A 57,060-nucleotide genomic window follows, 5' to 3' on the forward strand; every position below is an offset into this window, starting at 1 on the left:
CGCCGCCCTCGAAGCCGCTGGCGTCAGGGTCTCTCCCTCCCCGGCACGCCTCGGCACCACGCTCACCGAACTGCTGAAGGGTTGACATCAAGGGGCTGAGATCCGGCCGGGGCCATTGCCCCGGCCTTCAGAACCGAAGGAACGGGACGATGGATCGTCAAGACGACAGGAACCTGCAAAGCTTCGCCTATGGCGGCGACGCCGAGTATCTCGAAGATCTCTATGCGCGCTACGAGGACAATCCGTCCTCGGTCAACAGCGAGTGGGCGGCCTTCTTTGCCGGTCTCGCCGACGACAAGGCGATCGTCGAGAAGAATGCGCGCGGCGCAAGCTGGGCCAAGCCCAACTGGCCCATCGTGGCCAATGGTGAAATCGTCTCGGCCCTCGACAGCAATTGGGGCCAGATCGAGAAGAAGGTCGGCGAGAAGATCAAGGCCAAGGCGGATGCCCAGGGCGCGACCATCTCGTCCGAGGCCATGCTGCAGGCGACGCGCGATTCGGTGCGCGCCATCATGCTGATCCGCGCCTATCGCATGCGTGGCCATCTGTTCGCCAATCTCGATCCGCTCGGCCTGCAGGAAGCGCGCGACCACGAGGAACTGCATCCGCAGACCTATGGCTTCTCGGAGGCCGACCTCGACCGCAAGATCTTCATCGACCATGTCCTGGGGCTCGAATTCGCCACCGTCCGCGAGATCGAGGCCATCCTCAAGCGCACCTATTGCTCGACGCTCGGCGTCGAGTTCATGCATGTTTCCGATCCCGCCCAGAAGGCCTGGATCCAGCAGCGCATCGAAGGGGCGGACAAGGAGATCACCTTCACCCGCGAGGGCAAGCGCGCCATCCTGTCCAAGCTGATCGAGGCCGAAGGCTTCGAGAAGTTCATCGACGTCAAATACACCGGCACCAAGCGCTTCGGCCTCGACGGCTCGGAATCGGCCATTCCCGCGCTGGAGCAGATCATCAAGCGCGGCGGCGCGCTCGGCGTGCAGGACATCGTGCTCGGCATGGCCCATCGCGGCCGTCTCAACGTGCTGGCGCAGGTGATGGGCAAGCCGCACCGCGCCATCTTCCACGAGTTCAAGGGCGGCTCCTACGCGCCCGACGACGTGGAAGGCTCCGGCGACGTGAAGTACCATCTCGGCGCCTCGTCGGACCGCGAGTTCGACGGCAACAAGGTGCATCTGTCGCTGACGGCCAACCCCTCCCATCTCGAGATCGTCGATCCCGTGGTGCTCGGCAAGGTGCGCGCCAAGCAGGACCAGCATGGCGATACCGATTCCCGCGCCAAGGTGATGCCGCTGCTCATCCATGGCGATGCGGCCTTCGCCGGCCAGGGCGTGGTCGCCGAATGCCTGGGCCTGTCGGGCCTGAAGGGCCACCGCACCGGCGGCTCGATGCATTTCATCATCAACAACCAGATCGGCTTCACCACCTATCCGCGCTATTCGCGCTCCTCGCCCTATCCTTCCGACGTGGCGAAGATGATCGAGGCGCCGATCTTCCATGTGAACGGCGATGATCCCGAGGCGGTGGTGTTCGCCGCCAAGGTGGCGACGGAGTTCCGCCAGACCTTCCACAAGACCGTCGTCATCGACATGTTCTGCTATCGCCGCTTCGGGCATAACGAGGGCGACGAGCCGGGCTTCACCCAGCCCCTGATGTACCGCAAGATCCGCTCGCATCCGGGCGTGGTCGAGCTCTACTCGAACAGGCTGATCGAGACCGGCGTGGTCACCGCCGGCGAAGTCGAGAAGATGAAGGCCGACTGGCGCGCGCGCCTGGAAGCCGAATATGAGGCCGGCCAGGCCTACAAGCCCAACAAGGCCGACTGGCTCGACGGGCAATGGGCGGGCCTGCGCGCCATCGGCGCGACCGACGACGATCCGCGCCGCGGCGCCACCGGCGTCGACGTCGCCAAGCTCACCACCATCGGCAATGCGCTCACCACGGTTCCCGAAGGATTCCAGGTCCACAAGACCATCCAGCGCTTCCTGGAAACCCGGCGCAAGATGATCGACACCGGCGAAGGCATCGACTGGGCGACGGCCGAGGCCCTGGCCTTCGGCACGCTCTGCGACGAGGGCCACCGGGTGCGGCTGTCCGGCCAGGACTGCGAGCGCGGCACCTTCTCCCAGCGCCATTCGGTGCTGATCGACCAGGAGACGGAGAAGCGCTACACGCCGCTCAAGAATATCCGCGAGGGCCAGGGCAAATACGAGGTCATCAACTCGATGCTCTCGGAAGAGGCCGTGCTCGGCTTCGAATATGGCTATTCGCTGGCCGAGCCCAAGGCGCTGACCCTGTGGGAGGCCCAGTTCGGCGACTTCGCCAACGGCGCCCAGGTGGTGTTCGACCAGTTCATCTCCTCGGGCGAGCGCAAATGGCTGCGCCTGTCCGGGCTGGTCTGCCTGCTGCCGCATGGCTATGAAGGCCAGGGGCCGGAGCACTCCTCGGCTCGCCTCGAGCGCTTCCTGCAGATGTGCGCCGAGGACAACATGCAGGTCGCCAACTGCACGACGCCGGCGAATTATTTCCACATCCTGCGCCGGCAGCTCAAGCGCGACATCCGCAAGCCCCTGATCCTGATGACGCCGAAATCGCTGCTGCGCCACAAGCGCTGCGTGTCGAAGCTCAGCGAGATGGGGGCCGACACCACCTTCCACCGCATTCTGTGGGACGATGCCCAGTTCGGCAACTCCTCCACCAAGCTGGTGGCGGACGAGAAGATCAGGCGCGTCATCCTGTGCACCGGCAAGGTCTATTACGACCTGCTCGACGAGCGCGAGAAGCGGGGCATCGACGACATCTATCTGATGCGGGTCGAGCAGCTCTATCCCTTCCCGCTGAAGTCGCTGGCCAACGAGCTGTCGCGCTTCCGCAAGGCCGATGTGGTCTGGTGCCAGGAAGAGCCCAAGAACATGGGCTCCTGGTCCTTCGTCGAGCCTTATCTGGAATGGGTGCTGGGCCAGGCGGGCACCAAGGCCAAGCGCGCCGCCTATGCCGGCCGGCCGGCCTCGGCGGCGACCGCGACGGGCCTGATGTCCAAGCATCTGGCCCAGCTGCAGGCCTTCACCGACGAGGCCCTGACGATCTGACGGGCTCACTTCGCATCGGCAGGCGGGACTTGGTCCCGCCTGTTGCAACTCCCCGGAGCAAAGCGCGTTTTGGTGAAAACGCTTCCTTGTTCTGACTTTTGTTTGGACGCGTCTTTGCGATCGTGGGCACCCCCGGATCGCAAAACGCTTTGAAAAAGAGGGCGCCTGCAGGCGGGCGTAAGATCATGGCGACGGAAATCAAGGTGCCGACCCTGGGCGAGTCGGTCACGGAAGCCACCATCGGCAAATGGTTCAAGAAGCCTGGCGAAGCCGTGAAGGCCGACGAGCCCTTGGTGGAGCTCGAGACCGACAAGGTCACGCTGGAAGTCAACGCCCCCGCCGCCGGCGTGCTCGGCGAAATCCTGGCCAAGACCGGCGAGACGGTCGGCCCGGGCGCCACGCTCGGCACCATCGCCGCGGGTTCCGGCGCCGCTGCTGCCCCGGCGGCCGCGCCTGCTCCGGCGCCTGCCGCCCCGACGCCGGCTCCGGCCGCGCCAACGCCGGCCGCCGCCGCACCGGCCGCTCCCGCTGCGCCGCCTTCGCCCGCCGCGGCCAAGATCGCTGCCGATCGCGGGCTCGACCCGGCCCAGATCGAAGGCTCCGGCCGCCGCGGTCAGGTGCTCAAGGGTGACGTGCTTGCGGCGCCTGCCCCGGCCGCTGCTCCCGCTCCGGCTCCCGCCGCCGCTCCGGCGCCATCAGCCCCGCGCGTTGCCTCTCCGCCGGCCGATGCCGCGCGCGAGGAGCGCGTGCGCATGACCAAGCTGCGCCAGACCATCGCCCGCCGCCTGAAGGAAGCCCAGGCAAACGCCGCCATGCTGACGACCTTCAACGAGGTCGACATGACCAACGTGATGGCGCTGCGCAACCAGTACAAGGACCTGTTCGAGAAGAAGCACGGCGTGAAGCTCGGCTTCATGTCCTTCTTCGTGCGAGCCTGCACCCAGGCTCTCAAGGAGATGCCGGCCGTCAACGCCGAGATCGACGGGCAGGACATCATCTACAAGAACTATTGCCATGTCGGCGTGGCCGTGGGCACCGACAAGGGCCTCGTCGTGCCGGTGATCCGCGATGCCGAGACGCTCGGCCTTGCCGGCATCGAAAAGACCATCGCCGATTTCGGCAAGCGTGCCCGCGACGGCCAGCTCAAGATCGAGGAGATGCAGGGCGGCACCTTCACCATCTCCAATGGCGGCGTCTATGGTTCGCTGATGTCGACGCCGATCCTCAATGCGCCCCAGTCGGCCATCCTCGGCATGCACAAGATCCAGGAGCGCCCGATGGTGGTCGGTGGCCAGATCGTGGCGCGCCCGATGATGTATCTGGCGCTGTCCTATGATCACCGCATCATCGACGGCAAGGAGGCGGTCACCTTCCTGGTGCGCGTCAAGGAGAGCCTGGAGGATCCGGCTCGCCTCGTGCTGGACCTGTAACAGCTGTCATCCCGGACGCGGGGCAACATGCAATGTTGCGCCGCAGATCCGGGATCGCGTGCCGAATATTCCTCATCCTGATGACGGTCCCGGGTCTGCGTAGCACCGCTTTGCGCTGCCGCTCACAAGCAAAGCTTGTGAGGAAACCCCCGGGACGACACCCAGAAGCGAGTTCCCCATGCCCTCTCATGATCTCGTCGTTATCGGCAGCGGCCCCGGCGGCTATGTCTGCGCCATCCGGGCCGCCCAGCTCGGCATGAATGTCGCGGTGGTCGAGAAGCGCGCCACCTATGGCGGCACCTGCCTGAATGTCGGCTGCATCCCCTCCAAGGCGCTGCTGCACGCCTCCGAGTTGTTCGACGAGGCCGGGCATGGCTTCAAGGCCTTCGGCATCGAGGTGCCGGCGCCCGTGCTCAATCTCGGCCAGATGATGAAGCACAAGCAGGAGACCGTGGACGCCAACGTCCAGGGCGTCGCTTTCCTGTTCAAGAAGAACAAGATCACGCCCTATCGCGGCACCGGCAAGATCCTTGCCGCCGGCAAGGTCGAGGTGACGGCCGAGGACGGCTCGGTCGAAACGCTGGAAGCCAAGTCGATCGTGATCGCCACGGGCTCGGACGTTGCCCAGCTCCCTGGCGTCACCATCGACGAGAAGACCGTGGTCTCCTCCACGGGCGCGCTCGAGCTCGCTGCCGTGCCGAAGAAGCTGGTCGTCATCGGCGCCGGCGTCATCGGCCTCGAGCTCGGCTCGGTCTGGCGCCGCCTCGGCGCCGAGGTCACGGTGGTCGAGTTCCTCGACCGCATCCTGCCCGGCATGGACCTCGAGGTCGCCAAGCAGGCCCAGCGCCTGCTCGGCCGCCAGGGCATCGCGTTCAAGCTCGCCACCAAGGTTACCGGCGTCGAGACCGGCGCTTCGGGTGCCGTCGTCTCGGTGGAGCCTGTGGCGGGGGGCGATAGTGAGACCATCGCAGCCGACATCGTCCTGGTCGCCACCGGCCGCCGCCCTTATACGGATGGCCTCGGCCTGGAAGAGGCCGGCGTCGTCACCGAGCGCGGCCGCGTGATCATCGACGAGCATTTCGCCACCAACGTCCCCGGCATCTATGCCATCGGCGACGTGGTGCGCGGGCCGATGCTGGCGCATAAGGGCGAGGATGAGGGCATTGCGGTCGCCGAGATCCTGGCTGGCCAGCACGGCCATGTGAACTACGACGTCATTCCGGCGGTGGTCTATACCTATCCCGAGATCGCCTCGGTGGGTAAGACCGAGGAAGAGCTCAAATCGGCCGGCATCGCCTATAAGGTCGGCAAGTTCCCCTTCACCGCCAATGGCCGTGCCCGCGCCAACCGCACCACCGAAGGCTTCGTCAAGGTAATCGCGGATGCGACCACCGACCGCGTGCTCGGCGTGCATATCCTTGGCGCCGGCGCCGGCGAAATGATCCATGAGGGCGTGGTGCTGATGGAGTTCACCGGCTCCTCCGAGGATCTCGCCCGGTCCTGCCACGCGCATCCGACCATGTCGGAAGCCGTCAAGGAGGCGGCGCTGGCCGTCGAAGGCCGCGCGATCCATATTTGATCGCGGCTTCTGCACGGCTTTGTTGTCACAAAGTCGCTAAAAGGCCATAGACACGCTTTAGGGCACATTCCATATGGAATGTGCCCATTCTGTTGCACGGTGCCGGTTCCGGCCCCGCAGATCGGCCGCTTCGGAGTTTGCAATGCCTTTTGCCCGTACCGTTCTCGTCGCCCTGAGCCTGTCCTTGCTGGCCGGCACCGCCTATGCGCAGAACGAGGCAGGCACACCACCCGCCGAAACGGCGCCTGCTCCCGCGGATGCGTTGCCGCCGGCCGACTTGGTCGCCGCCAATCAGCCGCTGGAAATCGACACCCATCGCGTCAATCCCAAGGCGCTGAGCCCGGCCGACAAGGCGACGCTCGACCGGGTCGACAGCTATTTCAACAATATCAAGTTCTTCTCCGGCAATTTCGTGCAGGTCGGCTCTGACGGCAAGCGGATCACCGGCAAGTTCTGGGTCTCCAAGCCCGGGCGCATGCGTTTCGACTATGACCCGCCGTCTTCGCTGCAACTCCTGGCCGACGGTACCTCGGTGGCGGTGCGCAACCGCAAGCTCAATACCCAGGACCTTTATTTCATCAAGCAGACGCCGCTGCGCTTCCTGCTGGCCAGCAGGCTCGACCTGATCGAGGATTCCAAGGTCCTGGCCGTCGGCAACGAGCCGGCCGGCATCAGCGTCATCCTGGAGGAAGGCTCGGCCGCCAGCGGCGGCAAGTCCCGCATCCAGCTGACATTTCCGGCGCCGAACTACGAGCTGAAGCAGTGGACCGTCACCGATCCGCAGGGCTATGACACCACGGTGACGATCTCCGGCATCGACCGCAAGCTGCAGTTGCCGGACAAGATTTTCTATATCGACCAGACCAAGATCCTGAAGTAACGGGGCCGGAGCAGGGCGCCCGATCTGCGGCATCGCCGGCATCTCGCCACACTGGGGATGGCGCGCTCCGAGCTACCGCCGGGCCTTGGCCATCAAGGCGATCCGCATCAAGGCACGCGCGACGATCGCCTGCCCCAGGGTGGCATTGCGGCGGGCTTCGAGCACGGCTTCCGACAGATCGGCCACGATGCGGTCGAGCCTCGCCATCGTCAGGGCCGAGAGCTGGGCCGATACGCCTGCCCTGCGGCGAAAATGCACCTGCATGCCCATGGAATCGACGACCGCCGCGGCAGGACGGCCCTTCTCCACCTCTCCCCGCAGGCGATGAAGCAGGAGAGCATGACGCAGGGCGGTCCCCGCCAGCTGCGAGGTGTTGACCCCTTCGTTCCAGGCCTTGGCCAGGGTCAGGTCGAGCAGGTCGGCTCGGCCGGAAAAGGCCGCATCGATGATCTCGTCGGTGGCGAGCGCACTGGCATCGCCCACCACGGCCTCGACGTCGCTGAGCTCGATGCGCCCGGCACCGTGGGCGTAGAGCGTGAGTTTCTTCAGCTCGCTTCGGGTCGCCAGGCGATCGCCGCCGAGAAGCCCGGCCAGCGTCTCGCGGGCTTCGGGCGCGATGGTGAGGCCGGCATTGGCGACTTCCTCGGCGATGATCTGGCCGATATTGGCGCTTTCGTCGCCGAAGCAGGCGATCACCGCACCGGCGCGCGATTTCTCCACCAGGGAGACCAGGGCATGATTCTTCTTGAGATCGCCTGCCTCGATCACTACCCGGCAGGCTGTCGGCGGGTTGGCGAGCACGGGCTCGACCGCCGGCACGATATTGCGGCTGCCGGCGCGCAGGCGTACGGCGCGGCGCCCTCCGAACAAGGGAATGGTGAAGACTTCGTCGGCCAAGCGGGCCGGGTCGCCGCTGATCTCGTCGCCGTCGAGGCGAACCAGTTGAAAGGGGTCCTCGACATCGTCGACGGAGGCTGCCACCAGCGCACGGACGCGCTCGCTCACCAAGCCGGTATCCGGCCCATAGACCAGGATTACCGCGAAATGAGCGTCCGGTTTCTTGATGAAGGCATCGACGGCGCGCCGTTCGATGGAGGCCATGGGTCAATCAGCCATCAGGGATGGTTGGCAAGCCAAGTCGCCAACCTCAGGCGGATCTGGTCGGCCATGACGTCGGCCGCGTCATTCTCCGCATCACGCCGCGCACGCACGGTAGCGAAACGCTGCAGGCCGGAATTATAGGATTTGCGCGTGAAATTCTTCGCCTTGAGCAGGATCTTGCCGGTGGCTGGATCGAGCAGCGTGTAATCGGTCGTCAGCGTCACGGTGTCGATCTGCGGCGTGGCGTTCAGCGCGTCGACCAGGGCCGAATCGGAGGAGGACGACGTCGCAAGCACCAGCCGGTAGCGCGGCGGCGGAGCCTCGGCGCCGCCCGTGAGATTGAACGACAGACGATTGCGCACCTGCTGGCCCACGCGGTCGTCGACCGGATCGATGGCAATGGCGGCGAGCCTGTTCTTCAGCCCGGGCGAGCCATCGCCGGGTTCGGCAAGCATCGGACGGAAGCAGCCGCCCAGCATCACGGCCGGAAGAAGGGCGAGGGCGAACAATGCGCTGCGGCGCGAGGTCTGGTTAGACGACGACATTCACAATCCTTCCCGGCACCACGATGATCTTTTTGGGAGCGCGCCCTTCCAGCACGCGCTGGACGGTTTCGTTCGCCAGTGTGGCAGCTTCGACTTCCTTTGGCGATGCCGTTTTCGGCACCGTGAGATCGGCCCGCTTCTTGCCGTTGAACTGCACCGGCAGGGTGACGGTGTCGTCCTCCAGCAGAGCGGGATCGGCCACCGGCCAGGGGGCCTGAGCCACCAGGCCCTGACAGCCCAGCACGCTCCAGCATTCCTCGGCCAGATGGGGCATCATCGGCGCGATCAGCTGCACCAGCATGACCCCGGCTTCCTTCAGCGCGGCGGCGAGATTGGCAGGCACCGCCTCGCCGCTCTTGCAGCCGTCCAGCGCACGCCCGAGGCTGTTCACCAGCGTGTAGATATGCGCCACGCAGCGGTTGAAGCCGAGGCGTTCGATGTCGCCTTCGACGGCTGCCAGGGCCCGGTGTGCCGCCTTGCGCACGGCGAGGACGTCGTCCTCGCTTGCGGCGGGGCCCGCGGCAGCGGCCGCATGCGCGGCGATCTCGTTGACGATGCGCCAGATGCGCTGCACGAAGCGGCCGGCGCCCTGGACGCCGTCCTCGGTCCAGATCACGTCGCGCTCGGGCGGCGAGTCCGACAGCATGAACCAGCGGGCGGTGTCGGCGCCATAGTCGGCGATGATGTCGTCGGGGTCGACGACATTCTTCTTCGACTTCGACATCTTCTCGATCGAGCCGATCTCGACCGGCTCGCCCGTGCGGTTGTTGAAGGCGCGGCGCTCGGCGCCGTCGCCCTCTATGCGCACGTCGGCCGGCACCACCCATTCGCCGTTACCAGCGCGATAGGTCTCGTGCACCACCATGCCCTGGGTGAACAGGCCCTTGAAGGGCTCGTCCAGGCCGACATGGCCGGTCTTCTTCATGGCGCGCACGAAGAAGCGGCTATAGAGCAGATGCAGGATGGCGTGCTCGATGCCGCCGATATACTGGTCGACCGGCAGCCAGGCATCGGCTTCCTTGCGCACCGTCGGCGCCGTCTCGATCCACGGATCGGTGAAGCGCGCGAAATACCAGGAAGAATCGACGAAGGTGTCCATCGTGTCCGTCTCGCGGCGCGCAGGCTTGCCGCATTGCGGGCAGTCGACATGGCGCCAGGTCGGATGATGGTCGAGCGGATTGCCGGGCCGATCGAAGGTGACGTCGTCGGGCAGCCGGACTGGCAGGTCCTTCTTGGGCACCGGCACCACCCCGCAGACCTCGCAATGGATCACCGGGATCGGGCAGCCCCAATAACGCTGGCGCGAGATGCCCCAGTCTCGCAGGCGGAAATTGACCTTGCGCTCGGCCACGGGCGCATTGCCGCGCGTCCGGCCTTCCAGCCGGCGGGCCACTTCTTCCTTGGCCTGCTCGATGGTCATGCCGTCGAGGAAACGCGAATTGATCATCCGCCCTTCGCCGTCATAGGCGGTGTCGGTGATCACGAAGCTGGCCGGATCCTGGTCGGGCGGACACACCACCGGTGTATTGCCCAGGCCATAGGCATTGACGAAGTCGAGGTCGCGCTGGTCATGGGCCGGGCAGCCGAAGATGGCGCCCGTGCCGTAGTCCATCAGCACGAAATTGGCGACGTAAACAGGCAGCTTCCAGTCCGGGTCGAAGGGGTGCACGGCACGGATGCCGGTGTCGAAGCCCTTCTTCTCGGCCGTTTCGATCACGGCTGCCGAGGTGCCCGTGCGCCTGACCTCCTCGATGAAGGCAGCCAGGTCCGGATCGTTCGCGGCGGCAGCCTTGGCGAGCGGGTGATCGGCCGCAATCGCCATGAACTTGGCGCCGAACAGCGTGTCGGGGCGGGTGGTGTAGATCAGCAGTTCGTTCTCGCCCTGCGGCGCCGTGGCCGCGTCGAGTTCGAAGCGCACCTGCAGGCCTTCGGAGCGGCCGATCCAGTTCTTCTGCATCAGCCGGACTTTCTCCGGCCAGCGATCCAGCGTGTCCAGCGCCGAGAGCAGGTCTTGCGAATAATCGGTGATCTTGAAGAACCACTGGGTCAGCTCGCGCTGCTCGACCAGGGCGCCCGAGCGCCAGCCGCGGCCATCGATCACCTGCTCATTGGCCAGCACCGTATGGTCGACCGGATCCCAATTGACCTTGGAAACCTTGCGCTCGACCAGGCCCGCCGCCAGGAAATCCAGGAACATCGCCTGCTGGTGGCGATAATAGGAGGGATCGCAGGTCGCGATCTCGCGACTCCAATCCAGCGACAGGCCCATCGATTTGAGCTGGCCGCGCATGGTGTCGATATTGGCATAGGTCCATTTGGCCGGATGCGTCTTGTTCTGCATCGCGGCATTCTCGGCCGGCATGCCGAAGGCATCCCAGCCCATCGGGTGCAGCACGTTGAAGCCCTTGGCCCGGCGATAGCGCGCCACCACGTCGCCCATGGTGTAGTTGCGCACATGGCCCATATGGATGCGCCCGGAGGGATAGGGGAACATCTCGAGCACGTAGTAGCGCGGACGCGGATCCTCATTCCTGGTTTCGAAGATCGCCTGGTCGGCCCAGATCTTCTGCCATCTGGGCTCGGCGTCGCGGGCGTTATAGCGCTCGGTGGTCATGGGGAAGGGAACTCAGCGTTGAGACGTCACCTGATGAGTGACATTGGAAGCGCCGCTTTTAGCGGGCGCGGCGGTGCAAAGCTAGCCTCGTCTCCTTTCCAAGGCCTGAAGATGACCGGTTTTTCGCGGGTGGAACGGCCGAAACCTGGTGTGCCGGTCTGGAGATCGCCACACCCGCCCCAGGCCTGTTCCGCCAAATTGTCGTAATACCAGCGGCCGCGATGTTTGGCTCACGCGTCGTTGCGAGCGTAGCGAAGCAATCCAGGAGCCAGGGCCACCGCGCCTACGAAGCCTGGATTGCTTCGCTACGCTCGCAATGACGACGCTTGGTCGGTCAAGCATCAATACCGTTGGTGGAAGGCGGCCCACGCCTAGGGTGCCGGCTTGACCGGCACAGGACGGGTCAGGAGATCGACGTAGAAATCGAAGAAGCGCTTGTTGTCGAACTGCTTGACGACTTTCACCTTCTGCAGGAGGTCCGTCGGCTGTTTCTGCCAATAGCCGAGCGTGCGGCCATAGCCCGGTCCGAACGCCACGTCGACGTCGATATAGAGATCCTCGACCTTGGTGGCAAAGCCGGGATCGACCAGATAGGCGAGGGCGAGCGTGTCGAACACGCTGGCCTTGGCCTTGTCGTCCTTGGCGAATTTCTTGGCCATCCAGCTGTCCCGGAAGAGTTTCTGGATCGGGCCGTCGCCCGCGGTGAGACGATCGAACTCGGGCTTGGCGATCTGGGTGATGTCGGTGACATCGAGGGGAATGAGGGCTTGCTCGATCGGCTCGCGCATGACGATGCGGGCGGCTTCCGGATCGATCCAGACATTCATCTCGGCGGCGGGCGTGGTGTTGCCCTTCACGTCGACCGCGCCGGCCATGTAGACGATACGCTTGATCAGCGGCACGATTTCCGGGTTCTTGCGGATCGCCAAGGCAATGTTGGTGGCCGGGCCGATCACCAGGAGCGAGACTTCGTGCGGATTGGCCTTGACCGTGTCGACGATGAAGTCGACGGCATCTTCCTTGCGCAGCTTGGCCTTCTTGGCGAAGCCGTCCGGCGGGGCGATCAGGTCGGCGTCCTTGGGCTGCGGGCGATGGAACGAGGTCTTGTAGCTTTCGCCGAAGCCGAAAAGGGCCCGTTCATGCTCGAAGCTCCTGGGATCGTGGACGAGGGGCAGGTTCGCGCCGGCATAGACGCCGATCCTGTCCTCGATGCCGAGGCGCTCGACGGCGCGTAGGGCATCGGCGACTTCCTGTTTCAGCCAGTCATTGCCGGTGACCACGGTGATGCCCAGAAGGTCGATCGCCTTGTCCTTCTGCAACTGGGCCGCCATGATCAGCACCTGGCCGTCATCGCCGATCGTCGAGAAATCCGTGTCGAGAATGACTTTCTCCGGCGCCGCATTGGCGGGCGAAGCCAGGAACGCGCCCGCGGCCAGCAGGACGGCCGCCATCAATCGTTTCATCGAAAATTTCCTCTCCTCAATGTCTGGTCTCGCCTGAAGAATGGCGGGCCATGCCGCTCGAGCGGCGGCGAGCCCACCTTCGAACCTGTGACAGGGGATGGCAAGCCGGCATGCGCCAAACCGGGCCGGCGCGGTGTGTTCCGTGCGAAACAGAAGATGGGCGGACGGGCGCTTCGCCGTGCTTGCGCCACAGCCATAGCCCGACTTTGCCATCATCGGCGGGGAGCTTGGCGTATCGCGACTCGATTGTAGAACGCCCGGGAGATACGCCGTGAAATCCGCTCTTCGCCTCGCTTTTGCGACGGCCAGCCTGCTGGCGCTCGCCGCGCCGATCCTGCCTGCCCAAGCGGCCTCGGAGCCGCAGCCGCGCCCGCGCGTCGAGGTTGCCTTCGTGCTCGACACCACCGGCTCGATGGCGAGCCTGATCGACGGCGCCAAGCGCAAGATCTGGTCGATCGCCAATGCCATCGTCGATGCCAATCCGGACGCCGAGATCCGCATGGCCCTGATCGGCTATCGCGACCGCGGCGATGCCTATGTCACCGACGTCCATGCCCTCACCGGCGACATCCAGGGGCTTTATGGCGATCTGGTTCAATACACCGCCGATGGCGGCGGCGACACGCCCGAATCCGTGAACGAAGCGTTGGACAAGGCTGTCCGCAGCCTGCAATGGGACAGCGGCGGACAGACCCGCAAAATCATCTTCCTGGTGGGAGATGCGCCGCCGCACATGGATTATCCGAACGCGCCGCGTTATCCCGAAGTCGTCAAGGCGGCCGTGGCCAAGGGCATCGTGGTCAACACGGTCCAGGCCGGCGATGCCGGCGACACCCGCCAGATCTGGCAGGACATCGCCCACCGCGGCAATGGCCGCTATTTGCCGATCCCCCAGGATGGCGGGCAGATCGTCGAAATCCCCACTCCCTATGACGAGGACATCCTGCAGCTGCAGCAATCGCTCGACGACACCGTGCTGCCCTATGGCGATGGCGAAAGGCAGCAGGCCGTCCGCAACAAGATGGACCTGCGCAAGCAGGCGCCGGCACCGGCCCAGGTCGACAATTCCAGCTTCTACAGCAAGAAGGCCGGGCCCAAGGAGGTGGTGACGGGGGAGGGCGATCTCACCGCCGACATCGCCAATGGCCGCCAGAGCCTCGACAAGGTTGCGCTTTCAGCGCTGCCCAAGGTGCTGCAAGGCAAGTCCGAGGCCGAGCGCAAGGCCTATGTCGAAGAACAGCTCGCCAAGCGAAAGGGACTGCAGGAGAAGCTCGCCGAGATCAATCGAAAGCGTGATGCCTTCGTGGCGGCCGAGCGCGCCAAAGCGGGAAGAAAGACAGCCGATTCCTTCGATTCGGCCGTGCAGGAAACGCTCAAGCAGCAGCTTTGAGGCGGCCTGGGTTCGGCCGTGGACACATGAATTGAATTGGCCCGGCTTTTGTCATTGCCGGGCCTGACCCAGATATCCGGCCCCTTTTTTCCAGGCAATGCTTACGGCGCCTTCTTGGCTGCCAGCCCGATCAGGCTCTGGAAGGCAGCGGCAGTGGCGTGGCCGTCGGCCCTGGCCTTGACCAGCAGCTTGTCCTGGTCCTGGGCGAACACGGCCTGCTGGATCTTGACGTCGAGGCCCGGTATCGCCGGCACGGAGGCCCGGGCCTTGTCCTCGTCGAGAGCCTTGGCCACGGCAACAGTGAAGCGCTGGTTGAGATTGCCGAGCAGGGCTGTCGCGATCTCCGTGATCTCGGGATCTCCGGTCTTGATCGTGGCTTCTCCCTTCACCCGCAGGGCGACCTGGCGCGGCGTCGGGATGTAGAGCTCGACAGGGATGGTGATGGCGATCCTGTCGGTGGCGATCTTGGTCTTGATCTTCTGCCCCAGCACCTTGGCGCAGCCCCAGGCCGTCACCTTGCCTGCGACGTCGATCACCGCCGTCTCGCCTTCGGCCCGAATATGGGCGCTGTCGATGGAGTTGACCACGAGATTGGGGCCCTTGCGGGCGCAGGCATCCTCGGGAAACGGTAATTTGCGGGCGATCGCCAGGGCATTGTCCTGCAGCGATTTCAGGTCGCCGGTGACGGCGAGGTCGAGGCTGACGCCGTCGCTCTCGTTCTTGCTGTCGAGGGAGGCCTGGATCGGAATGTCGAGTGGGATGCCGAAGACCGGCACGGATATCGTGGTCGGGCCGATATCGACGGCGGAAGCGGCCTGACCCATGCCGCAGATCAGGAGCGCCGCCAGGGTGCTTCGTGCCAAGATATGCCGTCTTGCCAAGATCGATTTGGCCGCCTCGAACCGCGTCATCGGCCTGCCCTCCCTACGCAACCCTCATCCATGGATGCAGGGCTTTTAGCACGGCCCGGCGAGGTTCCGGTAGCCATGGCCCGCCTGTCCTATTATGTCGGAGGCCTGTTTCTCCCTTTCGCCACTCTCTGGAAATCATCCCATGTCCGACGCTCCGGCCCGCCTTGCGGAGGTTCGCCTCGCCATCGCCCGCGCTGAAGCCGATGCGCTGCGCCCTCCCGGTTCGGTGACCCTGGTCGCCGTTTCCAAGACCTTCGGGCCGGAAGCGATCGAGCCCGTGCTCGCCGCAGGCCAGCGCGTCTTCGGCGAGAACCGGGTGCAGGAGGCGCAGGGCAAGTGGCCGGCCCTCAAGGTCGCCTATCCTGATATCGAGCTGCATCTCATCGGCCCGCTGCAGTCCAACAAGGCCAAGGAAGCGGTGGCCTTGTTCGACGTGATCCATACGGTGGATCGGCCCTCCGTGGCGCAGGCCCTGGCCAAGGAGATCGCCAGGCAGGGGCGGGCGCCGCGCCTGCTGGTGCAGGTCAATACCGGCGAGGAGCAGCAAAAGGCCGGCGTCGCGCCTCATGAGGCGGATGCCTTCATCGCTGCCTGTCGCGACGATTACGGCCTCGCCATTGACGGGGTGATGTGCATTCCCCCCTTCGAGCAGTCGCCGGGACCGCATTTCGCCCTGCTCGCCAAGATTGCGCGCCGTAACGGGCTTGCGCTGCTCTCGATGGGCATGTCGAGCGATTTCGAGACCGCCATCGAGGTCGGCGCCACCCATGTGCGGGTGGGCAGCGCCATCTTCGGGACGCGCTGAGCCCTTCTCCGGGCTTTTCGGGAAATCGCGCATGTCATCCCCGGCGGAGCCTCGCTTCGGGAAGGAGATCCAGGGGCCACACATATATCCCTTTAGCCCCTGGATTCCCTTTCCGCCGCTTGCGGCGGCGCGGGAATGACAAGCCCGACATAGTCCGTTGATCTTATTGCGATAATACTTCGTTGGGAGGTGTGGGACGGCTATTTCTTGCTTCCGTCGCTGGCAGGATCGGCGAGGGGATAGCTCTTGTCGGTCAGGCAGGCGCGCAGCCAGGGGCTGTCTTCATCTTCACCGAGATCGGCGCTGATTTTGGATGGCGGCGTGCCCGTGCCGCTGGCATTGACGGTTGCGGCCGGCTGGAGGGTCCAACGCCGGTCGGCGGAGGGCTCGCCGCCGGGACAGGGGCTGTTGCCGTTCTCGTCGCCGCAGGTCGCGATGGTCTTGAGCTTGCCATCCACAACCTCGGCCACCGTCTGGGTCGTGTAGAGCGCATTGGTGGCGAAGTCGGTCGTCACGGAGCAGACCCGGTCCTTGTTCTGGTAGCTGCGCGTTCCCAGGCAGGTATAGATCTGCTCGTTGCCGCTCGGAAGAAAGTCGCAATCCGCCCGGTAGCCCGCGAAGGGGCCGCCGGTGAACTGGGCGTTGAACCGGCGCTGCTTGTTTGCGATCTCGATCAGGCGCGGCAGCTTGGGATCGGTCTTGGAGACGTCGGTCAGATCGGCGGTGCGCGCCTCGATCGCCGCGAGCAGATTGTTCCTAGGCGCTTCCCCGTCGGAATCGTCGGCGTTTTCCGCCCCGTCCTCCTGGTCGAGGCGAAGATCCCGCCGCGCCAGCCAGTGTTTCTGGCTCTCGATCAGCATGGCGCGGATCTCGGGATCCTGGCTGGCCTTCAGGATCCTGGCATAGGCAGCGCCCATGGCGGCGTCAGCCTGCCGCAACGCTTTGTTGGCGCAGATGCGGCGTTCGATCGAGGTCGAGGCCTTCCTGCAATCGATGGCGTGGGCGGGCAAGGCGTGGAATACGATGAGGGCGGCTATGCCGAAAGCCAGGCGTTTCATTGCGGATGTTCCAAGGAGAAGGCGAAGAAATAGCGGAAAGGGAGACGCGGTAAAGCGCCGGTGTGAACGAGCCTCGCGCATAGGGGTATCGTCTGTCACGCTGCCCTCGCCGCCAAGAATCGGGATCGTCAGTCGATGATCATCACGGCATGGCGCGACAATCGCGGCAGCACCTTGCGGAACACCGCCGGCGTCACGGCGACGCAGCCGGCGGTCGGCGCGTTGTTCTCGCGCGAGACATGCCAGAAGATGGCGCTGCCCCGCCCTTTGACGATCGGCGCATCGTTCCAGCCGAGCGGCACGATCACATCGTAGAGCCGGTCGCCGCGCGCCAGCCTCTCCTCCGCGTTCTGGTCCAGGGGGCGCTGGATCAGCGTGTTGTAGCGCCGGTCGCAGACGTCGTCGCACCAGGCATCCTGCGGACGGATGGCGCGGAAGGGCAGCTGGCTGGGAATGCGGGGCGCGCGGTCCAGCCGCTGGAACAAGCCGCGGAGCGGCAGCGCGGCCCGGGGCGTGACGCCGTCCCCCTCGCGCTTGGTGGCCGCGACGCCGCTGCGGCCCAGCACGCAAGGGTAGGAAACCCCGCCCACCGTCAGGCGGCCGCGGCTACGCGACAAGGGGGATGCCTGCACGCGAATGAGATCGATCTTACGCTTCAAAGGCCGACTTCCAATTTTTTCACCGCAAATCCCTGTCGAAAGTGCAGTCCCGTGATTCACAAATCATGGCGCACGCCATCATAATGCGATAGAGCGCTAAGGCGTTTTGCGATTTGTCGGAACCACCAAGATTCGCAAGGGCGCGTCAAGACAAAGAGCTGGAGCAAGGGCGGTTTCCTCAAAGCGCGCCTTGCTTTGGTATTCAAAGCGCGAAAGCATACCGGGTTTCCTGCCGCGCCCCCCGAGCGCCCAGGCAGATTTCTCCTGATCGATCGCTTTCGCCTTCTGGGGAATGTCATGTCCGGCAGCCGCAAAATTCTGATCGTCGACGATGATAATGAACTGCGCCAGGCGCTGGCCGAGCAATTGGCGCTCTATGACGAATTCGAGATCGATCAGGCCGAATCCGCCAGCCGTGCTGTCCAGATCGCCAAGACCGACCATCTCGATCTGGTGATCATGGATGTCGGCCTGCCCGACATGGATGGGCGCGAAGCCGTCAAGCTTCTGCGCAAGAACGGTTTCAAGTCGCCGATCATCATGCTCACCGGCCATGATTCCGATGCCGATACCATTCTCGGCCTCGAAGCCGGCGCGAACGACTATGTCGTCAAGCCCTTCCGCTTCGCCGTTCTGCTGGCGCGCGTGCGCGCTCATCTGCGCCAGCACGAGACGAGCGAGGACGCCGTGTTCAATATCGGGCCCTTCACGTTCAAGCCCGCCTCCAAGCTCCTGTTGACCGACAAGGGCTCCAAGGTCCGCCTGACAGAGAAGGAGACCTCGATCCTGCGCTATCTCTACCGGTCCGGCCAGAAGGCCGTGCAGCGTGACGTGCTGCTGCAGGAAGTCTGGGGCTATAATTCGGGCGTGACCACCCATACGCTGGAGACCCATATCTACCGCCTGCGCCAGAAGATCGAGAAGGACCCCTCCAACGCGGCACTGCTGGTCACCGAAGGCGGCGGCTACAAGCTCGTACCCTGAACCGGCACATTTCCTCCAGAACTCCAATTCTTCTCGAATTCAAGGTCGCCAGTGGCACTCGAAGACGACATGGCATTGCTCGAACGGGTGGCGCTGTTCCGCGCCATGGACCGCGATGCCTTGCGCCTGCTTGCCTTCTCGTCCGAGACGAGGCGGCTGCGTGCCGGCGACACGCTGTTTCGCAAGGACGACATCTCCGAATATGGCTTCGTCGTCGCTTCGGGCGCGATCACCCTGATCGACGATGACGTCGCCACAGCCATTGTCGGGCCCGGTACCCTGATCGGCGAGATGGCCCTCTTGTCGGAAACCCGCCGGCCGACCACCGCGATCGCGCGGGAGGCCAGCGTGGTGCTGCGTGTGTCGCGCCAGATGTTCAGGCGCACGCTGGAGGAATATCCGGCGACGGCGGCCCGCATTGCCGACGAGCTTCGCCGGCGCGTGCAGGAGATGTCGGCCGAGCTGGCCGGCGTCAAGGAGCGCCTGCGCCGGATCGGCGCCGATACCAATCGCCGGGAAGGCTGATTCGCTCGCCTTTCGTTCAGGTGCCGTTCGCTTCCTTAAGGTGCCGTCGTAAATCGAACCCAGTTGTTCCGCTTTGAAACGCAGGTCTGCGCCGTTCAGATACGGTTCAGCTCTTCCTTGCTAATTTTTTATGATCAGAAATGACGGGAGCAAAGCGCGTTTTGGCAAGAACGCTTCTTTGCTCGAGTTCGTATTTTTGGCACGTCTTTGCGGTTCCGACGAATTGCAAGACGTTCAAGGAGAGTGCGGGATGAGAACGCCCATTGGGTTGATCTTCGCAGCTTGCTTTGCTGCGATTGGCTTCTTCGCCACGGTCCAGACTTCGTCGGCCATGCCTGTAGCGCCCGCCGGCCAGACCAAGGCCGCCGGCTTGGTGCAGGATATACGCTGGGGTTGCCCGCGCGGCTGGACCCCCAATCGCTGGGGACGCTGCGTACGCTATCGCAACTATTGGCGGCCCCGCTATTTCTACCGGCCCTATTACCGTCCCTATTACCGGCGGCATTATTATCGGCCTTATTATCGCCCCTACTACCGCCCCCGCTACTATCACCATCGCGGCTGGGGTTGGGGTCATCGCCGCTGGCACCGCTGGTAAGGGCGCGCTTCGCCACCCCGAAAGACGCATGGTTTGCGGGCCGGTCTCAGGACCGGCCCGTTTTGCTGCCCGACGATGTCGGTGATTCGGGCGCCCTTTGTTCCAGGCGCGTACCAGGCCTTAAGCCGCGTTGCGGAAAACCTAGAGCGTTTTGCGATTAGACGGGGTCACCTAGAATCACAAAGACGCGTCAGAACAATGAGCTAGAGCAAATAAGCGTTTACGCTTGAACGCGCTTTGCTCTAGGGGCGGCGGCCCATTTCGGGAATTAACCCGTTCCGGCCGGCAGGCGGTGCCTGCGGCCCATTCCTTGGAGGCGAGATGGCCGGTGCGACGCTGGCCAGGTCGGCAGGGGGGATGCCGGAAGATCGCGGAACGCGGCGCGGCGGGACGGTCGGTGATTCGCTCCCGCTTCGTTCAAACAGCGTTCCAAACGTTAATGGCCTGCCGTGCAAGGCCGAAAGCCTGGCCCAGAATGGGAAACGCGTCCCCCGCCTCCATCCGCTTTGGCCCGCTAACGCTTAATCCTGCCGGAACCACAACGCCGATGGCGGCCCACCTCCGACGACAGGCGAACGGAGTGCGAATTCGACCCGGGCAGCGATTCGGGCGCCTTTCGTTCGAGCCCCGTTCGGGGGGTTAAATTTTCGTCCATTCACGCCCATATTTGCGTTTCATGGCGAGACAGAACCAGATGCGTCTGGTACCAGAATGCAGGAAATGCGCGCAAAGCGCGTATTTCCTTGACGTCGCGGGGCATTGGGTGTCTGGCGAATCCTGAATCCGGGGCGCTCCGGCTGTCCCAAAGGCGTCTTGCGATTGGCGGGCCGGCGCCGAATCGCAAAGACGTGCCGAAACAAGGAGTTAGAGCGCTGAAGCGGTGCCGCTCAAACGCGCTTTGCTCCACAAGATGACGCCCGAAAGACCGCCGACCTTGATGCTGCCTCCCATCCTGCCTCCATCCGTGCGCTCACGCGGCGTTACAGCTGTGCTGGGGCCTACCAATACCGGCAAGACCTATCTGGCGATCGAGCGCCTGCTCGGCCATGGCGCCGGCATCATCGGCCTGCCGCTGCGCCTGCTGGCGCGCGAGGTCTACAACAAGCTGGTGGAGCGGGTGGGGGCCGAGTTCGTGGCGCTCGTCACCGGCGAGGAAAAGATCAAGCCGGACAAGGCTCGCTACTGGGTGGCGACGGTGGAGGCCATGCCGCGCGATCTGGAAGTGCCGTTCGTGGCGCTCGACGAGATCCAGATCGCCGCCGATCTCGAGCGTGGACACGTCTTCACCGACCGGCTGCTCAATCGCCGCGGCACGCATGAGACGTTGCTGCTCGGCTCGGCCACCATGAAACCGATCGTCGAGAAGCTGATCCCGGGCGTCAATATCGTGACCCGGCCGCGCCTGTCCCATCTCCTGTTCGCCGGCGACCGCAAGCTGACCCGCCTGCCGAGGCGAACCGCCATCGTCGCTTTCTCGGCCGACGAGGTCTATGCCATCGCCGAACTGATCCGCCGCCAGCGTGGCGGTGCCGCCGTGGTGCTGGGAGCGCTGTCGCCGCGCACCCGCAATGCGCAGGTGGCGATGTATCAGAACGGCGACGTCGATTTCCTGGTCGCCACCGACGCCATCGGCATGGGGCTCAATCTCGACGTCGATCATGTCGCCTTCGCCGGCGACCGCAAATTCGACGGCTATCAGTTCCGCCGCCTGACGCCGGCCGAGTTCGGCCAGATCGCCGGGCGCGCCGGGCGCCATGTCCGCGACGGCACTTTCGGCTCGACCGGGCGCTGCGATCCTTTCGAGCCGGAACTGGTGGAAGCCATCGAGGGCCACAGCTTCGACAGCGTGAAAGTGCTGCAGTGGCGCAATCCGGCCCTGAATTTCTCTTCGCTGGAGGCGCTGCAGGCCTCGCTGTCGGCAACGCCCGAGGAGCAGGGATTGACCCGGGCTCCCGATGCCGACGATATCCGGGCGCTCTCCATCCTCGCCCGTGACGAGGAGGTCCGGCGTCTCGCCAAGGGCGGGCAGGCGGTGGCGCGCCTGTGGGAAGTGGCCGGGCTGCCGGACTATCGCAAGATTTCCCCTCATTCCCATGCCGACATCATCACGAATCTCTATGGATTTTTGATGCGGGAGGGTAAGGTCCCGGACGACTGGTTCGCCCGTCAGGTCGCCATGTCGGATCGGACCGACGGCGATATCGATACGCTCTCCACACGTATCGCCCATATCCGAACCTGGACTTTTGCGGCAAATCGGCTTGACTGGCTGAAAGACCCCGCTCATTGGCAAGGTGTCACACGCAGTGTGGAGGACAAGCTCTCCGACGCATTGCATGAACGGCTTGCCCAACGCTTTGTCGACCGTCGCACCAGCGTGCTGATGCGGCGCCTTAGAGAAAACGCTATGCTTGAGACTGAAATTACCAAAACCGGCGATGTGATTGTCGAAGGGCAGCATGTCGGAACGCTGCAGGGTTTCCAGTTCGCGCCCGACCCGAGTGCCGGTGACGGTGAAAGCGGCCGCGCCTTGCGGGCCGCGGCGGCCAAGGCTCTGGCAGGCGAGATCGAGGCGCGCGCCCAGAAATTCGCGCAGGCGCCCGATACCGAATTCGCCCTGGCGGCCGATGGCACCGTGCGCTGGATCGGCGAGCCGGTGGCCAAGCTCATCGGCGGTGAGAAGCCGCTGACGCCGCGCATCCGCCTGCTGGCGGACGAGCAGCTGACCGGCCCTGCGCGCGATTCCGTGCAGACGCGGCTCGACATCTGGATCGGCAACCACATCACCCGCCTGCTCGGCCCCTTGCTGCTGCTCGACAAGGCCGAGGACCTGCAGGGACTGGCCAAGGGCATCGCCTTCCAGCTCGTCGAGGCGCTCGGCGTGCTCGACCGCTCCAAGGTGGCGGAGGATCTCAAGCAGCTCGACCAGAACCAGCGCGCTTCGCTGCGCAAGCATGGCGTGCGCTTCGGGGCCTATCACATCTATCTGCCGATGCTGATGAAGCCGGCGCCCCGTGCGCTCGCCGCCCAGCTCTGGGCCCTGACCCATGGCGGTCTCGACCAGAAGGGGCTCGACGAAATCCCGCATCTGGCGGCGTCCGGCCGCACCTCCATGCCGGCCGACAAGACCATCGACAAGGGCCTCTATCGCCTGGTCGGCTATCGCGTCTGCGGGGAGCGGGCGGTGCGCGTCGATATTCTCGAGCGTCTCGCCGACCTCATTCGCCCGGCGATCGCCTATCGCCCCGGCACCACGGTGGGACAGCCGCCGGCCGGCACGGCCGATGGCGATGGGTTCGTCGCCACCGTGCAGATGACCTCGCTGGTCGGCTGCTCGGGCGAGGATTTCGCCTCGATCCTGCGGGGCCTGGGCTATCGCTCGGACAAGCGCAAGGGCCCGGCGATCACCCAGGAAATCCGGCTGCCGGCGCCGACCGAGCCGGCCGCGCCCGTCGAGGCTGCCGCATCCGAGGCGACGGAGGGCGCGGAAGCCGCCGCACCGAGCCAGGACGCTGCCCCGACGCCAGCCGAGATCGATGCGATGGAGGCTATCGGTTCGCCGCCGCATGAGCACAGCTTCCAGGAAGTCGCCGAGGCTGCCGGAGAGGTGATGAGCGAATCGCCCCAGGAAGCCATCTCTGGCGATGAGGCGCCAGCGGAGGAAATCCAGCCCTCGGAAGCTCAGATCTCGGAAACCCAAGCCGCGGAAGCCCAGGCCGCGGAAGCACCGGCGGAGAAAACGGCCGGAGCCGAGGCTGCGGCTTCTGAAGAGCCCGCGCAAGTGAGCGAGAGCATCGAAGGTGCCGAGGCTGCTACCGCTGCCGAAGCCTCTTCCGAGACGCCCGCTGCCGAGGCGGTGGTCGAGGAGGTGCCGGAGATCGAGGTCTGGCGCCCCGCGCGCTTCGAGCGGCATCAGCGCCCGCATCATCACGGCCGTTCCCAGCAGGGCAACCGTCAGCCGGGCGCCGAGCGCAAGCCGGAGGCAGGGGGCGGTTTCCGCCGTGGCCGCCCGGCACCGGCGGAAGGCGCAGCGCCCGCCGAAGGCGCGGAGGCCCGGCAGGGCGAGCGGCCCAACCGCTTCGAGCGGCCGCGCCGCGACGATCGCGGCAATGGCCGGCCGCGGGAGGACAGGGGCTTCGGCGAGCGCAAGCCGGGCGGCGAAGGCGGGCGGCCCCGGGCCGATGCCCGTCCCGATCGCGGCCCGCGCCCCGATCGCGGTCCGCGTCCCGACCGGCAGGAGCGGGGCGGCGACCGCCCGCGCAACTGGTCGAGCGACTCCAAGCCGCAGGGAGGACGCGACTCCAATCGCGCGCCGGATCCGAACTCGCCCTTCGCCAAGCTGCTCGCCCTCAAGGAGCAGATGCAGGGCGGCAAGTCGGACAAGACCTGATCCATAGCGTTTTGCGGTTTGATGGAGTCACCACGAATCGCAAAGACGCGTCTGAACGCGTTTGCTCTAGGGGTCGACTTATGAGCCAGGCCGGAAGCCAGGATCGTCTTCGGATCGACAAATGGCTCTGGCATGCGCGCGTGGTGAAGACGCGCTCTCTGGCAGCAAAATTGGTGGCGGACGGCCATGTCCGCCTCAACGGCACGCGCACCGACACCCCGGCCAAGGCGGTCAAGGTGGGCGATGTCCTCACAATTGCCCTGGAGCGCACCGTCCGGGTCTATCGGGTTATGGCCCTGGGCGAGCGGCGCGGCCCGGCCAGCGAAGCCCAGACCCTCTATGACGACCTGTCGCCCGAGCCGCCGGGCAGGCCGAAGGCTGTCATGGATGAAGACTGAGGGCACGTGCTTTCACGTGCGGCGCCGCCTTCTCGGCAACCCTTACCCATTCGATCGATAATCCCTATATTCGTGATAGACAGGATAGACTTTTGTCCTGCGTGGAGCGAACAGGGCGATGCTGACGAACAAGGGAAAATATGGCCTCAAGGCGCTGGCGCACCTTGCCAGCCTTCCGGCTGGCGAAACGGCGCAAAGCCAGGAAATCGCGGAAGCCAACCGCATTCCCAAGAAATTTCTCGACGCGATCCTGGGTGAGCTGCGCGTGGCCGGTATCGTGCGCTCCAAGAAGGGCAAGGGCGGGGGCTATATGCTGGCGCGCGAAGCCAGCCAGATCAGCGTCGGCAATGCCATCCGCGTCCTAGACGGGCCGCTGGCGCCGATCGCTTGTGCCAGCCATACCGCTTATCAGCCTTGCCTCGACTGCCCGGATGTTCCAGGTTGCACCGTACGCCTTTTGATGCGGCGCGTGCGGGACCTCTCTTCCAACCTGCTCGATAACATGTCGGTGGAGGAGATGCGTCAGGCAGGCGGCAGGGAACAAGAGCTGACCTATTCGATTTGAGCTCCCTGCGGCTTTGGGCCCGAACCGGCAGGCTTACGTGCCGGGCGGGTTCATTTATTGTCATGGATATGGAGAGCATTCATGGAAAAACGTGCGATTGGACGGTCAGATCTGTCGGTTGCTCCGCTTGGCCTGGGTGGCAATGTCTTCGGCTGGAGCGCGGATGAGAAAGCCTCCTTCGCCGTCCTCGATGCTTTCGTCGGGGCTGGCTTCAACCTGATCGACACCGCCGATGTCTATTCGGCCTGGGTTCCCGGCAATCAGGGGGGCGAGTCCGAAACCATCATCGGCAAATGGATGAAGGCTCGCGGCAATCGCGCCGACATCGTGCTCACGACCAAGGTCGGCTCGGAAATGGGGCCCGGCAAGAAGGGCCTGTCGCGTGCCTATATCGTCCAGGCGGTGGAGGATTCGCTGCGCCGGCTGCAGACCGACTATATCGATCTCTATCTCTCCCATTGGGAGGATCCGGAGGTCGAGCTCGAGGAAACGCTCGGCACCTATGCCGAACTGGTCAAGGCCGGCAAGGTGCGCGTGATCGGCAATTCCAACCATGGCGTCAACACCATGTTCAAGGCGCTGGCGATCAGCACCAAGGAGATGTGGCCGCGCTTCGAGAATCTGCAGACGCAATACAATCTCTATGATCGTTCCGGCTATGAGAGCGAGCTCGAGGCGTTCTGCCTCAAGAACGAGATCGGCGTGACCAGCTATTTCTCATTGGCCAAGGGCTTTCTTTCCGGCAAATATCGCAGCGAAGCCGATTTCGCCAAGAGCAATGCGCGCGGCGGCGACATGAGCAACTACCTCAATGAGCGCGGGCTGCGCATCCTCGCTGCCCTGGATGCCGTGGCCGCGGCCAAGAACGCCACGCCCGCGCAGGTTGCCATCGCCTGGCTGATCGCAAGGCCCGGTATCGTTGCCCCGATCGCCAGCGCCACCAGCGTCGAGCAGCTTTCCGACCTGGTCAAGGCGACCGAGCTCAATCTCGGATCGGCCGAGATCGAGCAGCTCACCAAGGCGAGCGCATAATTTTAGCTGCGATGTCGAAAGCGAACGGTATGGCGCGTCATTGTCGAGCCGGCGCATAATGCGCCGGCGGACATAGGAGAGAACCATGCAGTTCGCTATTCTGATCTACAGTTCCGAAGAGGCCATGCAGAAGGTGGAGCCCGCCAGCAAGCAGGCGATGCTGGCAGCCTATCAGTCCTATACCCAGGCCCTGCAATCGGCCGGGATCCTGCTGGGCTGGAATCGCCTGCGCCCGACGGCGGCGGCCACCTCGGTGCGGATCGCGGATGGCAAGACCCAGGTGCTGAACGGCCCCTATGCCGATACCAGGGAACAGCTGGGCGGTTTCTACCTCATCGATGTGGCGGATCTGGATGCGGCGATCGGCTGGGCGGCGCGGTGCCCGAGTGCTGCCGTCGGCACCATCGAGGTCCGGCCGATATGGGATCCGAAAGACTACTGAGCCGGACGGCCCGGCCGGTGTCCTCAGCGCCCGCCGCCGCGCTTGCCGAAACCGTCGCGCGACGCAGCTATGGACGGCTCGTCGCTCTTCTGGCGGCGCGTTCCGGCGACATTGCGGGCGCGGAGGACGCCCTGGCCGACGCCTTTGCGGCAGCCCTGGAGCATTGGCCGGCGGGCGGAGTGCCTGCCAACCCCGAGGCCTGGCTGCTGACGACGGCTCGCCGCAGGCAGATCGACGCCGCCCGCCGCGCCAAGTTGCGCGGCGAGAAGGCGAACGAGGTTATCCACCATATCGAAACCCTCGCCTCGGGGCAGGGCGAGCGGCATGTCATTCCCGATGAGCGCCTGCGCCTGATGTTCGCCTGCGCCCATCCGGCGCTCGATGTGTCCGTGCGCGCGCCGCTGATCCTCCAGGCGACATTGGGATTCGATGCCGGGGCCATCGCCAGCGCCTTCCTGGTCTCGCCGGCGGCCATGAGCCAGCGGCTGGTGCGCGCCAAGCTCAAGATCAAGCAGGCCCGCATTCCCTTCAGCATTCCCGAGCCCGATGAGTTGCCCGGCCGTCTCGATGCGGTGCTGGAAGCCGTCTACGCCGTCTATGCCGAGGGCTGGGCCGATCCGGAGGGCGCCCAGGCTCGCGAGCGCAATCTGTCGGGGGAAGGCATCTGGCTCGGCCGGCTGCTGGTCTCGCTCCTGCCGGACGAGCCGGAGGTGCTCGGCCTGCTTTCCCTGATGCTGCATGCCGAGGCGCGCCGGGAGGCCCGCCGCGGCAGGTCGGGCGACTATATCCCGCTTGAGCAGCAGGATACGTCGCTGTGGAATGCCGTTCTCATCGAGGAGGCGGAAGCCCTGCTGGCTGAGGCCGGCCGATCCGGGCGGATCGGGCGTTATCAGCTCGAAGCAGCGCTGCAGTCGGCTCATGCGCATCGGCGCATCTGTGCAACCACCGACTGGGCGGCGATCGCGACCCTCTACGAGGCACTGGTGCTGCTGACGGCCTCGCCGGTCGCCGCGATCAACCATGCCGTGGCCCTGGCACGTCTGGATGGGCCGGAGGCAGGCCTTGCCGCGCTCGACGAGGTCGTTCGCGACCGGCGTATCGCCGACTACCAGCCCTATTGGGCGGCGCGGGCGGACCTGCTGGCGCGGGCCGCGCGGCCGCAGGACGCCCGCGACGCCTATTCGCGGGCGATCGGCCTGGAGAGCGACCCCGCCATCCGACGCTATCTGCAGCGGCGGCAGGCGGATCTGGGGGCGTGATCGCGGAGCGGGGGAGCAGGCCGGACACTGAGGCTCACCCTTACACCAAATCGCGAAATCCCGGCCCGTCATTGCGAGCAAGGCGAAGCAATCCAGCAACTCGCAGGCCTGGAGTTCGGGGCTCCTGGATTGCTTCGCTTCGCTCGCAATGACGTTCGATGAGTCGAATTCAAAGCGTACTGCTATTACTCTCTACGTCGCGCAGGCTTTGCGAAACGAAGCGAGTGGGCAATGCCCCGCAAACCGCCCTCAGGACTGCTTGGCGAAGGTCTCGTCGAAGGAATAGCCGGCGCCGCGCACGGTGCGGATCGGATCGATCTCGCGGGTGCGGTTCATCGCCTTGCGCAGACGCCCGACATGCACGTCGACCGTGCGCTCGTCGATATAGACGTCCCGTCCCCAGACGCTGTCGAGCAGCTGTTCGCGCGCGAACACCCGGCCCGGCGCCTGCATCAGGAATTCGAGCAGGCGGAATTCGGTCGGGCCGAGGCGGATCTCGCGATTGCCGCGATGGACGCGCTTGGTCTCGCGGTCGAGCGAGATGTCGCCCGCCTTGAGCAGGGAGGCGACATGGTCGGGCTTGGCCCGGCGCAGCAAGGCGCGCACGCGGGCCGACAGCTCGGGCACGGAGAAGGGCTTGACGACATAGTCGTCCGCGCCGGTGGCGAGGCCGCGCACGCGTTCGGTTTCCTCGCCGCGCGCCGTGAGCATGATCACGGGCAGGCGTTCCGTCTCCGGCCGCATGCGGATGCGGCGGCACAGCTCGATACCGGACAGGCCCGGCAGCATCCAGTCCAACAGAACCAGGTCCGGCACACTTTCGCGCAGGCGGATTTCGGCATCGTCCCCGCGTGCGACGCTGTCCACCTCATAGCCTTCGGCTTCGAGATTGTAGCGCAGCAGCAGGGTCAGCGCTTCTTCGTCCTCGACGATCAGAACTTTGGGAGGCATGGCCTATCCCTTGTTATTTAGCCGGCACAGGAAGGTCGACGAGATCGGTGCTGTTGTCCGCCTTGGGCCGCTCGCCGGCCGGCGATTCACCGGTCACGAGATAATGGACCGTCTCGGCGATGTTGGTGGCGTGGTCGCCGATGCGCTCGATGTTCTTGGCGCAGAACAGAAGATGGGTGCAAAAGCCGATATTGCGCGGATCTTCCATCATATAGGTCAGCAATTCGCGGAACAGCGAGGTGTACATCGCGTCGATCTCGCCATCGGAACGCCAGACGGAGAGGGCCTCGTCGACATTGCGCTGGGCGAAGGCATCGAGCACCTGCTTGAGCTGCTCGAGTACCAGATCGGCCATGTGATCGAAGCCGCCGAAGAGCTGCGTCGGCTGGATATGGCCATGGATCGCCACCACGCGCTTGGCGACGTTCTTGCCGAGGTCGCCGATACGCTCGAGGTCGTTGGCCACGCGCAGGGCCGAGACGATCTCGCGCAGGTCGAGCGCCAGTGGCTGGCGCTTGGCGATCACCAGGATGGCGCGGTCCTCGACCTGGCGCTGCAGCTTGTCGATCGCGGCGTCGAGTTCGATCACCGCCTTGGCGCGCTGGGTATCGCGCTTGAGCAGGGCCTCGACGCTGTCGGCTACGCTCTTTTCGGCATAGCCACCCATTTCGGCGATCATGTTGCGCAGTTCGCGCAGTTCCTGATCGAAGGATGTAACGATATGGTCGGACATGCCGCCTCCAAATGAATTCGACGCTGGCCGGGGATCAGCCAAAGCGGCCGGTGATGTAGTCCTGCGTACGGCTGTCGTTCGGGGTGGTGAACATCTTGTTGGTCTGGCCGACCTCGATGAGGTCGCCCAGATAGAAGAAGGCCGTGACATCCGCGCAACGCGCCGCCTGCTGCATATTGTGCGTGACGATGACGATGGTGAAGTCCCGCTTCAATTCGTCGATCAGTTCCTCGATCTTGGCGGTCGAGATCGGATCGAGAGCGGAGGTCGGTTCGTCCAGCAGCACGACTTCGGGTTTCACCGCGATGGTGCGGGCGATGCACAGGCGCTGCTGCTGGCCGCCGGACATGCCGAGCGCCGAAGCGTGCAGGCGATCCTTCACTTCGTTCCACAAGGCGGCCTTGGTGAGGCACCATTCGACGCGCTGGTCCATCTCCGCCTTGGAGATCGACTCATGCAGGCGCACGCCGAAGGCGATGTTGTCATAGATCGACATCGGGAAGGGCGTGGGTTTCTGGAACACCATGCCGATGCGTGCGCGCAGCACCGCCGGATCGATCTCCTTGCCGATGACGTTCTGGCCGTCGAGCAGCACGCGGCCCTTGGCGGTCTGCCCCGGATAGAGGTCGTACATGCGGTTGAGCACGCGCAGCAGGGTGGACTTGCCGCAGCCGGAGGGGCCGATCATGGCGGTGACGTGGCGGTCCATCATGTCGAGATTGATGCCTTTGAGGGCATGCTTCTCGCCATAGTAGAAGTCGAGGTTTTCGACCTTGAGCTTCACGGTCGCAGCCGGATCGACGAGGGGGCGTTCGGCAACCGCGATGGAGGCTTGGGGGGGAGCGGACATGGGAGCACTCATTTCTTGGGAGCGAGCACGAAGCGGGTCAGGATGTTGAGCGCCAACACGCCGGCGGTGATGAGGAGGGCGCCGCTCCAGGCCACCGAGACGGCCTTGGGATCGGGATAGGGCGCGAGCTGGTAGATGGCGGCCGGCAAGCTGGCGAAAGCCTTGCCGAGGTCGAGCGACCAGTTGGAATTGCCGAAGGCGGTGAGCAGCAGCGGTGCCGTCTCGCCGGCGGCGCGGGCCAGCGCCAGCAGGATGCCGGTGACGATGCCGGTGCGGGCCGAGCGCCAGGTCACGAACATGATGACCTTCCACATGGGCGATCCCAATGCGAACGCGGCCTCACGCAGGCTGATCGGCACCAGGGCCAGCATGTCCTCGGTGGTGCGGACCACCACCGGCAGCACGATGATGGCGAGGGCGACCACGCCGGCCCAGCCGGAAAAGCCGCCGGTCGTCACCACGATCATCTGATAGACGAACAGGCCGATCAGGATCGATGGCGCAGAGAGCAGGATGTCGTTGATGAAGCGCACTGCGTCGGCGAACTTGCTGCCACGGCCGGCTTCGGCGAGGAAGGTCCCGGCCATGATGCCGATCGGGGCGCCAAGGAGCAGCGCCAGCAGCACCATGGTGAGCGAGCCGACGATGGCGTTGCGCAGGCCGCCATCGGCCATGTCCTTGGTGAAGAGGTCGAGCGTCAGCGACGGCAGACCCTCGCGCAGCAGCGTGTAGAGGATCCAGGCGAGCGCCAGCAGGGAGACCGCGGCAAAGCCGGTGGAAACGGCCTTGTAGAGATAGTCGACGGTGCGGCGGCGGGCGAGGCGGGAGCTGCTATGGACGATATTGGCCATGATATTCTCCCTTACTTGGCGTTGGTGCGCACGAGCATGCGGGAGATCGCAAGCACGATGAAGGAAATCACGAAGAGCACGAAGCCCAGCTCCAGCAGCGACTGGCTGCGCAGGGAGCCGGCGGGGGCGTCCGGAAATTCGTTGGCGATGGTGGAAGCGATGGTGGCGCCGGAGGAGAACAGCGACGCCGATATGCGGTTGGCGTTGCCGATCACGAAGGTCACCGCCATGGTCTCGCCAAGGGCGCGTCCGAAGCCGAGCATGACGGCGCCGACCAGAGCCGTGCGGCCATAGGGCACCGAGACGTTGCGGAAGACCTCATAGGTGGTGGCGCCGACGCCGTAGGCCGATTCCTTCAGCATGGCGGGCACGGATTCGAGGATTTCGACGAACATCGCGGTGATGAAGGGGATGATCATCAGGGCGAGGATGATGCCGGCGGTGAGCATGCCGGCGCCATTGGTCGGCCCCTTGAAGAGATAGCCGAGCACGGGCACGTGGGAGAGCACCGAGATGATCGGCGGGTAGATCGTGCTCGCCAGGATCGGCGCCACGATCAGCGAGCCCCACATGCCGAAGATGATCGAGGGCACGGCGGCCAGGAGCTGGATGGCGATGCCGATCGGCCGACGCACGCTCTGCGGCGCGATCTCGGTCAGGAAGAAGGCGATGCCGAACGACATCGGCAAGGCTATGAGCAGGGCGAGAAAACCGGTGAACAGCGTGCCGTAGATCATCACGGCCGCGCCGAACTTTTCGGTAACGGGATTCCAGGCCGCGGACCAGTAGAAGCTGGGGCCGAAATGGGCGAGCGCAGGCCAGCCGCCATAGAAGAGCAGCACGACGATCGAGCAGAGCAGGATCAGCACCAACGCGCCGCAGCCATAGAGCGCGGCCTTGAAGATGGGATCCAGATTGGCGCCCGGCACGGTCTTGGCGCCCGGCGAGGGCGACCCTTGCGCGACCTTTGCCTGCGAGGCCGAGGGGTCCAGCGAAGTGTCGGCGATGGCGCTCATAGCGAGTTTCCGGCCTGTGATACGGTCAAAGGAACGGCCCGGCATTGCACAGTCGAGGCAATGCCGGGCCGGATCGGCTTATTCGTAGACGGCCTTGCCGTCAGCCTTCACTTCGCTCTTCCAGGCGGTGCGAACGGTGTCGATCACCTCCTTGGGGAGCGGGATGTAGTGCAGCTTTTCAGCCGTGGCGGCACCGTCCTTGTAGGCCCAGTCGAAGAACTTCATGACCTCGGCCGACTGCTTGGCATCCTTGGGATCCTTGGGCAGCAGGATGAAGGTGGTCGAGACGATCGGCCAGGAAGTCTCGCCGCCGACATTCACCATGGAGACCGCGAAATCCTTGGCGCCCTTCCAATCGGCCTTGGAGGCGGCGGCCTGGAACGCTTCCACCGACGGCTTGACGGCCTTGCCGTCCTTGTTCTTGAGCTTGGTCGTGGTCAGCGCGTTGTTGGCGGCATAGACATATTCGACATAGCCGATGGCGCCCTGGGTGTTCTTCACCGCGCCGGCAACGCCGTCATTGCCCTTGGCGCCCGAACCGGCGGACCACTGCACCGAGGTGGCGGCGCCGATATTGCCCTTCCACTCTTCGCTCACGGCCGAGAGGTAGGAGGTGAACACGAAGGTGGTGCCCGAACCGTCGGCGCGATAGACCGGCGCGATGTCGAGGTCGGGAAGCTTCACATCCTTGTTGAGCTCGGCGATCTTCGGATCGTTCCACTTGGTGATCTTGCCCTGATAGATCTCGGCGATGATCTCGCCGGTCAGGGTGAGTTCGTCGGCCTTGACGCCCTCGAGGTTGACGATCGGAACGACGGCGCCGATCACGGTGGGGAACTGCAGCAGCTTGGCGGCGGCGAGCTTGTCGGTTGCCATCGGGGCATCCGAAGCGCCGAAGTCGACGGTGCGGTTGGTGATCTGGGTCTGGCCGCCGCCCGAGCCGATCGCCTGATAGTTCAGGGCGGTGCCGGTCTTGGCTTTGAAATCGCTGCCCCAGGCGTTGTAGACCGGGGCGGGGAAGGTGGCGCCGGCGCCGGTGATGTCGGCGGCGAAGGCGGCAGTCGCGGCGATCGTGCCGGACAGGGCTACCGAAGCGGCGAGCGCGAGGAAGGAAAGCTTCACGGTCTATCTCCGTTGTTCTCTGGACAGGCGCTACGACCGTTTACCGGTCGGCAACCCTGTCTACGGCGCGACTCCTAACAAGTCGGCAGCAACGGTTCTATGACAGGTAGGCTATCGTTTTATGACAAATAAAACCATTATCATTCAATGAGTTGATTGGATCTTGTCAGCGGACTCGCCCAGGCGTGCGAGGCGATTGTTAAAAACCGTCGAGACCTCATGACGGCCGCCGCGGCCTTATTCGTCATACCAGGCGCGAGAATTCCGACCGGCCTTGCCGGAGCGTCCGGCGATTTTCGGCATCAAATCAAAGATTTGGCGACGGGCGCCTGACGGAATCGCAAGGCGCTGAAAATGCCTGTCAGTCGATCTGGTCGATCTTGACCGAAAAGACCGTGCTTTCGCCCGGTACGCTCTCGATGCCGAGGCGGCCGCGGTGGCGCGCCACGATGTGCTTGACGATGGCGAGCCCGAGGCCGGTGCCGCCCTTCTCGCGGGACTTGGCGGTGTCCACCCGGTAGAAGCGCTCGGTCAGGCGCGGCACATGTTCGGCTTCGATGCCGGGGCCGTAATCGCGCACCGTCACCACCGCCTCGCGGCCCTTGCCCTGGGGCTTGGGCAGCGAATCCAGGGTGACCTCGACCTTGCCGCCGGACGCGCCGTATTTGATGGCGTTTTCCACCAGATTCTCGAAGACCCGGATCAGTTCGTCCCGCTCGCCGCGCACCTCCAGCGTCGGAACGCGCTTGTCGATGCTGAGCGCGACGCCGCGATCCTGGGCGAGGGGACCGAGCGTGTCGGCGACATGGCCGACCACGGCGCCGAGCTCAACGGGCTTGTCGGGCTGGACATGGGCATTGAGCTCGATGCGCGAGAGCGACAACAGATCGTCGATCAGCCGGGACATGCGATTGGCCTGGGAGCGCATGATGTCGAGAAATTTCTCGCGCGCGGCGGCGTCGTTGCGTGCGGGGCCCTGCAGGGTTTCGACGAAGCCGAGCAGGGAGGCGAGCGGCGTGCGCAGTTCATGGCTGGCATTGGCGACGAAATCGACCCGCATCTGCTCGACCCGGTGGCGCTGCGTGACGTCGCGCAGCACGATCACCACGAAGGCCGTGCGTCCGTTCTCGCCGGCAATGGTGGAGATCTGCGCCTCGACGACGCGGTCGATCGGCACGCGTTCGGAATATTCGATCTGCCGGCTGGCCCCGGTGTCCAGGGCCGAGCGGATGGCATCGACCAGTTCCGGCACCCGCAGGGCGTAGGTCAGAGCCTCGGAGATGCGCAGATTCGGCACGATGTCGCGGGCGCGGCGGTTGAAATAACGAACCGCAAGCTCCGAATCGAGCACGATGACCGGATCGGGAATGGCCATCACCAGGTCGTCGAAGGAAGGCTTGCCGCTGCTTTCGGGAGGAGCGGGCCTTATGCTGCCGTCATGTCCGCCGGTCGAGGGAATGGCGCCCGTCGCGGCGACGATCATGGCGAAGATGAGCAGCCCGTGCCAGGGATTGGCGCCGTCCCACAGCACGAGGGCGGCCAGCAGGAAGGCGATCGAGAGCACCAGCCAGCGGCGGCCCCAGATGCGGTTCAGGATGTTTTGGTTCGAGCCCACAGGACCAGCTACACCGCTCCATGCCAATTTCGTCAAGAGCCGGGAGCGTTCCATCACCATCGACATTGCGGCTTTCCATTCAAAGCGTCTTGCGATCCGCGAGATTGATCTCAAATCGCAAAAACGCGTCCAACCAGAGAGCTGGAGCAAAAGGGTGTTTCTAGGGGAACGCGCTTTTGCTCTAGGCATTGTGGAATTCGTTCATGCTGGCAATGTAGACAGAGCGATGACAGTTTCACGACGATCGTTCGGATTTGGAGGGGTTCCATGACAAAGAAGGCCGGCAAGCAGGCTGACGAGGCGCTCAGGAAGGCGATTGCCGGGTTTCGCCTCGATGAGCCCGACCTGCCTCCGGAGATCGACGAAGCCGCCTTCCGGTCAGGCAACTATCCGCATAAGGAGAAGCTGAAATCCAAGCTCTATGAGCGGGATCTGCACGCTCTGCAGATCGAGCTCCTCAAGGCGCAGACCTGGGTCAAGGAGCAGGGCGAGCGTGTGGTGGTGGTGTTCGAAGGGCGAGACGCCGCGGGAAAGGGCGGTGCCATCCATCGCTTCACCCAGCATCTGAGCCCGCGCGACGCGCGTGTGGTCGCGCTGTCGAAACCGACTCCCACCGAGCAGGGACAGTGGTATTTCCAGCGCTATGTCAGCCAATTGCCGACCAAGGGTGAAATCGTGATCTTCGACCGCTCCTGGTATAATCGCGGTGGCGTCGAGCCGGTCATGGGGTTCTGCACGCCGGAACAGACGGACAAATTCCTGCATGAGGCGCCGCAATTCGAGGCGATGCTGGTGCGCGACGGCATCCGCCTGTTCAAGCTCTTCCTCACCATCGGCCAGGCCATGCAGCTCAAGCGCCTGCATGCGCGCTATACAGACCCGCTCAAGCAGTGGAAGCTTTCGCCGATCGACCACAAGGCGGTGGGCAAATGGGATGCCTATTCGGAGGCCTATGACCGCATGCTGGCGGCGACCGATACGGTCGATACGCCCTGGACCATCATCAAGGCCAATGACAAGCTGCGCACCCGCCTGGCCGTGATCCGCGCCGTGCTGGCGAATCTGCCTTATCCCGACAAGGACGAGAAGCTCGTGGGCGGGCAGGACAGCAAGATCGTTCTGAGTGCCGAGGATTTCCTCGCCAATGGCGGGGAAATCTAGAGCAAAGCGGGTTCAAGCGTGAACGCTTATTTGCTCCAACTCATTGTTCTGACGCGTCTTTGCGTTTCTAGGTGACTCCGTCTAATCGCAAAACGCTATAGGTGCGGGCAGCGGGAGCATGCCGAGCTTCAGCTCTCCTGCGTCATTGCAGCCTGCGTGGGGAGCGGAGGCGGGCCGTTTATAATCCTTGCCGGCCTGGGGAACCAGGCGCGCGCCTGCACGTTTCCATCGTGGCGGCCGGCCGGTCGGGTTGGGCGAATGTCGCGCCATGACTTCGCCCCGCGCCCGGGCGATGCCGCCCCGTACAACAGGACGAGGGAGCGCAGCAATGCCACACACGACCGAACAGCGCATCCGAATGAAAGCCTATGAGATCTGGCTGCGCGAAGGCTGTCCGGAAGGCAGCGATCTTCGCCACTGGGAGATGGCCAAGAAGTTCATCGTCGGCGAAGAGGCAAAGTCGGCGCTGACCTCCCGCTTCTACGATGTGCAGGAGCTCAACGAGAAGGGAGAACCCGAGGCAAAGGCCGCCCCAGCCGCAGCCAAGCTCAAAGCCCGCAAGCATTGAGCAGCCTTGGCGGCTTTCAGGCCATTCGTGCTCTGTAGCGAAGCCCGGCCGTGACGCGATCCTGACCGGCCGGCTCAGTCCACGGGCGCGCGCAGATGCAGCGAGAAGCCCGTTTCGCCCGGCGTTTCCAGTCCGGCTCGCAATTGCATGGTCGGGATCAGGTAGTCGCCGGCATTCTGGCGGCGATAGGGGATGGGCGACGTGGACGGCAGCGTTCGCATTCTTTCCCGCAGGCGCTCGGCCAGAGGCTCAAAGCCCGCTTCCTTGAGGCCGTCGGCCCTGTAGGCGACGAAGGGCGGCAGCACGTCGTAGCCGGGATAATAGAGAATTCCGTGATGGATGGGGAATAAGAGGTCGTCGATCGGGCCGTTGATGCCGCGCGCCGTGTAATGCTCTTCCCAGCCGCCGGCCGTGACGATCAGCATCGCCCGCTTGCCGGCCAGGGTTCCCTCGCCATAGCGGTCCCCCCAGCGCTTGTCGCTGTGCTCACCCACGCCATAGGCAAAACCGTAGGCGAAGACGCGATCGACCCACCCCTTGAGGATGGCGGGCATGGTGAACCACCAGAGGGGAAACTGCAGGATCAGCACATCGGCCCATAGCAGTTTCTCGATCTCGGCCTTGACGTCGTCAGTCAGCGCCCCCGCCTCGAAGGCGGCCTTTGAGGCTTGCACGGGTATCAGCCGGGCGCCGGCTTCCAGTGCCGGAAAGTCGGCCCGATCGACCTCGGATTTCCATTTGTCGGCATAAAGGTCGGACACACGAACCTCATGGCCCTGGGCCTGGAGTTCGGCGATGGCGACGTCGCGGAGCCTTGCGTTGAGGGAACGGGGTTCGGGATGGGCGAAGACAAGCAGGACTTTCATGGTGCGGTTCCAGCGATGAGAAATCATGGCTGAAAGCTAGGGAAGCTCCATATAATTCGCTATACCTGAGGAATGGATAATATTGTGCCGAATTATGGATAAGTCAGACGTCACCCTGGAGCGCATGCGCAGCTTCGTTCGCGTTGCCGAGCGCGGAAATTTTTCCGCGGTCGCCCGCGAGCTGAACATCGGCCAGTCCAGTGTCACGCGGCATCTAAGCGAGCTCGAAGACGCGCTGGGCGTGGCCCTGCTCAGCCGCACGACCCGGCGCGTCTCGCTCACCGAGGAGGGCAGGCGTTACTATGCCCATGCCGTCCAGATCCTGCGTCTGGTCGAGCAGGCCGGCGACGAGGTGCGGCAGGCGCATGGCGAGCATGCCGGCACGGTCCGCCTGTCCTGCACGGCGGCCCTCGGCGTTCGGCATATTGCCCGCCTGCTCTTTGCCTTCCAGGACCGCCATCCCGAGATCAGGATCGAATTCAGCCTCACCGACGAACGAATCGATCTGGTCCGGGAAGGGGTCGACCTGGCGCTGCGGCTCGGGCCCCTCGATGACAGTTCCATGAAGAGGCGCTCCCTGGGCAGTAGCCGTCGCGTCCTCGTGGCAGCACCGGACTTCCTGGCCCGATATGGACGGCCGCGTACGCCCGAGGACCTGGCCGGGCTCGAGGGTATACGCATGTCGAACATTGCGGGCAGCGAGACGCTCGTTCTCGAGGGGCCCGACGGAAGCCGCCATGCCGTGCCCTTCGGCGGGCGGCTGCAGGTCGATCACGGGCTTGCGGCGCGCGAAGCATTCGCCGAGGGCCGGGGTTTCGGCCCGACCCATGTCTGGCTGGTCGACGATCTCCTGGAGCAAGGTCGGCTGGAGCCGATCCTGCCCGACTATGTGCCGGCGCCCACGCCATTGAACATGCTGATCGTGCCCGAACGCGCCGGCATTGCGCGCGTCAGGCTGCTGATCGAGTTTCTCGTCGGCGCGATCGCCCGGCTGCCGGGCATCGAAGCGAAGGCGCTCTGAGCGCTGTCTTGCGTAACGCTACAGCCTGAAGATGCGCTTGGGCAGCAATTCGCCGTGGTCGAGTTCGGCGAGCGCCACCAGGGTGCCGCCGGACATCACAGCGGCCACGCCTTCGAAGACCGGCGCGTCCCGCCCGCGCAGGATCACGCCCTGGCCGCGGGCGAGGCGGCCGGCGTCGTGCTGGGAAACCACCAAGGTCGGCAGGGCCTCGAGGGCGGTTTCCACCGGCAGCAGGGCTTCCGCTAGCGGCGGCAGGTCGGAGGCGCCCTCCTTCATGGCGCGCAATTCGTCGGGCGTCACCGCGTCCTGCTCGTCGAAGGTACCGACCACCGCCCGGCGCAAGGCCGTGACATGGCCGTAGCAGCCGAGATCCCGGCCCATGTCGCGGGCGAGTGCCCGGACATAGGTGCCCTTGCCGCATTCGGCCTCGAAAGTGGTGGCCTCGCGGCTGTATTCCACGATGCGCAGGGCGTGCACCTCGATGTCGCGGGCCTCCAGTTCGACCTCCTCGCCGTCCCGCGCCAGGTCATAGGCACGCTCGCCGTCGACCTTGATGGCGGAAAAGCGCGGCGGGACCTGGCTGATCACGCCGGTATAGCGGGGCAGCAGGGCCTCGACCTCGGCCCTTTCGGGCCTGATGTCGGAGGTCGCCACCGGGCTACCCTCGGTGTCGTCGGTGTTGGTCTCCGTTCCCCAGGCCACGGTGAAGCGATAGACCTTGCGACCGTCCATGACATAGGGGACCGTCTTGGTGGCTTCGCCGAGAGCGATGGGCAGGATGCCGGAGGCCAAGGGATCGAGCGTGCCCGCATGACCGGCCTTCTTGGCGTTGAACACGCGCTTGACCACGGAGACGCCCTGGGTTGAGGTCATGCCGACGGGTTTGTCGAGGATGATCCAGCCATTGACCTCGACGCGAGTAGAACGGGGAGCACTCATTCCTCGTCCCCCTCCTGGCCCGGCAGCTTTTGCTCGAGATCGCGGCTGACTTCCGGCTGGCGCAGGAGCGTATCGACCTTGGAGGCGTAATCGAAGGTCGTGTCGATGAGGAAGCGGAAATTGGGCGCGTATTTCATGGTCACCCGGCGGGCGATCAGGCCGCGCAGATATTTGGCATGGGAAGCCAGGGCCTTGATCACGGCCTCGCCATCCCCGCCGCCCAGCGGCATGACATAGACGGTGGCGACCTTGAGATCGGGCGACATCCTGACCTCCGGCACGGTGATGACCTTGCCTTCGAGCACGGGATCCATGATCTCGCCGCGCTGGAGGATGTCGGCGATGGCGTGGCGGATCAGTTCCGCGACGCGCAACTGCCGCTGCGACGGGGCCTTGGAGGAGGAGGGGGTAAGACGGGGCATGGTTCGTGGTCCAGATCGCGTCATTGCGTAGCGAGGCGATCCCAGTCTCGATCAGGCGTCACGACTGGGGTGCTTCGCTGCGCTCGCAATGACGAACAGGCGGATTCGTTCTTCATAAAACAGCAATGGCCGGGTGAAACCCGGCCATTGCGCGATTTCCTGCCGAGATCGATCAGAGCGTACGCTTGATTTCCTCGACACGGTAGCACTCGATGACGTCGCCGGAGCGCATATCCTGGTAGTTCTCGAAGGCCATGCCGCATTCCTGGCCGACCTGGACTTCCTTGACCTCGTCCTTGAAGCGCTTGAGCGTGGACAGCTTGCCTTCGTGAATGACGACGTTGTCGCGGATGAGGCGGACATTGGCGCCGCGCTCGACATGACCATCGGTGACGCGGCAGCCGGCGACCTTGCCGACCTTCGAAATGTTGAACACTTCGAGGATCTGGGCGTTGCCGAGGAACTCCTCGCGCAGGGTCGGCGCCAGCAGGCCGGAGAGCACGCCCTTCACGTCATCCACGAGGTTGTAGATGATGTTGTAGTAGCGAATCTCGGTGCCGGTACGCTCGGCCGCCTCGCGGGCTTCCTTATGCGCACGCACGTTGAAGCCGATCACGGCAGCGCCAGAAGCTTCGGCCAAGGTGATGTCCGACTCGGTGATGCCGCCGACACCCGAATGGATGACACGCGCCTTCACCTCGTCATTGCCCACCTTGTCGAGGGCTCCGATGATGGCTTCCACCGAACCCTGCACGTCGGCCTTGACGACCAGCGGCAGTTCGCGGGCACCGGTGCCGGCCTTGACGGCCGCCATCATGTCGGCGAGCGAGCCGCGACCGGTCGACAGGCGAACGGCGGCGTTCTCTCGCTTCTGGCGCTCGCGATATTCGGTGATCTCGCGGGCACGGGCCTCGTTCTCGACCACCGCGACGCGGTCACCCGCCTCCGGCGTACCGTTGAAGCCGAGCACCTCGACCGGCACCGACGGGCCAGCGGCCGGCATGGTGGCGCCGGTATCGCTGACCAAAGCGCGCACCCGGCCCCATTCGGCGCCGGCGACGACGATGTCGCCGACCTTGAGCGTGCCGCGCTGCACCAGCACGGTCGCCACCGGGCCCCGGCCGCGGTCGAGCTTGGCTTCGATCACGGTGCCTTCGGCCGCACGGTCGGGATTGGCCTGCAGGTTGAGGATCTCGGCCTGCAGCTGGATGGCTTCCAGCAGCTTGTCGAGATTGGTGCGCTGCTTGGCCGAGACCTCGACTTCGAGGGTTTCGCCGCCCATGCTTTCGACCTGGACGTTGTGCTGGAGCAGCTCGGTGCGCACGCGCTCGGGCTTGGCATCGGGCTTGTCGATCTTGTTGACCGCCACGATCATCGGCACCTTGGCGGCCGCGGCGTGGTTGATGGCTTCCACCGTCTGCGGCATGACGCCGTCATCGGCCGCCACCACCAGCACCACGATATCCGTCACCTTGGCGCCGCGGGCGCGCATGGCGGTGAAGGCGGCGTGGCCGGGCGTGTCGATGAAGGTCACCTTGCCGCCGAGCGGCGAGGTCACCTGATAGGCGCCGATGTGCTGGGTGATGCCGCCGGCTTCGCCGGAGACGACATTGGCCGAGCGGATCGCGTCCAGCAGCGAGGTCTTGCCGTGGTCGACATGGCCCATGATGGTCACGACCGGCGGGCGCGGCTCGAGATGATCGTCGATGTCGGCCTCGTCGAACAGGCCCTCCTCGACGTCGGCTTCCGAGACGCGCTTGGCGGTGTGGCCGAGCTCTTCCACGATGAGCTGGGCCGTATCCGCGTCGATGACGTCGTTGATCTTCTTCATTTCGCCCTGCTTCATCAGCAGGCGAATGACGTCGACCGCGCGTTCCGACATGCGGTTGGCGAGTTCCTGAATGGTGATCGCTTCCGGAATCACCACCTCGCGCATGATCTTTTCCTTGGCCTCGACATGGCGATGGCCGGTCATGCGCTGGGTGCGGCGGCGGAAGGAGGCGACGGAGCGCGTACGCTCGTCCTCGTCCCCGGTCGCGCTGGTGACCGTCAGGCGGCCGCGGCCCTTCTGTTCGCCGGCGCGCGGTGTTGCCTCGCGACGCGGAGCGGCGGCACCGCCACGACCGGCGCTGCCCGGACCGCGACGCACGCCGCGATTGCCGTCATCGTCATCCGCAACGGCACGGGCGCGGGTCGGTCCGCCGACATTGCGGCCGGCCGGCGGCGTGATCGCGGGTTCCGAAGGGGCAAAGGCAGAGGTGCCGCGATTGGCACCGAAGCCGCCGCCGGGGCGCCGGTCTCCGAAGCCACCTTCGCGGGGCGGGCCGCGACGTTCGCCGAAACCGGTACCGCCTTCCCGCGGCGGGCCGCGGCGTTCACCGAAACCAGTGCCGCCTTCACGCGGCGGGCCACGACGCTCGCCGAAACCGGTACCGCCTTCACGCGGCGGACCACGGCGTTCACCAGCCGGCCCTGCGCCGCCTTCACGCGGACGCCGGTCACCGAACGAAGTGCCGCCTTCGCGCGGCGGCCGCCGGTCGCCGAAGCCTTCGCGACGGTCTCCATAGCCGCCCGGGCGGGCCGGTGCTGCCCCTTCACGGGGCGCCGGCGTGGCTTCGCCCAGATGGCGCCGCGCCTCGGCCTCGCCATGACGACGGGTTTCTTCTTCGCGGCGATGACGCTCTTCTTCCTCGCGCTTGCGGATTTCCGCAGCCTTGCGCTCTTCCTCGCGACGGGCTTCCTCGGCCGCACGGCGCACCGCTTCCTCGGCTGCGCGCTTGCGCTCCTCGGCTTCGCGGACACGGGCCTCGGCCAGCACGCGCGTGCGGGCGTCCATTTCCTCGCTGGACAGCGTGCGCAGAACCATGCCGGCACCCGGACGGTTCGGACGCTGGCCCTGGGGAGGACGACCTGCCATTGGCTGCCCCGGGCGTCCGCCCTGCTGGGGCGCGCCTGGGCGTCCCGGGGCGGGAGCAGCCGGACGCGGCGCCGCGGGAGCGGGCGCCGCTGGAGCTGCGGGACGGGGAGCCGCCAGGGCGGCTGCAGCCGGAGCCGCGGGCGCTTCCGCTCGCGGGCTCGGCGCCGGAGCGGCAGCCACCGGAGCGGCAGGCTTCTCGACGACCGTCGGCGCGGGCTGAACCGGCGCGGGCGTCGGAGCCTTGGGAGCTTCCACCGGGCGCGGCGCTGGGGCCTGTTCGGCAGCGCGCGGGGGCGGAGCCGGTTGGGGCGCTGCTGCCGCCGGAGGAACTGCCGGCCGCGGGGGTGGGGCAACGGGGGCAGCCTGGCGCGGCGGCGCCGCAGGCGGCGGTGCGGCAGGCGGGGTAACGGGGCCTGACGGACGTCGCTTCACCGTCTCGACGACGACAGTCTTCGAGCGGCCATGCGAAAAGCTCTGGCGAACCGTATCCGGCGCGCTCGAGGGCCGCTTCAGCGTCAGCGTCTTGGTGGGCGGAACAGTCAGCGTATCGCCCGGGTTTTTCGTATCAGTCATTCCGTGCCAAATCCTGCGGGTCGCCCCGTTTCATTCGATAGTTCAGCTGACGTCGTCGCCGTCTTGCGACGGGGCGGCATCTTGCGTTGAGGGTTCGTCGTCCGCTTGCAGCGGGGCTTCGGAGGATGGATGTGGCTCAGCCGAAGCCAGTCCGCCATCCTGCCAGAAAGCAAGCGCTGCAACGCGATCCAGGAATCCGGTAACCGCCGGGCCCGCGCAGAGCGCAGCATGTATCACATTTGTCCGCCCTAATGCCAAATCCAAATGGGCAGAATCGAAAATCGTAATGAAGTTTGGTGCATTTCTATCCAAATAGGCCCGTTTGACGGCTTGTGCAAGCTTGCGGCCACCATCTTCGGCACCGTCACGCGCCTGAATCACGGCGACGAGGCGGCGTGAAACGCGTTCGGATTCGATGGCGTCCATCACTTTGGCGAAGCCGGAGAGCACGAGTCCGGCCTTGTTGGCAAAGCTGAGCATGTCGAGCGCCGCCTTGCGCAGGAGCCGCTCGATGACATCGGGCAGATCGGCCGGCACGTCGACCGGGCGTTTGAGCAGGCGGGCGAAGGCCCGCTTGCGCATGGCTTCCTCGACGCTGGCACGATTGGCGGTGACCCAGACGCCGCGCCCCGGCAGGACGCGTTTGAGATCGGGGGTCAGGGTGCCGTCTGGTGCCGCGACCAGGCGTATCAGCGTGTCGACAGGACGTACGAGGCGCGTGGCCGCACACAGGCGCTCGCGCGCCCGGCGGTCGTCGTCATCCTCGATGCGTTCTGTCAGCACTATGGGTCATGCTCCATGCTCGGAGAGTGCGGAGGCTTCCGTGTCGGCGGCCCCTTCCTCGGCAGAGTCGGCGTCGGTTTTAGCCGGTGCCTCGACCCACCCGGCCTTGATGCGGGCGGCCATGATGATCGCCTCGGCCTCGTCGCGGCTGAGTTCGAAGCCGTCGAGATAACCGGCATGCTTGGTGGTCTCGCCGTCCTTGCGCTCGGTCCAGCCGACGAGATCGTCCGTGGCGCAACCGGCGAGGTCCTCGACGGACTTCACGTCGTTCTCGCCCAGTGCCACCAGCATGGCGGTGGAGACGCCCTCGACCGTCTTCAACTCGTCCTCGACGCCGAGCGCCTTGCGTTTGGCGTCGAATTCTTCCTCGACCGCAGTGAGATAGTCGCGGGCGCGGGTCTGGATCTCGGCGGCCGTTTCCTCGTCGAAGCCTTCGATCGACGACACGTCGGTGGGATCGACATAGGCGACTTCCTCGACGGTGCGGAAGCCTTCGGAGGCGAGCAGCTGGCCGACGACTTCGTCGACGTTCAGCGCGGTCATGAAGGTCTGGGTGCGCTGCACGAATTCCTTCTGGCGGCGCTCGCTCTCCTCGGCCTCGGTCAGGATGTCGATGTCCCAGCCGGTGAGCTGGGAGGCCAGGCGCACATTCTGGCCGCGGCGGCCGATGGCCAGCGAAAGCTGGGCCTCAGGCACGACGACCTCGATCTTCTCGGAATCCTCGTCGAGCACCACCTTCGACACTTCGGCCGGCTGCAGCGCATTGACGATGAAGGTGGCCACATCAGGCGACCAGGGAATGATGTCGATCTTCTCGCCCTGGAGCTCGCCGACCACCGCCTGCACGCGCGAACCGCGCATACCGACGCAGGCGCCGACCGGATCGATGGAAGAATCGCGCGAGATCACGGCGATCTTGGCGCGCGACCCGGGATCGCGGGCCACGGCCTTCACCTCGATCACGCCGTCATAGATCTCCGGCACTTCCTGTTCGAAGAGCTTGGACATGAACTGGGGATGGGTGCGCGACAGGAAGACCTGCGGACCGCGCTGCTCGCGGCGCACGTCGAAGAGATAGGCGCGGATGCGGTCGCCGGGGCGGAAGACTTCGCGCGGCAGGAGTTCGTCGCGGCGCACCACGGCTTCGCCGCGGCCGAGATCGACGACGACGTTGCCATATTCCACACGCTTGACCAGGCCGTTCACCACGGTGCCGACGCGGTCCTTGAACTCGTCGAACTGGCGGTCGCGCTCGGCCTCGCGCACCTTCTGCACGATGACCTGCTTGGCCGACTGGGCGGCGATGCGGCCGAAATCGAAAGGCGGCAGGGTTTCAGCGATCCAATCGCCCACCTGCGCGGCCGGATTCTTGCGGCGCGCATCCTCGAGCAGGATCTGGGTGGCGTCATTCTCGATCTGGTCGACGACGAGGAGGAGGCGCGACAGGCGGATCTCGCCGGTCTTGGGATTGATCTCGGCGCGGACTTCCGTCTCCTGACCATAACGGGAGCGGGCGGCCTTCTGAATCGCGTCTTCCATCGCGGCGAGCACGATCTGACGATCGATCACCTTCTCGCGGGCGACGGCGTCGGCAATCTGCAACAGTTCCAGGCGGTTCGCGCTGACGGCCATGATTCTTTCCTCTCAGCGGGTTTTTGGTTGTCTAGGCGGCTTCTTGGACGGCGACTCCGGATCGGGCCCTTCGTCCGATTCCAGCTCGGCCGCTTCCTGAGCCTCGAGTTGTGCGGCGAGCGCCTTGGAGGCCGCCTTGGCGCGGCGCAGCGATTCCGTCACCAGCGCATCGGTCAGGACGAGATGGGCTTCGCTCATCTCGTCGACCTTCAATTCCACGTCGGTGGCCTCGCCGGGACCGGCATCGATACGGCGAATCCGGGCCTTGTTGCCTTCGGCGCCGAGCAGGATGCCCCGGAACCGGCGGCGGCCGGCCACGATCAGGGTCATTTCGATCTTGGCCTCGTGGCCGGCCCAGCGCTGGAAATCGCTGACGCGCACCAGCGGGCGGTCGATCCCCGGCGAGGAGACCTCCAGATGATAGGCCTTGCCGATCGGATCGTCGACGTCGAGGACGGGCGAGAGCGTCTTGGAGATCAGCTCGCAATCGTCCACGGTCATAGTGCCGTCGGGCCGCTCGGCCATGATCTGCACGGTGCCGCCATTATTGCCGGTCAGGCGCACCCGCACGAGGCGGAAGCCGAGCGGCAGGATGGTGCGCTCGGTGATCTCCGCCACGCGCGCGGCAACGCCCGTCTCCGTGAGGCGGCGCGGTTCGTTCAACGCGTCGGCCGACGAAGCGGCTTCGCTGACAATGGCTTGCGGTTCGTTCACGCAACCCTCGAAACAAAAAGAGCGGGTCCCGGGTGGGGCCCACTCTCAAAACCAACGATCAAGCAGACCGTCTATGAGATGTCTCATCGAGACAGCCGCAATATAGGGATTTTTCGCCGCCATGCAAGGAAGGAATTGTTCACCTTGTTGACGGGCGCGCCTTCGGCGCTCCTGTTCCGGCCAAAGATCCCGATGGCCAGGGCCGTATCCCTGACGCTCCATCCTGTCACGCCTTCACCGGGCCCGCGCTCTCGCGCTCGTCGAGCGCACCTTTCAGCATGGTCAGCCGCTGCGGAGCTGCTTCTCCCCGCATCAACTGCAGCAGCAGTTTCGCCCCCGTCGATCCGAGGTCGAAACGCGGCTGGCGAATGGTCGTCAGGGTCGGCTCGATGAAATCGCCGAGCTCGATGCCGTCGAAGCCGACGATGGACACGTCCTGCGGCACCCTGAGGCCGCCCCGGCGGATGGTGGTCATGAAGGCGATGGCCATTTCATCGCTGGTGGCGACCACGCCGGTCGGCCGACGTTCCAGGGCGAGGAAGGCCTTGCCCGAAGCGATGCCGGAGGCGAAATCGTAACTGCCCTCGAAACGCACGAAATCATCGGGCCCGAGGCCGGCGGCGGCGATCTCGGCCTGGAAGCCCGCATAACGATGACGCTCGTTGTAGTTGCCCCTGGGGCCAGCGAGATAGGCCAGGTATCGGTGACCTCTGTCGAGGAGATAGCGTGTCTGGGCCCTGCAGCAGACCTCGTCGTCGACCACCACGGCGGGGATGTCCGGAACGTCCGTCTCGGCGCAGACGCCGACGATGGGAATGCCGGAATCGGCGATGGTGCGTCCGGCATGCGAGGGCACCGTCGAGGCAAGCACCAGCGCTCCGTCGATATGGCCGCCGAAGACGAGGTCGACCAGATATTTCTCCTTGCCGTCGATGCTGTCGAGATTGCCCATCAGCACCGCATAGCCGGCCTGCGACAGGGCGACGTCGATGCCCCTGAGCACCTCGCTGAAGAAGGGGGGATTGCGCCGGGGCCCGACCACCACCAGCACCGTACGGGAGGAGCCGGCGCGCAATTGCCGGGCGGCCGTGTTGGGGGTGTAGCCGAGGTCGCGCACGGCCGCGAGCACGCGCTCGCGCGTCTCGGCCTGGACGCGGTCCGGAAAGGTGAGGGCACGGCTGACGGTGGCGGTCGAGACGCCGGCGGCGCGGGCCACGTCGCCGATGCGGATCTTGGAGACGTCGCGCGGCGCGCGCCTCTGGATGCGTCTGGCTCGTTCCTTGGCGGGCGGCATAAGACTACCGTTCTCCAACCTGCTGGCAAAACTTCGAAAAAGCTCTGCCATCTGCCTGTTTGCGGGTGCGACCGGAGCCCTGAGCCAATCCCCTTGACACGAACCCCGATCGCAATCAATATCCAGACGCTTGCAATCGATTACATAAACATAGCATGCGATCCTTTAGGGAGGATGTCCATGGAAAAAATGAGGGCGATTCTGCAGCGGGCTCCGGCACGCTCCATGCTGGCCGGCGCACTTGCCGCGCTGGCTCTTGGCAGCCCGATGCTGGGCGGGCAGGCCATGGCTCAGGACAAGCCCAAGGCCGAGGTAATGCACTGGTGGACGTCGGGCGGCGAGGCCGCGGCCGTGAAGGTCTTCGCCGATCAGTACACCAAGGCCGGCGGTGTATGGGTCGACTCGGCCGTTGCCGGCGGCCAGGCCGCACGTTCGGCTGCAATCAACCGCATCGTCGGCGGCAATCCGCCCACTGCCTCGCAGTTCAACACCGGCAAGCAGTTCGATGATCTGGTCAGCCAGGGCCTGCTCAACACCGTCGACCAGGTTGCCGAGGAAGGCAAGTGGAAGAGCTTCCTGCCGCCCTCCTTCATCGAAGCCGCGAGCCGCGAGGGGCATATGTATGCCGTTCCGGTGAACGTGCACGGCCAGAACTGGGCTTTCTATTCCAAGGAAGTGCTCGACAAGTCCGGTGTCACCGCCGTGCCTACCAACTGGGACGATTTCTTCGTCGCCCTCGACAAGATCAAGGCGGCCGGATTTACCCCGCTGGCACAGGGCGGTGAGCCCTGGCAGGAGCGTCTGCTGTTCAATGTCGTGCTGCAATCGGTCAGCAAGGACACGTTCATGCGGCTCTATGCCAAGGACGATGCCACTGCCATCGATACGCCCGAGTTCAAGAAATCGGTCGAGATTTTCGGCAAGCTGCGTGCTTACACCGATGCCGGCTCGCCGGGACGCAACTGGAACGATACCACGGCTCTCCTGATCACCAACAAGGCCGGCGTGCAGTTCATGGGCGATTGGGCCAAGGGTGAATTCAAGGCGGCAAACAAGGAAGCCGGCAAGGATTTCTATTGCCAGATCGGTATCGACGACAAGGAACTGGTGATCGGCGGCGACGTCTTCGTCTTCCCCAAGACAAGCGATGAGGCCCAGATCAAGGCGCAGAACCTCCTCGCCTCGACCATGCTGTCGCCCGAGACCCAGGTGTTGTTCAATGTTCAGAAGGGCTCGATGCCGGTGCGCACCGATGTCGATGCCAGCAAATTCGATCTGTGCGCCCAGAAGGGCATGAAGCTGCTTGCCGATCCCGCGCATCAGACGCCGGTGATCGACATGCTGGCCAGTGCGGACCTGGTCGGTGCGCTCGAGGATGTCATCACCAATTTCTGGAACAACAAGAACCAGACGCCGGAAGACTTTACCGCCAAGTTCGCGGATGCGCTGAAGTCGGCGCATTAAGGCTAGTCCGGAAATAACCGAAACACCGTCTTTGTCATGCCCGGGCTTGACCCGGGCATCCGGCGCCCCCGTCTCCGGGGCTTCTAAGGAAAGGCTGGGTTGCCGGGGTCAAGCCCGGCAACGACAAAGGCCGGGCCAATTCGTTTCGTTTATTTTTCGACGAATCCCAAGTTTCTCGGGGTGGGTCGCCCGGCCAGCCCGGCCCGCGCGCCGGCAAGCCGGGTGAAGACCGGCCCCAATTCCCACCGCAAGACGGATCCTGAAGGAGGTCGCAATGACCGAGCCTGCAAGATTGTCGCGTCCCAATCCTCGGCCCTACCGTCTGAACATGGCGGCCCTGGCCCTGATACCGGCCTGGATCATCGTCGTCGCCGCCTATATCGGCACGATGGTCTGGACGATCGTCATCTCCTTCACCGGCTCCAAGCTGCTGCCGGTCTATAATTTCGTCGGTTTCGACCAGTATGTCCGGTTGTTTGCCTCGGATCGCTGGCAGGTTTCGGTGTGGCATCTGGCCGTCTTCGGCGTGCTCTTCATTGTCTGCTGCCTGATCGTCGGCTTCCTGCTGGCGGTGGCGCTCGACCAGAAGATCCGCTTCGAAAACACGTTCCGCACCATCTTCCTCTATCCCTATGCGATGTCCTTCATCGTCACCGGTCTGATCTGGCAGTGGCTGATGAATCCCAATCTCGGCATCCAGAACACGGTGCGCAACTGGGGCTGGACGAGCTTTACCTTCGACTGGGCGGTGAATTCGAATCTTGCCGTCTTCGCCCTGGTGATCGCCGCCATCTGGCAGGCCTCGGGCCTGGTGATGGCGCTGATGCTGGCGGGGCTGCGCGGCGTCGACACCGAATTGTGGAAGGCGGCCAAGATCGACCGCATCCCGACCTGGCGGGTCTATGTCTCCATCATCATACCCATCCTCACCCCCACCATCACCACGGCGACGGTGCTGCTCTCGATCGCGGTGATCAAGGTCTATGACCTGGTGGTGGCCCTCACCAATGGCGGGCCGGGCACGGCCTCGGAAATGCCGGCCAAATTCGTCATGGACAATCTCGGCCAGCGCCAGAACATCGGCCTCGCCACGGCGGCCTCGACGATGATGCTGATCACGGTGATCTGCGTGGTCTCGCCCTGGCTCTACCATACCTATTTCCGCAGGCAGTCGCGGAGGCCGACATGAGCGCTCTCGAGACACCGCGCGGGCGCAAGCCGGCCCGCCTCACCCCCGGCCGCATCGGTCTCTACGTCTTCCTGGTGGTGGCAGCCGCCTTCTTCCTGCTCCCGGCCGTGGTGATGGTGCTGACATCGCTCAAGACCATGGAGGAGATCCGCCTGGGGCAGATCTTCGCCTTGCCGCAGGCCTTCGACCTCGCCGCCTGGAGCAAAGCGTGGTCGTCAGCCTGCACGGGCCTGGCCTGCAATGGCATCAGCGTCGGCTTCCTCAATTCGGTGAAGATCCTGATCCCGAGCGTGGTGATCTCCATCGCCGCCGGCGCGATCAACGGCTACGCGCTGTCGCTGTGGAACGTGCGCTACGCCAATCTGCTGTTCGGCATCCTCCTGATCGGCGCCTTCATTCCCTATCAGGTCTTCATCTATCCGCTGGTGCGCGTCTCCTCGCTGGCCGGCATCTTCCAGACCCTGCCCTGCATCGTGATCGTGCACACCATCTTCGGCATGCCGCTGATGACGCTGATCTTCCGCAACTACTATGCCAGCCTGCCGGCCGAATTGTTCAAGGCGGCACGCGTGGACGGCGGCGGCTTCTGGCAGATCTTCTTCCACGTCATCCTGCCGATGTCGACGCCGATGCTGATCGTGGCCGCCATCCTGCAGGTCACCGGAATCTGGAACGACTTCATCCTCGGGCTGACCTTCGCCGGCGGTGCCAATTCGCCGATGACGGTGCAGCTCAACAATATCGTCAACTCCACCACGGGCGAGCGAGCCTACAACGTCAACATGGCGGCGACCCTGCTGACGGCCTCCGTACCGCTCATCGTCTATTTCGTCTCCGGACGCTGGTTCGTGCGCGGCATCGCCGCCGGCGCGGTGAAGGGATAAAGCGCATGCACAACACGCCTTCCTCCGTCACCGTCAAGGATCTGTCGATCCGCTATGGCGCGGTCTCGGTCATTGACAATCTCCAGCTCGACATCCGCCAGGGCGAGTTCATCGTGCTGCTCGGACCCTCGGGCTGCGGCAAGTCCACCTTGCTCAACGCCATCGCCGGCCTCCTGGAGATCAGCGATGGCGAGATCTGGATTTCGGGCAAGAACGTCACCTGGGCCGAGCCGGCGGATCGCGGCATCGGCATGGTGTTCCAGTCCTACGCGCTCTATCCGCGCATGAGCGTGGAGGGCAACATGTCCTTCGGCCTGAAAATGGCCGGCGTGCCGAAGGCCGAGATCGCCGAACGGGTCGCCAAGGCGTCCAAGCTCCTGCATCTCGATCCGCTCCTGCAGCGCAAGCCCTCCGAGTTGTCGGGCGGCCAGCGTCAGCGCGTCGCGATCGGACGCGCCCTGGTGCGCAATGTCGACGTCTTCCTGTTCGACGAACCCCTGTCCAATCTCGATGCCAAGCTGCGCAACGAGCTCCGGGTGGAGATCAAGAAGCTCCACCAGGGCCTCGGCAACACCATGATCTATGTCACACATGACCAGATCGAGGCCCTGACCCTGGCCGACCGCATCGCCGTGATGAAGGGCGGCGTCATCCAGCAATTGGCCAGCCCGCTCGAGATCTATCACAAGCCGGCCAACCAGTTCGTCGCCGGCTTCATCGGCTCGCCGGGCATGAACTTCATCGAAGGCCAGCTCTCGGGAGGGCCGGGAGCCTGGCGTTTCCAGGCCGATGGCGAGAGCATCGATCTCGCGGCCTATGCGTTCGCCCAAGATCCCGGCGCGAATGCGCCTGGGGGGCGCAAGGCGGTGCTCGGCATCCGGCCCGAGCATATCGATGTCGGCCCCACGCCGTCCGGCCGGCATGCCGCCCGTGGAAAAATCGACATCGTCGAGCCGATGGGCGCCGAGACGGTGCTGTGGACCAGCTTTGCCGGCAAGCCCGCCACCATTCGCGTCGACGGCGACAATGAAAGCGGTCCCGGCGACGAGATCGATTTTCATTTCGACGTCGGGCGGGCCTCGCTGTTCGACGCGGAAAGCGGAGAGCGCCTGTGAAGAGATGTCATCCCGGACGCGCTGCAGCACGCAGTGTTGCAGCGCAGATCCGGGACCGCGAGCCGAAAGAAACGCCTCTTTCATCTTACGATCCCGTGTCTGCGACGCAGCATTTCATGCTGCATCGCGCACGGGATGACGCACCGCCTATTTACCCAACCCGTTGATTTGTCTCATTTCATGAAAGGACCTGTCATGACTTTGCAACATCCCCTGTCGTTCCAGCTCTATTCCGGCCGCAATTTCCCGCCGCTCGAGGGCCAGTTGAGGACGATCGCCGAGGCCGGATTCAGCAATGTCGAGCCCTATGGCGCCTTCTACGCGGACGTGCCCGCCGCCGCCCGCCTGTTCAAGGAATTCGGCCTGACCGCCAAGAGCGGCCATTTCGGCATCGATTCCCTGGAGGCCGATTTCGACCGCAATCTTCGTATTGCCGAGGCGCTGGGCATCGGCACGATCGTGGCGCCCTATCTGATGCCCGACGCCCGCCCCAAGGATACGGCGGGATGGAAGGCGTTCGGCGATCGGCTGGCGGCGGTGGCACGCAAGGCTCGTGAGGCCGGCTATGCCTTCGCCTGGCACAATCACGATTTCGAGTTCATCGCCCTGCCGGATGGCTCCTATCCGATCGAGCACCTGCTCGTCGACGATGTGAAATGGGAAGCGGACATCGCCTGGATCGTCAGGGCCCATGCCGATCCCAAGCCATGGATCGCGCGTTATGGCGCCATCATGCCGCTCGTCCACGTCAAGGACATCGCGCCGGCCGGCGAGAAGGTCGATGAGGATGGTTGGGCCGATGTCGGCACCGGCGTGGTCGATTGGGCGACGATCTGGCCGCTTTGCGTGGCTGCGGGCGCCGAGATCATGGTCGCCGAGCATGACAATCCCTCGGACCTCAAGCGTTTTGCCACGGTGAGCGCCGAAGCCATGCGCAAGCTGGCGGGGATTTGAAGAGTGTGCCGATCTCCGGATCGGCACAGGCTGCAAAACGTGCCGATCCCGCGCCATCGACTGCCGTCGATGGCGCTGAGGAGATCGGCACACCGAATCTTCAGGAGACCATCATGCCTTTGCGCGTCGGATTGATCGGCTGCGGCAATATTTCGGATATCTATCTTCTCAATGCCGGTTTGTTTCGTGATTTCGACTTCGTCGCCTGCGCCGACCTCAGGGAGGAGGCGGCGAAGAAACAGGCCCAGAAATACAATCTGCAGCGGCGCAGCATCGAGGCGCTGCTGGCGAGCGACGATGTCGACATCGTGCTCAACCTCACCATACCCGAGGCGCATGCCGAGGTCTCGCGTGCCGCGATTGCGGCCGGGAAGCACGTCTATGGCGAAAAACCCCTGGCCACGCGTCTCGCCGACGGTATCGCGCTGATGGAGGCGGCGAAGGCGAAGGGTCTGAGGGTGGGATGCGCACCCGATACGGTGCTCGGCGCCGCCATCCAGCAGGCGAGGCTGCGGATCGATGCCGGCGAGATCGGCCGGCCCCTGATCGGCACGGCTGCCGTGCTCGGGCACGGCATGGAGCACTGGCACCCGAACCCGGAATTCTTCTTCAAGCCCGGGGCGGGGCCCGTCTTCGACATGGGCCCCTATTATCTCTCCACCCTCGTCAACCTGTTGGGGCCGGTCGCCTCCGTGATGGCCTTGAGCCAGAGCGGCTTCGAGGAGCGCGTGGTGACGACGGAGGGCTCACCGTTCAAGGGGCAGAGCATCAGGGTGGAGACGCCGACCAGCATCCAGGCCCTGCTCGCCTTCAAGTCCGGCGCGCAGATTACCTTCCTGGCAAGCTGGGACGTCTGGGCCCATGGCCAGCAGCCGATCGAGCTGCACGGCACCGACGCATCGCTGCGTGTGCCGGATCCCAACTGGTTCGGCGGCGAAGTCTCGCTGGCCCGCCCACGCGAGGCCTGGGAAAGCCACGCCTCGTCCGGCGACCGCTTCGGCCAGCCGAACTGGCCGGCGGACCATCCCGTCAATGCCAATTATCGCGGCCTCGGCCTTGCCGACATGGCGCGCGGCATCGTCGACGGCCGCCCCCACCGCGCCAGCGGGGAGATCGGCCTGCACGTCCTGGCGGTGATGGAAGGCATCCTCACCGCCGCCGAGCAGAAGCGGCCGGTGCTGATCGAGCAGGGTTGCGAACGGCCCGCGCCGCTCGGCGACGAGGAGGCGAGGGGGCTGCTGGCCTGAAAATACGCCGAAGGGAGGCCGGTCCTATTCGTCCACCGGCTTCCATTCGTCGCGGCCGAGGTCGATGACCTTGGGATCGCTGCTCGCGGTGCCGGCGCGTCCCTTCGGCGCCGGGACGGGGCCGTCGCGCCACTGCCGCAGCAGGCTCGGCAGCAGGAGGGCGAAGCCGATGAGGTCGGTGACGAAGCCGGGAATGATCATCAGCACGCCCCCGAGCGCCACCATCAGGCTCTCGCGCGCGGCACCGTTGCTCGGCTCGCCGCCCTGCATCGCCCGCATCAGGCGCGAGAACACGGTCCCGCCCTGCCGCCGCAGGAGCGAGGCACCGATGAAGGACGTCGCCACCAGGGCGATCAGCGCCAAGGCGATGCCGATCCGGCCCGCGACCCAGACGAAGGCGGCGATTTCCGCGAAAGGCAGGATCACAAGTCCGGCCAGACCGAGCCAAGCCCAGCCGGCGGGGACATTGAAGCTGCGTGCGATCATCGGTGTCGTTTCTCCTGAAGCAGGGACGCGTTCTGCCGCAAATGCGTCCTTGCGATCCTTGGTGCCTCCGCCAAACAGCAAAACGCTTCGACGGAGCCCCTCTGCGGCAAGGCCTTGCGCAGCGGCATGCGCCGCATGCTGGCCATGTTTGCCCTTCATGGTAGCATGAAGCTGGCAAACTGCCCGATGCACACCATATAGGTGGGGATTGTGGCATTGCCACAGGGGACTGTAGCCGTTATTTCGAGTCGTCACTCGGTCGGTGGGGATGCTGAAGGCACAAATGGGTAGTTTTGATATCATCACGCTGGTGTTTCTGGGGCTCGCGGTGTTCGTGATCTTCAAGCTGCGTTCCGTGCTTGGGGAGCGCACCGGTGCCGAGCCTCCGACATTCGAAGGGGTGCGACGCGATGCCCAGCCTGCGTCCCGGGACGACAGGGGCGCCAACCCGCCGCAGCGCGATGCCGAATCCCCCATCGAGGCGCAGATGCCGACATCCGCCTTCCGCTGGGAAGGTTTTGCCGAGAAGGACACGCCCCTGGCGGCGGGGTTCGATGCGATTGCCGCCGTCGATCCGAGCTTCCAGCCCCAGAGCTTCATCCCGGGCGCCAAGGCGGCCTATGAGATGATCGTCACCGCCTTCAACAATGGTGACCGCAAGACACTGAAGAATCTGTTGTCGCGCGAGAATTTCGACGCGTTCTCCCAGGACATCACCGAGCGGGAGGCACGCGGCGAGACCGTGCAGGCCAATTTCGTCTCGATCGACAAGGCCGATATCGTGGCTGCCGACGTCAAGGGCCGCGTCGCCGAGCTGACCGTCAGCTTCGTCTCGCAGATGATCAGCGCCACCAAGGACAGGAACGGCGCGGTCGTCGACGGCAGCCTCGATCAGGTGGCTGTTGTCACCGACACCTGGACATTTGCGCGCGATACCAGCACCAAGGATCCCAATTGGCGCCTCGTGGCGACCGGCGGCTGAGCGCGGTCGGAAGAGGCGGGCGGGCCACGGTATCGATGTCATGGGGATCTTGCGCCGAGTCGGGCCTTTTGCCGCTTTCTTCGTCGCGGCCGGCATAGCCTGGGCCGGCGAGCGTCCTTCGCCGCCTCCGCTTCCGGCGGGAGCGACGGCCACGTTGGTTCCCTTCGGCAAGCTTGCGGGATGGAAGCGGGACGACCACGCCAAGGCTTGGCAGGTCTGGCTCGCTTCGTGCCGCTCCCAGGCGGAGAACAATCCCGCTCTCGATGCCGGCGTACCGGTTCCCAAGGATCTGGCGAGCCTGTGCCGCGAGGCCCTGAAACGCGGCGCGCTGGCGGCTCCGGCGGCCCGCGCTTTCTTCCAGGCCCATTTCAATGCCTGGCGCATCACCACGCAGAAGGGCAGCGGCCCCACGGGCGGAAAGGCCTTCTACACCGGCTATTACGAGCCGGAGATCCGCGGATCGCTGGTGCGGGAGGGCGAGTATCAGACCCCGCTTTATGACCGGCCGGCCGATCTGGTCAGTTTCGAGCCCAATGCCGTTCCTCCCGGCTTCGAAGGCTACAGCGCAGCCCGGCGCAAGCTCGACGGCAGCCTGGAGATCTATCCCGACCGCAAGGCGATCGAGCAGGGAGCCCTGGACGGGCAGGGGCTCGAGATCGCCTATGTCGCCGATCCCGTCGACCGCTTCTTCATGCAGGTGCAAGGCTCGGGGCGGCTGAGGCTGCCGACCGGCGGCGTGGTGCGCTTTGCCTATGCGGGCAAGAACGGCCAACCCTATTCCGCCATCGGCAAGGCGGTGGCGGACAGGCTCAACATACCCCCCCGCGCCGTCACCATGGCGGGCCTCAGGGATTTCCTGGCGCGCGACCCGAAGCAGGCGCGCGAGGTGATGTGGGTCAACAAATCCTTCGTCTTCTTCAAGGTGGCGCCTTTCCTCGGCGCCGATGCCGGCCCGATCGGCGGCGAGGGCCTGCCGGTCACGCCG

Annotated in this window: 49 protein-coding genes (1 of these 49 only partly in view); 26 read left to right on the forward strand and 23 right to left on the reverse strand. The window is 65.0% G+C overall.

The features are described 5' to 3' along the window. Positions 1 to 149: 149 nt before the first annotated feature. The 4 genes from J8I29_RS00005 (at position 150) to J8I29_RS00020 (ending at position 6,987) form a co-directional block, all read left to right on the forward strand. Positions 150 to 3,098: a 2-oxoglutarate dehydrogenase E1 component gene (locus J8I29_RS00005; protein ID WP_105864245.1), complete on the forward strand. Its 2,949-nt coding sequence runs from the start codon at positions 150 to 152 to the stop codon at positions 3,096 to 3,098. A 185-nt stretch (positions 3,099 to 3,283) separates the two neighbouring features. Further along, on the forward strand, positions 3,284 to 4,528 hold the full coding sequence (gene odhB, locus J8I29_RS00010) for a 2-oxoglutarate dehydrogenase complex dihydrolipoyllysine-residue succinyltransferase (RefSeq protein WP_209430194.1): 1,245 nt from the start codon (positions 3,284 to 3,286) through the stop codon (positions 4,526 to 4,528). A gap of 178 nt (positions 4,529 to 4,706) precedes the next feature. After that, positions 4,707 to 6,107: a dihydrolipoyl dehydrogenase gene (gene lpdA / locus J8I29_RS00015; protein ID WP_105864247.1), complete on the forward strand. Its 1,401-nt coding sequence runs from the start codon at positions 4,707 to 4,709 to the stop codon at positions 6,105 to 6,107. 142 nt (positions 6,108 to 6,249) lie between these two features. Continuing rightward, complete coding sequence (locus J8I29_RS00020) at positions 6,250 to 6,987, forward strand: outer-membrane lipoprotein carrier protein LolA (protein WP_181161293.1); 738 nt, start codon at positions 6,250 to 6,252, stop codon at positions 6,985 to 6,987. A 72-nt stretch (positions 6,988 to 7,059) separates the two neighbouring features. Here J8I29_RS00020 and holA read toward each other — a convergent pair whose 3' ends face one another. The 4 genes from holA to J8I29_RS00040 all read right to left on the reverse strand — a co-directional run bounded on the left by holA (position 7,060) and on the right by J8I29_RS00040 (position 12,710). Further along, complete coding sequence (holA, locus tag J8I29_RS00025; RefSeq protein WP_209430195.1) at positions 7,060 to 8,088, reverse strand: DNA polymerase III subunit delta; 1,029 nt, start codon at positions 8,086 to 8,088, stop codon at positions 7,060 to 7,062. Between the two features lie 14 nt (positions 8,089 to 8,102). Next, positions 8,103 to 8,633, reverse strand: a complete 531-nt coding sequence (gene lptE, locus J8I29_RS00030; protein ID WP_209430196.1) for an LPS assembly lipoprotein LptE — start codon at positions 8,631 to 8,633, stop codon at positions 8,103 to 8,105. Then, positions 8,620 to 11,247, reverse strand: coding sequence for a leucine--tRNA ligase (gene leuS, locus J8I29_RS00035; RefSeq protein ID WP_105864251.1), 2,628 nt, complete (start codon positions 11,245 to 11,247; stop codon positions 8,620 to 8,622). The genes lptE and leuS overlap by 14 nt, the downstream gene beginning before the upstream one ends. Positions 11,248 to 11,618: 371 nt before the next feature. Further along, on the reverse strand, positions 11,619 to 12,710 hold the full coding sequence (locus J8I29_RS00040; RefSeq protein ID WP_209430197.1) for a nucleoside hydrolase: 1,092 nt from the start codon (positions 12,708 to 12,710) through the stop codon (positions 11,619 to 11,621). A 271-nt stretch (positions 12,711 to 12,981) separates the two neighbouring features. Between J8I29_RS00040 and J8I29_RS00045 the strand changes: the two genes are divergently transcribed. After that, positions 12,982 to 14,100, forward strand: a complete 1,119-nt coding sequence (locus tag J8I29_RS00045) for a vWA domain-containing protein (protein WP_209430198.1) — start codon at positions 12,982 to 12,984, stop codon at positions 14,098 to 14,100. Positions 14,101 to 14,201: 101 nt separating this feature from the next. Here J8I29_RS00045 and J8I29_RS00050 read toward each other — a convergent pair whose 3' ends face one another. Further along, positions 14,202 to 15,011, reverse strand: coding sequence for a hypothetical protein (locus tag J8I29_RS00050; protein ID WP_105864254.1), 810 nt, complete (start codon positions 15,009 to 15,011; stop codon positions 14,202 to 14,204). A 94-nt stretch (positions 15,012 to 15,105) separates the two neighbouring features. Between J8I29_RS00050 and J8I29_RS00055 the strand changes: the two genes are divergently transcribed. Beyond that, positions 15,106 to 15,816: a YggS family pyridoxal phosphate-dependent enzyme gene (locus J8I29_RS00055; protein WP_209430199.1), complete on the forward strand. Its 711-nt coding sequence runs from the start codon at positions 15,106 to 15,108 to the stop codon at positions 15,814 to 15,816. A gap of 200 nt (positions 15,817 to 16,016) precedes the next feature. Here J8I29_RS00055 and J8I29_RS00060 read toward each other — a convergent pair whose 3' ends face one another. After that, positions 16,017 to 16,874 carry a lysozyme inhibitor LprI family protein gene (locus J8I29_RS00060; protein WP_209430200.1) on the reverse strand — a complete coding sequence of 286 codons (858 nt, stop codon included), beginning with the start codon at positions 16,872 to 16,874 and terminating at the stop codon, positions 16,017 to 16,019. A 128-nt stretch (positions 16,875 to 17,002) separates the two neighbouring features. After that, on the reverse strand, positions 17,003 to 17,533 hold the full coding sequence (locus tag J8I29_RS00065) for a L,D-transpeptidase family protein (protein WP_209430201.1): 531 nt from the start codon (positions 17,531 to 17,533) through the stop codon (positions 17,003 to 17,005). A gap of 297 nt (positions 17,534 to 17,830) precedes the next feature. Between J8I29_RS00065 and J8I29_RS00070 the strand changes: the two genes are divergently transcribed. The 9 genes from J8I29_RS00070 (at position 17,831) to J8I29_RS00110 (ending at position 27,726) form a co-directional block, all read left to right on the forward strand. Beyond that, the gene (locus J8I29_RS00070) at positions 17,831 to 18,517 is read left to right on the forward strand and encodes a response regulator transcription factor (RefSeq protein WP_105864259.1); all 687 of its coding nucleotides are present in this window, start codon (positions 17,831 to 17,833) and stop codon (positions 18,515 to 18,517) included. A gap of 69 nt (positions 18,518 to 18,586) precedes the next feature. Continuing rightward, complete coding sequence (locus tag J8I29_RS00075; protein ID WP_245196516.1) at positions 18,587 to 19,042, forward strand: cyclic nucleotide-binding domain-containing protein; 456 nt, start codon at positions 18,587 to 18,589, stop codon at positions 19,040 to 19,042. A 250-nt stretch (positions 19,043 to 19,292) separates the two neighbouring features. After that, entirely contained in the window at positions 19,293 to 19,640 is a 348-nt protein-coding gene (locus tag J8I29_RS00080) for a hypothetical protein (protein WP_209430203.1), read from the forward strand. A gap of 937 nt (positions 19,641 to 20,577) precedes the next feature. Further along, the gene (locus J8I29_RS00085) at positions 20,578 to 24,030 is read left to right on the forward strand and encodes a helicase-related protein (protein ID WP_209430558.1); all 3,453 of its coding nucleotides are present in this window, start codon (positions 20,578 to 20,580) and stop codon (positions 24,028 to 24,030) included. A gap of 80 nt (positions 24,031 to 24,110) precedes the next feature. Then, the gene (locus J8I29_RS00090; RefSeq protein ID WP_209430204.1) at positions 24,111 to 24,428 is read left to right on the forward strand and encodes an RNA-binding S4 domain-containing protein; all 318 of its coding nucleotides are present in this window, start codon (positions 24,111 to 24,113) and stop codon (positions 24,426 to 24,428) included. Between the two features lie 118 nt (positions 24,429 to 24,546). Further along, the gene (locus tag J8I29_RS00095; RefSeq protein ID WP_105864263.1) at positions 24,547 to 24,993 is read left to right on the forward strand and encodes an Rrf2 family transcriptional regulator; all 447 of its coding nucleotides are present in this window, start codon (positions 24,547 to 24,549) and stop codon (positions 24,991 to 24,993) included. Between the two features lie 81 nt (positions 24,994 to 25,074). Further along, positions 25,075 to 26,025, forward strand: coding sequence for an aldo/keto reductase (locus J8I29_RS00100; protein WP_105864264.1), 951 nt, complete (start codon positions 25,075 to 25,077; stop codon positions 26,023 to 26,025). Between the two features lie 85 nt (positions 26,026 to 26,110). Further along, entirely contained in the window at positions 26,111 to 26,467 is a 357-nt protein-coding gene (locus J8I29_RS00105) for a YciI family protein (protein WP_105864265.1), read from the forward strand. A 17-nt stretch (positions 26,468 to 26,484) separates the two neighbouring features. Further along, positions 26,485 to 27,726 (forward strand): DUF6596 domain-containing protein, encoded by a 1,242-nt coding sequence (locus tag J8I29_RS00110; RefSeq protein WP_348535958.1) that lies wholly within the window; start codon positions 26,485 to 26,487, stop codon positions 27,724 to 27,726. Between the two features lie 249 nt (positions 27,727 to 27,975). On the opposite strand, the gene phoB is transcribed toward J8I29_RS00110, so the two are convergent. From phoB to J8I29_RS00145, 7 genes are all read right to left on the reverse strand, one after another. After that, positions 27,976 to 28,677: a phosphate regulon transcriptional regulator PhoB gene (phoB, locus tag J8I29_RS00115; RefSeq protein WP_068299173.1), complete on the reverse strand. Its 702-nt coding sequence runs from the start codon at positions 28,675 to 28,677 to the stop codon at positions 27,976 to 27,978. Positions 28,678 to 28,690: 13 nt separating this feature from the next. Next, positions 28,691 to 29,410, reverse strand: a complete 720-nt coding sequence (phoU, locus tag J8I29_RS00120; protein ID WP_105864267.1) for a phosphate signaling complex protein PhoU — start codon at positions 29,408 to 29,410, stop codon at positions 28,691 to 28,693. A 34-nt stretch (positions 29,411 to 29,444) separates the two neighbouring features. Continuing rightward, positions 29,445 to 30,260 (reverse strand): phosphate ABC transporter ATP-binding protein PstB, encoded by an 816-nt coding sequence (gene pstB, locus J8I29_RS00125; protein WP_209430206.1) that lies wholly within the window; start codon positions 30,258 to 30,260, stop codon positions 29,445 to 29,447. 8 nt (positions 30,261 to 30,268) lie between these two features. After that, the gene (pstA, locus tag J8I29_RS00130) at positions 30,269 to 31,111 is read right to left on the reverse strand and encodes a phosphate ABC transporter permease PstA (protein WP_209430207.1); all 843 of its coding nucleotides are present in this window, start codon (positions 31,109 to 31,111) and stop codon (positions 30,269 to 30,271) included. An 11-nt stretch (positions 31,112 to 31,122) separates the two neighbouring features. Next, on the reverse strand, positions 31,123 to 32,127 hold the full coding sequence (gene pstC, locus J8I29_RS00135) for a phosphate ABC transporter permease subunit PstC (RefSeq protein ID WP_105864270.1): 1,005 nt from the start codon (positions 32,125 to 32,127) through the stop codon (positions 31,123 to 31,125). Between the two features lie 78 nt (positions 32,128 to 32,205). Beyond that, positions 32,206 to 33,249: a phosphate ABC transporter substrate-binding protein PstS gene (pstS, locus tag J8I29_RS00140; RefSeq protein ID WP_105864271.1), complete on the reverse strand. Its 1,044-nt coding sequence runs from the start codon at positions 33,247 to 33,249 to the stop codon at positions 32,206 to 32,208. A 361-nt stretch (positions 33,250 to 33,610) separates the two neighbouring features. Beyond that, complete coding sequence (locus J8I29_RS00145; RefSeq protein WP_348535959.1) at positions 33,611 to 34,864, reverse strand: ATP-binding protein; 1,254 nt, start codon at positions 34,862 to 34,864, stop codon at positions 33,611 to 33,613. Between the two features lie 267 nt (positions 34,865 to 35,131). On the opposite strand from J8I29_RS00145, the gene ppk2 reads away from it, so the two are divergent. Together ppk2 and J8I29_RS00155 are read left to right on the forward strand one after the other, a co-directional pair. Further along, positions 35,132 to 36,025: a polyphosphate kinase 2 gene (gene ppk2, locus J8I29_RS00150; protein WP_209430208.1), complete on the forward strand. Its 894-nt coding sequence runs from the start codon at positions 35,132 to 35,134 to the stop codon at positions 36,023 to 36,025. 328 nt (positions 36,026 to 36,353) lie between these two features. After that, entirely contained in the window at positions 36,354 to 36,593 is a 240-nt protein-coding gene (locus J8I29_RS00155) for a DUF2934 domain-containing protein (RefSeq protein ID WP_209430209.1), read from the forward strand. Between the two features lie 74 nt (positions 36,594 to 36,667). On the opposite strand, the gene J8I29_RS00160 is transcribed toward J8I29_RS00155, so the two are convergent. After that, positions 36,668 to 37,459 (reverse strand): NAD(P)H-dependent oxidoreductase, encoded by a 792-nt coding sequence (locus J8I29_RS00160; protein WP_209430210.1) that lies wholly within the window; start codon positions 37,457 to 37,459, stop codon positions 36,668 to 36,670. A 94-nt stretch (positions 37,460 to 37,553) separates the two neighbouring features. Here J8I29_RS00160 and J8I29_RS00165 point away from each other — a divergent pair, with 94 nt between their 5' ends. Further along, complete coding sequence (locus J8I29_RS00165) at positions 37,554 to 38,480, forward strand: LysR family transcriptional regulator (protein WP_209430211.1); 927 nt, start codon at positions 37,554 to 37,556, stop codon at positions 38,478 to 38,480. A gap of 18 nt (positions 38,481 to 38,498) precedes the next feature. Here the strand turns inward: J8I29_RS00165 and truB are convergent, their stop codons facing one another. The 7 genes from truB to J8I29_RS00200 all read right to left on the reverse strand — a co-directional run bounded on the left by truB (position 38,499) and on the right by J8I29_RS00200 (position 47,754). After that, a complete protein-coding gene (truB, locus tag J8I29_RS00170) occupies positions 38,499 to 39,419 on the reverse strand; it encodes a tRNA pseudouridine(55) synthase TruB (protein ID WP_105864276.1) in 921 nt (306 codons plus the stop codon). Further along, positions 39,416 to 39,841, reverse strand: a complete 426-nt coding sequence (gene rbfA, locus J8I29_RS00175; protein ID WP_209430212.1) for a 30S ribosome-binding factor RbfA — start codon at positions 39,839 to 39,841, stop codon at positions 39,416 to 39,418. Before rbfA ends, truB begins: the two co-directional genes overlap by 4 nt. A gap of 172 nt (positions 39,842 to 40,013) precedes the next feature. After that, on the reverse strand, positions 40,014 to 43,331 hold the full coding sequence (gene infB, locus J8I29_RS00180; RefSeq protein ID WP_209430213.1) for a translation initiation factor IF-2: 3,318 nt from the start codon (positions 43,329 to 43,331) through the stop codon (positions 40,014 to 40,016). A gap of 42 nt (positions 43,332 to 43,373) precedes the next feature. Next, on the reverse strand, positions 43,374 to 44,114 hold the full coding sequence (locus tag J8I29_RS00185) for an RNA-binding protein (protein ID WP_245443500.1): 741 nt from the start codon (positions 44,112 to 44,114) through the stop codon (positions 43,374 to 43,376). Positions 44,115 to 44,120: 6 nt separating this feature from the next. Then, positions 44,121 to 45,746, reverse strand: a complete 1,626-nt coding sequence (gene nusA, locus J8I29_RS00190) for a transcription termination factor NusA (RefSeq protein ID WP_209430214.1) — start codon at positions 45,744 to 45,746, stop codon at positions 44,121 to 44,123. A gap of 12 nt (positions 45,747 to 45,758) precedes the next feature. Continuing rightward, positions 45,759 to 46,460: a ribosome maturation factor RimP gene (gene rimP, locus J8I29_RS00195; RefSeq protein ID WP_348535960.1), complete on the reverse strand. Its 702-nt coding sequence runs from the start codon at positions 46,458 to 46,460 to the stop codon at positions 45,759 to 45,761. 226 nt (positions 46,461 to 46,686) lie between these two features. Continuing rightward, complete coding sequence (locus J8I29_RS00200) at positions 46,687 to 47,754, reverse strand: LacI family DNA-binding transcriptional regulator (protein WP_181161295.1); 1,068 nt, start codon at positions 47,752 to 47,754, stop codon at positions 46,687 to 46,689. 180 nt (positions 47,755 to 47,934) lie between these two features. Here J8I29_RS00200 and J8I29_RS00205 point away from each other — a divergent pair, with 180 nt between their 5' ends. The 6 genes from J8I29_RS00205 (at position 47,935) to J8I29_RS00230 (ending at position 54,607) form a co-directional block, all read left to right on the forward strand. After that, entirely contained in the window at positions 47,935 to 49,218 is a 1,284-nt protein-coding gene (locus tag J8I29_RS00205) for an ABC transporter substrate-binding protein (protein WP_245196517.1), read from the forward strand. A gap of 274 nt (positions 49,219 to 49,492) precedes the next feature. Beyond that, positions 49,493 to 50,407 (forward strand): sugar ABC transporter permease, encoded by a 915-nt coding sequence (locus J8I29_RS00210; RefSeq protein ID WP_105864283.1) that lies wholly within the window; start codon positions 49,493 to 49,495, stop codon positions 50,405 to 50,407. Further along, the gene (locus tag J8I29_RS00215) at positions 50,404 to 51,291 is read left to right on the forward strand and encodes a carbohydrate ABC transporter permease (RefSeq protein WP_105864284.1); all 888 of its coding nucleotides are present in this window, start codon (positions 50,404 to 50,406) and stop codon (positions 51,289 to 51,291) included. Before J8I29_RS00210 ends, J8I29_RS00215 begins: the two co-directional genes overlap by 4 nt. A gap of 5 nt (positions 51,292 to 51,296) precedes the next feature. Beyond that, entirely contained in the window at positions 51,297 to 52,406 is a 1,110-nt protein-coding gene (locus J8I29_RS00220) for an ABC transporter ATP-binding protein (protein WP_209430215.1), read from the forward strand. A 195-nt stretch (positions 52,407 to 52,601) separates the two neighbouring features. Beyond that, complete coding sequence (locus J8I29_RS00225) at positions 52,602 to 53,360, forward strand: sugar phosphate isomerase/epimerase (protein WP_209430216.1); 759 nt, start codon at positions 52,602 to 52,604, stop codon at positions 53,358 to 53,360. A gap of 113 nt (positions 53,361 to 53,473) precedes the next feature. After that, positions 53,474 to 54,607: a Gfo/Idh/MocA family oxidoreductase gene (locus J8I29_RS00230; RefSeq protein WP_209430217.1), complete on the forward strand. Its 1,134-nt coding sequence runs from the start codon at positions 53,474 to 53,476 to the stop codon at positions 54,605 to 54,607. 24 nt (positions 54,608 to 54,631) lie between these two features. Here the strand turns inward: J8I29_RS00230 and J8I29_RS00235 are convergent, their stop codons facing one another. Next, positions 54,632 to 55,093 carry an FxsA family protein gene (locus J8I29_RS00235; protein WP_209430218.1) on the reverse strand — a complete coding sequence of 154 codons (462 nt, stop codon included), beginning with the start codon at positions 55,091 to 55,093 and terminating at the stop codon, positions 54,632 to 54,634. A 283-nt stretch (positions 55,094 to 55,376) separates the two neighbouring features. Between J8I29_RS00235 and J8I29_RS00240 the strand changes: the two genes are divergently transcribed. Together J8I29_RS00240 and J8I29_RS00245 are read left to right on the forward strand one after the other, a co-directional pair. Then, positions 55,377 to 56,075 (forward strand): Tim44/TimA family putative adaptor protein, encoded by a 699-nt coding sequence (locus J8I29_RS00240; protein ID WP_209430219.1) that lies wholly within the window; start codon positions 55,377 to 55,379, stop codon positions 56,073 to 56,075. A 40-nt stretch (positions 56,076 to 56,115) separates the two neighbouring features. Then, positions 56,116 to 57,060: the 5' portion of an MltA domain-containing protein gene (locus J8I29_RS00245; RefSeq protein ID WP_209430220.1), read on the forward strand. 291 nt of this gene lie beyond the right edge of the window; the window shows 945 of its 1,236 coding nt (coding positions 1-945); it begins with the start codon at positions 56,116 to 56,118; the stop codon falls past the right edge of the window.

Source organism: Labrys sp. LIt4, from assembly GCF_017813775.1.
In the GTDB taxonomy this organism is placed as follows: Bacteria; Pseudomonadota; Alphaproteobacteria; order Rhizobiales; family Labraceae; genus Labrys; species Labrys okinawensis_A.

What these genes read in the sequence shown, in the direction of transcription:
- J8I29_RS00105 (WP_105864265.1), top strand. Translation starts at nt 26,111, where the DNA reads ATGCAGTTCGCTATTCTGATCTACAGTTCCGAAGAGGCCATGCAGAAG.
- J8I29_RS00155 (WP_209430209.1), top strand. Translation starts at nt 36,354, where the DNA reads ATGCCACACACGACCGAACAGCGCATCCGAATGAAAGCCTATGAGATC.
- J8I29_RS00205 (WP_245196517.1), top strand. Translation starts at nt 47,935, where the DNA reads ATGGAAAAAATGAGGGCGATTCTGCAGCGGGCTCCGGCACGCTCCATG.
- J8I29_RS00060 (WP_209430200.1), bottom strand. Translation starts at nt 16,874, where the DNA reads ATGAAACGCCTGGCTTTCGGCATAGCCGCCCTCATCGTATTCCACGCC.
- J8I29_RS00020 (WP_181161293.1), top strand. Translation starts at nt 6,250, where the DNA reads ATGCCTTTTGCCCGTACCGTTCTCGTCGCCCTGAGCCTGTCCTTGCTG.
- ppk2 (WP_209430208.1), top strand. Translation starts at nt 35,132, where the DNA reads ATGACAAAGAAGGCCGGCAAGCAGGCTGACGAGGCGCTCAGGAAGGCG.
- truB (WP_105864276.1), bottom strand. Translation starts at nt 39,419, where the DNA reads ATGAGTGCTCCCCGTTCTACTCGCGTCGAGGTCAATGGCTGGATCATC.
- leuS (WP_105864251.1), bottom strand. Translation starts at nt 11,247, where the DNA reads ATGACCACCGAGCGCTATAACGCCCGCGACGCCGAGCCCAGATGGCAG.
- pstC (WP_105864270.1), bottom strand. Translation starts at nt 32,127, where the DNA reads ATGAGCGCCATCGCCGACACTTCGCTGGACCCCTCGGCCTCGCAGGCA.
- J8I29_RS00085 (WP_209430558.1), top strand. Translation starts at nt 20,578, where the DNA reads ATGCTGCCTCCCATCCTGCCTCCATCCGTGCGCTCACGCGGCGTTACA.
- J8I29_RS00165 (WP_209430211.1), top strand. Translation starts at nt 37,554, where the DNA reads ATGGATAAGTCAGACGTCACCCTGGAGCGCATGCGCAGCTTCGTTCGC.
- J8I29_RS00090 (WP_209430204.1), top strand. Translation starts at nt 24,111, where the DNA reads ATGAGCCAGGCCGGAAGCCAGGATCGTCTTCGGATCGACAAATGGCTC.
- J8I29_RS00080 (WP_209430203.1), top strand. Translation starts at nt 19,293, where the DNA reads ATGAGAACGCCCATTGGGTTGATCTTCGCAGCTTGCTTTGCTGCGATT.
- J8I29_RS00215 (WP_105864284.1), top strand. Translation starts at nt 50,404, where the DNA reads ATGAGCGCTCTCGAGACACCGCGCGGGCGCAAGCCGGCCCGCCTCACC.
- nusA (WP_209430214.1), bottom strand. Translation starts at nt 45,746, where the DNA reads ATGGCCGTCAGCGCGAACCGCCTGGAACTGTTGCAGATTGCCGACGCC.
- J8I29_RS00210 (WP_105864283.1), top strand. Translation starts at nt 49,493, where the DNA reads ATGACCGAGCCTGCAAGATTGTCGCGTCCCAATCCTCGGCCCTACCGT.
- phoU (WP_105864267.1), bottom strand. Translation starts at nt 29,410, where the DNA reads ATGTCCGACCATATCGTTACATCCTTCGATCAGGAACTGCGCGAACTG.
- J8I29_RS00005 (WP_105864245.1), top strand. Translation starts at nt 150, where the DNA reads ATGGATCGTCAAGACGACAGGAACCTGCAAAGCTTCGCCTATGGCGGC.
- J8I29_RS00055 (WP_209430199.1), top strand. Translation starts at nt 15,106, where the DNA reads ATGTCGGAGGCCTGTTTCTCCCTTTCGCCACTCTCTGGAAATCATCCC.
- J8I29_RS00040 (WP_209430197.1), bottom strand. Translation starts at nt 12,710, where the DNA reads ATGAAACGATTGATGGCGGCCGTCCTGCTGGCCGCGGGCGCGTTCCTG.
- lpdA (WP_105864247.1), top strand. Translation starts at nt 4,707, where the DNA reads ATGCCCTCTCATGATCTCGTCGTTATCGGCAGCGGCCCCGGCGGCTAT.
- phoB (WP_068299173.1), bottom strand. Translation starts at nt 28,677, where the DNA reads ATGCCTCCCAAAGTTCTGATCGTCGAGGACGAAGAAGCGCTGACCCTG.
- J8I29_RS00095 (WP_105864263.1), top strand. Translation starts at nt 24,547, where the DNA reads ATGCTGACGAACAAGGGAAAATATGGCCTCAAGGCGCTGGCGCACCTT.
- holA (WP_209430195.1), bottom strand. Translation starts at nt 8,088, where the DNA reads ATGGCCTCCATCGAACGGCGCGCCGTCGATGCCTTCATCAAGAAACCG.
- lptE (WP_209430196.1), bottom strand. Translation starts at nt 8,633, where the DNA reads ATGTCGTCGTCTAACCAGACCTCGCGCCGCAGCGCATTGTTCGCCCTC.
- infB (WP_209430213.1), bottom strand. Translation starts at nt 43,331, where the DNA reads ATGACTGATACGAAAAACCCGGGCGATACGCTGACTGTTCCGCCCACC.
- J8I29_RS00050 (WP_105864254.1), bottom strand. Translation starts at nt 15,011, where the DNA reads ATGACGCGGTTCGAGGCGGCCAAATCGATCTTGGCAAGACGGCATATC.
- J8I29_RS00075 (WP_245196516.1), top strand. Translation starts at nt 18,587, where the DNA reads ATGGCATTGCTCGAACGGGTGGCGCTGTTCCGCGCCATGGACCGCGAT.
- pstB (WP_209430206.1), bottom strand. Translation starts at nt 30,260, where the DNA reads ATGTCCGCTCCCCCCCAAGCCTCCATCGCGGTTGCCGAACGCCCCCTC.
- J8I29_RS00230 (WP_209430217.1), top strand. Translation starts at nt 53,474, where the DNA reads ATGCCTTTGCGCGTCGGATTGATCGGCTGCGGCAATATTTCGGATATC.
- rbfA (WP_209430212.1), bottom strand. Translation starts at nt 39,841, where the DNA reads ATGCCCCGTCTTACCCCCTCCTCCTCCAAGGCCCCGTCGCAGCGGCAG.
- J8I29_RS00225 (WP_209430216.1), top strand. Translation starts at nt 52,602, where the DNA reads ATGACTTTGCAACATCCCCTGTCGTTCCAGCTCTATTCCGGCCGCAAT.
- J8I29_RS00240 (WP_209430219.1), top strand. Translation starts at nt 55,377, where the DNA reads ATGGGTAGTTTTGATATCATCACGCTGGTGTTTCTGGGGCTCGCGGTG.
- pstA (WP_209430207.1), bottom strand. Translation starts at nt 31,111, where the DNA reads ATGGCCAATATCGTCCATAGCAGCTCCCGCCTCGCCCGCCGCCGCACC.
- J8I29_RS00200 (WP_181161295.1), bottom strand. Translation starts at nt 47,754, where the DNA reads ATGCCGCCCGCCAAGGAACGAGCCAGACGCATCCAGAGGCGCGCGCCG.
- J8I29_RS00070 (WP_105864259.1), top strand. Translation starts at nt 17,831, where the DNA reads ATGTCCGGCAGCCGCAAAATTCTGATCGTCGACGATGATAATGAACTG.
- J8I29_RS00160 (WP_209430210.1), bottom strand. Translation starts at nt 37,459, where the DNA reads ATGAAAGTCCTGCTTGTCTTCGCCCATCCCGAACCCCGTTCCCTCAAC.
- odhB (WP_209430194.1), top strand. Translation starts at nt 3,284, where the DNA reads ATGGCGACGGAAATCAAGGTGCCGACCCTGGGCGAGTCGGTCACGGAA.
- J8I29_RS00100 (WP_105864264.1), top strand. Translation starts at nt 25,075, where the DNA reads ATGGAAAAACGTGCGATTGGACGGTCAGATCTGTCGGTTGCTCCGCTT.
- J8I29_RS00220 (WP_209430215.1), top strand. Translation starts at nt 51,297, where the DNA reads ATGCACAACACGCCTTCCTCCGTCACCGTCAAGGATCTGTCGATCCGC.
- J8I29_RS00235 (WP_209430218.1), bottom strand. Translation starts at nt 55,093, where the DNA reads ATGATCGCACGCAGCTTCAATGTCCCCGCCGGCTGGGCTTGGCTCGGT.